The sequence below is a fragment of the Terriglobales bacterium genome, from assembly GCA_035624455.1.
Lineage (GTDB): Bacteria > Acidobacteriota > Terriglobia > Terriglobales > Acidobacteriaceae > DASPRM01.
On record DASPRM010000108.1, the window covers coordinates 1 to 52,546 of the forward strand.

Below are 52,546 nucleotides of genomic sequence, written 5' to 3' on the forward strand. Positions count from 1 at the left end.
TGCGATTCGCCTGATGACCTCGGCCGAAGTCGTCATTGTGGGTGGCGGAATCGTCGGCTCGAGCATCGCTTACCACCTGACGGAAGCGGGATGCACCGACGTGCTCGTCGTCGAGCGGGAGACTCACCAGGGCAAGGGATCAACCGGCAAGAGCATGGGCGGCGTCAGGGCGCAGTTCTCTACGCCCGTTAACATCCAGATGTCGCTCTACTCGATCCCCTTCTACGCCAGCTTCGAGGAGCGGCTGGGCCACCCTGCTGGTTATCGTCCGCAGGGATATCTGTTCGTTGCCACCAGCGAGGCACACCTGCGTTACCTGCGCGCGAATTACGAGCGCCAGGTCGCGATGGGATTGAAGAACGTGCGTCTGCTCGCGCGCGCTGAGATCGTCTCCGCGTTTCCGAAGCTCAGATCCGACGACATCGTGGGCGGCAGCTTTTGCTCGACCGATGGCTTTGTCGACCCCTATAGCGCTATGGTGGGCTTCATGAAATGCGCCGAGGAGCGAGGTGCGCGGCTTTGGCGGGAGACGGAGGTCACCGGAATCCTGCAGGACGGAAACGGCCTCGCTGCCGTTGAGACCACCCGTGGCCGAGTAGCGACACGAAAGGTGGTGAATGCTGCCGGGCCGTGGGCGGCGCAGGTGGCGAAGTTCGTCGGCGTTGATCTGCCGGTCGAGCCGTTGCGGCGTATGCTGGTGCCGACCGAGCCATATGACGGGTTTCCGCATTCCGCCCCCATGATCATCGACATGTCGAATGGATTTCACTTCCGCCCGGAGTCGCTGGGCTTTCTGTTTGCGTGGAACGATCCGGAAGAGACGCCCGGCTACAAGATGAACTTCGAGTCGTCGTTTCTCGAGAAAATTCTGACGCGGGCGGCGAATCGCGTGCCCGATTTCGAGAATGTTCCAGTGAATCCCAAGCGCGCCTGGGCGGGATTGTACGAGATGACGCCCGACCATCATCCAATCCTGGGCCGGGTGCCGGAAGTGCCGGGGTTCTTCTTGGCCAACGGCTTCAGCGGACACGGCGTGATGCACGCTCCGGCGACGGGCAAGATCGTGTCCGATCTGGTGCTGCACGGGAAGACGGATTTGATCGATGCCCGGCTACTGGACTTCGAGCGCTTTGCGGAAAGGCGGATGATTGAGGAGACCGCGGTGCTTTAGTGATACACCTTGAATTCTGCATCCGTTTTACTTCTCCGCAGGAACGTAAATATCACCTCCCGTTCTCTCGGCTCGTCCAATTCCACCAGCACAATCCTCTGCCAGGTGCCGAGCACAAGTTCGCCGCGCTCGGCGGGAACCGAGACCGAGGTGCCGATCAAGGCAGAAAGAATGTGATCGGGGACGTGCGCCGGGTTGTGTGGATGGCGGTATTTCAGCCTGGGGATCATAGCTTCGAAGTCGAGCATGTCGAGATCGGTGCCGGGATCGAGGTCGGCGGTGGTCAGCGCCGCCGTGGTGTGCAGGACAGACAGGTGGCACACTCCCGAGCGATCCGCATAGGATTTGCGCAAGGCGAGTGCGACCTGGTCGGTGATGTCCAGCACTTCACGCTTTTTTCGGGTTTTGAAGGTCAGCCGGTGCATGGTGAGTTCATCATTTCTGCATTCCAGGAACTACGTGGGAACGGACGTCCCGTCCGTTCAAGTCGAGCGGAGCTCGACGGCACCCGGGTCCACCGCAGCCTGAAGGCCGTCCATGATCGCAATTCTTGCAACTGTCATCTTGAGCGAGGACGGGCTCAGCATGACCACGGCTCTTGGGTGGAGCAGGGCTTCCAGCCCTGCATTTACACAGCGCCTAAGAACCTCGGCTTTAGCCGCTGAGGATATCCTGCGCATTAACAAAATTACCTCAGCGGCTGAAGCCCGCGTCTTTGCTGCATCCTCTGATGCAGGCCTAAAGACCTGCTCTACCCTTACGAGTGATCGCGATAGATGTTTTAGGAGCCTCATGGCACCTGGCGTGCGTATGGGTCTTTGGCCTGCGGCGGGAAGGGCAGCGGCCGTCCCTGGAATAGCGCGGCGCAGTTCTCGAGCCGCTTGGTGCCGTCGTGCACGGCGAACTTCGCAGGACGATCGGGGGGCCCGCTCCACAGGCTCACGCCCGCGTATTCGCCGTCTTTCCGCAAAATGTAGTACTTCATGCTGATGTAGCGCAATTTTCGCGGGTTGCTAAGGTAATTGCGCACGATGCGTTTGAGCGCTTCGAGTCCGGCGTCTCGCGGCGACATCCCGCGACGCATGTTCTCGACGATGGTATGAGCACCTGCCACTTTGATGTTCTCTTCGCCGCTGCCCGTGGCTCCCGCCGAGCCCACGTCCTGATCGGTATAGCAGCCAGCGCCAATGATGGGGGAATCACCCACGCGCCCAGGAATCTTCCAGGCGAGTCCGCTGGTGGTTGTCATGCCTGAGATCTCGCCTTTTTCGTTCAGCGCCGAGACATGAATGGTTCCGGTCGGCGGGTAGAGAATTTTGCGAATGGCAGCGAGGCGAAATTCGGGATCAATCCCCAGGACCGCTGCGCGCTCGAGAAGCCGCTCGAACATTTTCGGTTGGAGTTCAGCTTGTGGCGGCGGCATGTCAGCAATATCCGGAGAAATCCTGTAGTTCGGATCGTCCAGGCCCGGTCCCCACCAGTCGTACTTGGGATTGCTTTCCTTCCAGAGCAGCCAGATTTTTCGGGAGCGCTCCGTAAGCAAGTTTTCCTTCGGAAAGCCCATGGCAATGGCGAAGCGTTCTGCGCCTTCTCCGACCAGCATCACGTGGCCGGAGTGCTCCATGACCGCTTTCGCCACTAACGACACGTTCTTGATATTGCGAACGCCGCCAACCGCACCCGCCCGGCGGCTTGGGCCGTGCATGCAGGAGGCATCGAGTTCGACGATGCCTTCTTCGTTGGGAAGCCCGCCGAGACCCACGCTGTCGTCATTGGGATCGTCTTCCTGGACTTTGCCCACGGCAATGGCCGCATCCAGTGTGTCGCCGCCCTTGCTAAGGATCTCGAATCCCTGACCAATTCCGTTAATGCCATTGGCGCTGGCGACCAGGATGGGGGCACGCTTCGGCTTTGACGATGAAACGGGTGCCTTCTGTGCGTCAAGAGATAGAGCGAACGAAGCCAGGCCAGCGGTAGTGAGAAAGTCTCTGCGGGAAAATCCCATGCGTCCTCCTGAAAGGAATCGGCCACGGACTGGACGGATCGTCACCGATCAGAAAAGGGGAAGAAGGATAGCATGGAGGACCTTCGCATTTAGTAATCTGAAAATGGTAATCGGGTAATTGCAAGCCAACTCTAAGAGAAAAACCCCGCCCAAGCTTTGCTTGAACGGGGCACCCTCAGGATCTTCGTTTACGCGATCACAGAAGCAGAATTCACCGCTAGCTGGCGATGCGCTCCGCCCCGCGTTCTGCGCGGAAGCGCAGGCGTGCAGCGATATTGCCGGCCTTCTGCAGGTCGGGGTCGTTAGGCACGTAAACGACCTCCACTCCATTGCGCAGGGCTAATCCAACCAGGGCATCGGAGATATCTTCGACCTCGCGCGTCTCGCACCCGCAGACCGTGCACTCCTTCACCAGGTGCATGTCGATGTGTCCACAGTTGGAGCAGTGCACACCGGGAGCAGCAAAACTGCTTTCGATCAACAGGGTTTGTACTTCAGCCTGCTCCATCGAGCGGAGCACCCTGCGCAGGCCTACTGCCCCGTGATTCCGGGAACGGGCTTCGTCGAGCACCTCCCGCACCAGGTTCCGGCGCTGCTTGTCGCGGAAAGCACTCAGCATGCCCCGGGCGCGTTCGCGCACCTGCTCGGCGGTAGCGGTGGCAATGTCGATATCGAAACGTCCCGCCAAACACCCTCTCAGGTAGGGGTGCAATTGACGCTCGATCTCAGGCCACACGTCCTCGCGGCAGCCGAAGATGAGGCGGTCGCAACTGCCCTTCTGCTGGAGTTCCAGCAGGCGGTCTGCGACCCGCTTGAAATGGCCAAGCGCCTCATTTTCTACCCGTCGTTCGGCGTGACCGGCATCGTAGCCGAGAAACCCATCACTGCGGCCACGGCGCGGAAGGAGAGCTACAAAGTCCTCGCGCTCCTGGATCTCGCCTTCCTGCATGTGGAACAGGCGAGCCTTGTTGCGCTCTACCAGCGCAACATAGGTGCTGCACAGGGCATCTTGCAGGGCCGACAAAGGCCGAAGATGAAAGCGCGTGTTCACATGCAGCGCGGTTCCCGGAAGCTGCGCCGGCAGATCGAATTCCTTCCACAGGCGCGTGGAAGCGCAGGCAAACACCGCCTTGGCTCTACCCTGATTTCCGTGCAAGCCTTCCGCCCAGGCCAACAACCGATCCAAGTCAGCTTTGAGCAGCTTGCAACCCTTGCCGTTTTTGTCCGCCTCGCGGACCGCGTCCTTGACGAGGTCCTTGATGCGCAACGCCTCCTCGCGGTGCGACTTGTCTGAAGGAGTGGTGGGTTGGTAGTAAAAGGTGACCGCGTTACACTGCGCAGATTGGAATTCAGCTAATTCGCGAATTTCATCTCGCGTAATCATTGCACCTCCATGCCGACGGCTTAAACAGGTCGAGGTTGCTGAAACGTTTTGTTCCTCAATTGGCCGGGATCGGACAAGTTCCGGCGTAGATGTTCTCTTGCAGAATTGATGGAATGACGCACGTCCTGGCTCGAGCGTCCGCTGATAGCAGATATTTCCTCAACATTGAACCCTTCAATCCCAAACAGTAGAAATGCTTCCCGGTCTTCCCGCCGAGTGCCACGCAATGCGCGTTCCACCAGGTTTAACATCTCATCGGAGGCCACCGTGTCTTCCGGGGAAGCGGCGGAACGATTGGGAATCAGATTTTCTTCGGTGATGGTTTCATCCGGTTGGTGGAACTCGACGTAAGCTTCGTCGCTGTGCCGCTCCAACTCTTCCTGCGGCCGGCGGGGATGCTCTTCCAGTGATACCGCGTCGACGCTATCACGCTGGCGACGCGGCAATTCGTTCATGGCGCGCACCGCCAGGCGATAAATCCAGGCTTCCAAGGCGAGCTTCTCGGGTTTTTCTCCGTCGCTAAGAGCATTCGCGATGGCTTCGTCGATCACTTCTTCGGAGCGAAGCTGGAAGGGAGTAAGCTCACCCAGGCTCTCCCGGTAGCGCAACTCGCGTTCGACAAAGCGCTGGAGTCGCGAGAGATTAGCATTCACATATCCACTGATGTCCTCGTCGGAGACCTTGGGGGCCTGCACTGCCGCGAGCGTACTTTCAAACGGAACCTGCTCCGGAGCACGGCCCTCCTTCTGACGGCGTGGCCACTGGCGATGATTGCGCAGCCGGGCTTTATGACGTGTAATCTGTTGAATCAGATCATCAAAGGCACTCTTGATGGCGGTAGTGACCGTGGGCGCACTGTTGCTGGTGGCGATGTCTCCGGAAGGCAGCCGCAGGTCCAAGCGTACAAGGATTCCAGCTCGGGCTGGTTGGTCTTCCAGAATGGCGTGGAGATGAACTAACTCAGGACGGAAAACCTGCAGCCTTTTCCGCACTTTTTGAATTTGTAAGTTGATTTCCCGTTCGACGTTGGAGTTCTTGGAAAGTTTATAGCTGATGTGGACATTCATTCGTGCCTCGAATGCAGGATAAGTTCCTGCTAGCCCACTTATCTAGCAAGGAAATTGTACACCTATACGATAAGAGGCAAGAGCCTGCGGAAGATGTTGCCTTTTCCAGTGTGATAAATCGGGAATTGCGGAGAAAATTAATCTTGACTTTAGGGAACCTCGGGAAGCAAAGAAGTGTCGGAATTCGTGACTTGACGACAGTTTACCAACGAAGGGTGAAAAGGCGTCCTGTCTGCTCTCGAAAAGGGGGGCCATGTCAGTAACTGGCATATTAGCAACGGTTTTGATGTTGAGCTCACTGACGTACGGATGCGGGGGTGGCAGCGGAGGAGAGAGCGGAGGGGGAGCAGGAAATCCGACTGCGGCACCCTCCAGTTCCACAAGGGCGGCCAGGAATGGTGCAGTGATCGTGAGCCTAGGCTCATCGACCGCGGGAGCTGCTATCTACTACGCGGTTGACGGAAGCACGCCGAGTGCTTCTTCCCAGCAGTACCAGGCTCCGTTTCTGGTGGCCTCCAACCTGACGGTCAAAGCTATTGCCATCGCAGGAGGAACGTCCAGTACTGTCACGAGCCAGTCATTTTCAGCGAACATTCCGTCGGGAACCCTGGTTTGGAGCGAGGAGTTCTCGAATTCCACCGGCACCATGGCGCAGCCCGACCCTGCGATCTGGACGTACGACACTGGCAACAGCGGTTTTGGCAACAAGGAACTGGAGACTTATTGTGCCTGGGGATCGTCGAGCTCGCCCTGCAGCACGAGCAATCCCAGCGTATACGTTGGAGCAGACGGCTACCTGCATATCGTGGCGCAGCAGCCGACGGCGGGCGTGTATACATCGGCGAGGCTCAAGACCCAGGGCCTGTTCAGCTTCCAGTATGGGCGAGTGGAAGTACGAGCCCTGGTGCCGGAGGCGCAGGGCTTTTGGCCGGCAGTCTGGCTGTTGGGCAATAACATCGCCACCGTGAATTGGCCCGCCTGTGGCGAACAAGACGTGCTGGAGCGGGTGAACGCCGCCGAGACGCCCGACTGGACCATCGGCTCCATTCATGGGACCGGCTTCACCGGAACTGCGCTGGGCACCAGGTACAATTTTCCGAGCGGACAGACGGCGGCTCAGTGGCATACCTATGGCATGATCTGGTCGCCGAAAAGCGTGGAGTATTACGTGGACGATCCCACCAAGCCGTACGCGAGCTTCACGCCGGCCAGCCTTGACGGCCGAAGCGGGGCGGTCTGGCCCTTCGATGCGGGCCAAAGCTTCATCATTCTGAATCTCGCCATTGGCGGAGACTGGCCTGGGTCGCCCAATGCAGCGACGCCATTTCCGTCAGAGATGCTGATTGACTACGTGCGGATCTATGCGAACTAGGCCAAGTCTCAGAGTGCAGCTCGGGCGCAAGCTTAAAGGAAACCGTGACAGGCGCTAAACGGCTACGGTAAACGTCGTGTCCGTGCGAGTCACCGGCCGATAGAGCGTGTCGCGCTCGATCGGCTCCCGTCCAGCTTCCCGGATCAGCCGCACCAATTCCTGGCGGCGCAGGCCCTGTGGAGTGGCAGCGCCAGCGTCGTGATAGATCTTTTCCTCGACCACCGTGCCGTCGATATCATCTGCCCCGAATCGCAAACAGATTTGCGCGATCTTGGGCGTCAGCATCTGCCAGTAGGCTTTGATATGAGGAAAGTTGTCCAGCACCAGGCGTGAAACTGCCATCTGCTTGATATCCGTAAAGCCGGTGGTCCAGGGAAGATGGCTCAGTGGCGTGTTGTCGGGATGAAACGCCAGCGGTATGAATGTCTGGAAACCTTGGGTGGCGTCCTGCAGCGAGCGCAGCTTGAGGAGATGGTCCACCCGGTCATCGTCGCCTTCGATGTGGCCGTAGAGCATCGTGGCATTCGATTTCAGTCCCAATTCATGCGCCGTACGAGCCGTCTCCAGCCACTGATTTCCATCAATTTTGTGATCGCAGATGATATGCCGCACGCGCTCTGCGAAGATCTCTGCGCCCCCGCCGGGAAGTGAGTCCACTCCTGCTTCTTTCAGTGCGACGAGGGTGTCGCGAATGCTGAGCTTGGCGCGCTTGGCCAGATAAGCAACTTCTACCATCGTGAACGCTTTCAGGTGAACCTGCGGAAAGCGCGACTTCAAGCCCGCGATCAGATCGAGGAAATACTGAAACGGCAGGTCAGGATGCAATCCGCCGACAATGTGGAACTCGGTTACGGCTTCCGAGTAGCCTGAAGCGGCAGCCTGCCAAGCCTCCTCCAGCGCCATGGTGTAGGCGCCCGGGGCGTCTTTCTTGCGGCCAAAAGCGCATAGACGGCAATAGGCCACACAGACATTGGTCGGATTGAGGTGGCGGTTGACGTTGAAGTAGGTTTGGTTGCCGTGATGGCGTTCCCGGACTGTATTCGCCAGCCAGCCTAGTGCCAGGATGTCCGTGGTGGCATAAAGCGCGAGTGCGTCCCGGCCATCGAGCCGCTCTCCGGCGAACACCTTGTCCGCGATGGGTCGAAGTTGCGGATCGTCCGTCTGGAACGAGTGTCTGGTTGCCATCCCGGGCATTTCAACCATGGCTCGATGATATCGCAGCCAGCCGGCAAATCATATCCAGCACAGCTTAACTCCGAAGGTCATGTTGACGAGAAGCCAAAGAACATAAAAAACACCCTAATGTGTAAGGTTTCTGGCGACGATAGAGTAATTGGTGGAAAGCAAATCGCATCGCGTGCTGATTGTGGACGACGACGAGCAGGTTTCTTGTTCGGTCGCCGAGTACCTGCGGCAATCAGGATATGAAGTGGATTGTGCCGCAGAATCCGAGTCCGCCGAAGCCCTGTTGAACAGTCAACGCTATTCTTTGGTTATCGCCGACCTGGCACTGCGCGATGAGACACTGGACGGCCTGCATCTGGTTGAGGCGGCTGCCCAACGCACCCCACGCCCCAAAATTGTGGCCTTGACCGGACACGTATCGCGGGGGACCGAAGAGGCAGCCCGCCGGCGGGGAGCGGACGAATTTCTGGCCAAGCCGCAGCCGATTCATCAGCTTCTCGGTGTAGTTAGCCGCCTGGTATCGGAAATCGATCCACTGGTCGAAGCCGGACCAGCTTCCAGGTGCACGAATAAGTCTCCTCTGTTGAAGAAATTAATGGCTCCGGGAGGAACCTTCCCCCACGTGCAGCCGATCTACCGTGTCAGCAGTAAAGGACAGAGGCTGGCAGGACTGGAACTGCTCACTCGGGGCCCCACCTCGAGTCCATTTGAGCGGCCCGATGTGCTGTTTGACTACGTTCGTCGCAAAGGTCTGGAAGCTGAATTCGACCAGCACTGCATTGAAAACGGACTGACCGCAATTTCCCCCGTTCCCGGCTTGCTTCCCATCTCGGTCAACGTGCACGCTTCCACACTGAGCGCCGGCCTGCATTTTGCGGAATGGCTGAAACAAACGCTGGAGCAACACGCCATAGCGCCCAGCCGAATGACTGTGGAAATCGTGGAGCATGCTCCCGCATGGAACCAAAGCACATTTCTCAATTCCCTGGACTCTCTGCGTGAGGCGGGCATAAGAATTGCTCTGGACGATATTGGACTGGGACACTCCAATTTCAAAATGCTTCTCGATGCTCAGCCCGACTGCTTCAAGGTTGATCGCTACTTCGTTCAGGGCTGCGCCATGGATCGCCTGCGTCGCGCAATGATCCGTTCAATCGCCAATCTGGCGTGGGAATTCGGCGGATATGTGGTAGCCGAAGGAATCGAAGAGCCGAACGACCGAGATGCCCTGCTGAGCATGCAGATTCAGCATATGCAAGGTTTTCTGTTATGTCCCGGCGCCCAGCCCCTCACGGAATGCGCTTCGCGGACAAACTGCTGCCCGGGGGTCGCGAGTTGCCCGCTTCCGCAGACGGGTTCGTGCTTGCGGGAACAATCATTAGGGCGAATCGTCTGATCATCCCTCACCTTCCTCCGCCCGTTGCAACCAGGAGAAAACGCGCTTAACCTAGTAGCAGATACTTCTCGTTCCGGCAGACTCGCTGGTATTTACATGCGTGGCGTTATCCGATTTATATTCCTTTCGAGCTTGTTTCTTCCGGTTGGCGCAGCACCCCAGGGATTCCAGATCCAGGACTCAGGCGCGCCTTTCAGCTCGAAAAATCCAGTAACGCAGACTCCGGGTGCGCCGTCGGAGGCCCAACCTCAGGCCTCGACCACAGCTTCGACTCCAGCCTCAGCAGCGAAACGCAAGCTCTCCGCGGACGTGAAAGTCAGCGCGGCGCAGCCGTGGATCGATACCGGAATCGATCTCGCCCCGGGCGACAAGGTCCAGATCAGTGCCGACGGCGCACTCGATTATCTCGGCCAAAAAGCCACTCCCGATGGGCTGACACGAGGCTGGAAAGACTTGTTGCGCGCGCTTCCTGTAAACAGCGCGGGGTTGGGGGCGTTAGTTGCGCGCCAGACAAATGATCCGGCCTCGGTGCCTTTCCTGATCGGCAGCAAACATGAATTCAGCGCCACTCAGCCGGGCCGTCTTTTTCTCGGCGTCAACCAGACGGCCAATGATGCAAGCCAGGGAGACTACAACGTCAAGATCAAGGTGGTTCCCGGTCAGGCCAGCAGCGAGCCGGTCAGCACCACGGTCAGTTTCGATCCCGCTTTGTTACATAAGCTGCCGCGCAGGGTAACTGATCAGCAGGGACATCCAGGCGACATGGTTAATTTTCTTCTGCTTGGCTCGGAAGCCAGGATGAAAGCGGCTTTTGAAGCAGGAGGCTGGGTTCCGGTGGATAAAACCCACGAGGACGCGGTATTGCATGCGGTTCTGGCAACGCTCAGCAAGAAGGCTTACACCGAGATGCCAATGAGCGAGTTGTACTTGTTCGGGCGTTCCCAGGATTTTGGGTTCGCTCGTGCCGATCCCATCGAAGTAGTTGCATCGCGGCATCATTTGCGAGTGTGGAAGGCGCCATTTGAGGTGGACGGGCAAACGCTCTGGGTGGGTGCGGCCACGCACGATGTGGGTTTCGAGAAAGACAATCGCACGGGTGGCCTCACGCACAAGATTGACGCCAACGTCGACCAGGAGCGCGATTTCGTGGCGGCTAGCTTGGCTGGTGGAGGCAGCGTCATGGCCAAGAATTACCTTGTACCCACCGATCCCTTGCGCGAGGCGAGTACCGCTACCGGCGGCAGCTTCCACTCCGATGGACGAATCCTGGTGATGCAGTTGGGGCGCTGACTCGTTTGCGTTAATATCGTTTCGTTGGCGCTGTTTCGCAACATCGCGGTGACGCTGGAGATGATCAAGTGGGAGCACTCTGTTTTCGCGCTTCCCTTTGCTCTCTGCGGTGCGTTGCTGGCGGCAGGAGGTTTGCCTGCGGGTCGCCAGTTGGTATGGATTATTGTCGCCATGGTTGCTGCGCGTTCGGCAGCCATGGCGTTTAATCGGCTTGCTGACGCTTCGCTTGATGCCGCGAATCCGCGTACGCGCAGCCGCGCGCTGCCTTCTGGGATTCTGTCGCGCCAGTTCGTAGCAGGATTTGTGCTGGTCTCCAGCAGCATCTTTGTCGTAGCCGCCGCCCAATTGAACCGCCTGGCCTTCTACCTTTCGCCCCTTGTGCTTCTGATTTTGCTGCTTTATTCCTACACGAAGCGATTCACGCGCTGGTCACACGTGGTGCTGGGATTCGTCCTGGGAATGGCTCCGGCCGGAGCCTGGATCGCGATCCGCGGTTCGCTCGATCCGCGCATCCTGATTCTTACCCTGGCCGTGACTTGCTGGGTGGCCGGGTTCGATGTGCTCTATGCCTGCCAGGATTGTGACTTCGACCGCGTGCATGGTCTTCATTCCATCCCTCGCTACATGGGTATACGTAATGCGCTGCTGGTAGCGCGTCTCCTGCACGCAATCATGCTGGCGCTCTTAATTGCCTTTGTCATTTCGTTCAAGCTGGGTGCAGTGGCGATTGCAGGAGTGATTGCGGTAGCGCTTCTGCTGGCCTACGAGCACTCGCTGGTTTCGCATCACGACCTTCGACGCCTCAACGCGGCATTCTTCACCATGAATGGAATCATCTCGATAGTGTTTCTGATCTTCGTTGCGGCGGATGTGTTGGGGCGGCGGTAAGGGATCCGGAACGAGCGGAAAAACTCGTCATTCCGTAAGCTTGTCATTTCCCAAAAATTTGTCATTCCGAGTGGAGAAGATCATTGGCATCGCGAACGATCTTCGAGTCGAGGGATCTGCTTTTTGGAATTGCAGTGAAGGAAGAACTCAGGATGCTAGTGGCCGGGAAGTTGGAAGGGAACTCCGCGTTCCTCGTTGATTCTGGCAGTTGCTTGCAGATCTAACTGAGATAACGGATAGCGTTTCGTCATCCCATCATCCATGATCCAGAAGTTGTAACCCACGATAGCGTAGTTGCGGGCTTCCAGTTGGCGGCCATCACGAAACACAAAAGAAACGGGCGGATAGGCAGGCGCGGGTGTGGTCTCGGCTTTCGCTTGCGGCCGGGGTGCTTGTGGGGGCCTGGCGTCGGATTGCTCCGCGGCGCGCGCCTGTGCTTCCCTCAAGTCCGCGATGTCGTCTCGCAGGCGCTGAATTTCGGCATAAAGCGCTGAATTGTCCTGAGTGCGAGGGTAGTCGTTGGCGGAATAGTCGGAATAGTCGTAGTCAAAATAGCCGTAGGGATAGTAGGGATAGTAATAGCCGTAGTATCCGTAGTAAGGCCAACGATTGCGGAAGAAGAATCGGTCGTGGACGAAGGGTCTGGCGAACGCTCTCGGGGTTGGATGGTGAACAATGGCTGTTCTACCTCCATGAAAGCCCATCCCGCCGGTGAATCCGCGAGGTCCCAACGAAGTTACAGACGGGCGCGAAGCGAAGTGTCCGCCTCCGGCAAAGCCGCGCCCACCCGCAACCATCCCATGCCCGCCTCCACCATGCATCTGGCCGAACAGAGGCAGAGCAAGCGCCGTTGTGAGAAACGCCGCCATGAAGAATGTGCGACGCATACGCAGATTATAGCCCCGTTTTTGTTCACCACGCCGGTCCCTGAGAAAAACCCTGGCGGCCGATGAGCGGAACGAACCTGCATCCCTCCAGTTGGCGAACTATTGCCTGCTGGTTTCTTTTTAGGACGAGCTGTAACTCCTGCATTTCCGGCGGTCCTACGGGCAGGATCAGCCGCCCCCCCTCGCCTAGCTGTTCGAACAGGGGATGTGGAATATCCGGGGCGGCGGCGCCGACGGTAATTGCGTCGTACGGAGCCCCTAGACCATAACCCTCGCTCCCATCGCCCTCGACGAGAACAATGTTTTGATAGCCCAGCCGATCCAGGATGATGCCGGCCCGCCGCAAAAGGCTTGCGTACCGTTCTACAGAATAAACTTCACTCACCAACTCGGCCAGCAGCGCGGTTTGATAACCGGAGCCGGTACCGATCTCCAGAACCTTGTCCTGAGGCTGCAAGGCCAGAGCTTCCAGCATGTACGCGACGATGTAGGGCTGGGAAATAGTTTGCGCTTCACCGATGGGAACGGGAGTGTCTGCGTAAGCTTCGCGCTCGAACTCGTGCGGAACAAACAAGTGCCGCGGGACGCAACGCATGGCGTCGAGCACGCGCTCATCCTGTATACCTCTCTGCCGCAGCTGAGTTTCCACCATTGCGGCTCTGGCTGTGGCATAGGGGTCGACTTGAACATCGCCAGACATCACAACACGGTAATACCGCGAGCCAGAAACTGTCTTTGAATTTTTTTCTGGCTAGCGCTTGCGTTTGCGCATCCGGATTTCAACGGAGAACACTCCATACTGGTCGCGCCCTCCCCGAAAGGATAGATTCGGGTTGACGTGGTACTCACCCTGGATGGACTGTTGCGACGACTGCGAAAGGTTGCTGGAGTAGGTTACGGTGACCTTGTCGGAAATCTGCTGCTCGATGGTCAGCTGCGTATAAGGATTGATTTCGGTGGGACTGTAACCCGGGGCGATTCGGATGTTGCTGACTCCGAACAACCGCTGAATTCGATTGCCTACGACAGTGTTGAAGGCTTGGCCGATGATGGCGTTGGAAACACTCTCGCTCAAAGCCGAGGCTCCCCCGCCGACAATTTGGGACTCTTCGCTGGTTCGCCCGAAGGCGAGCAGGCTGATGATATCCGCCGTCGGCAGTGGAGGGTCAGATCGATAGGTAGTGGTGAAGCGGTCCACCGGTCCATGCAAGCCAATCGTGATGTTGTATTGCAGCACCGTAGCAGTAGCTTCCATATCGATGCTGGGTTCGATCCGAATGGGATTGGCGAAAGTAAGGTCCGCTCGTTCCAACTGATACTTCTGTCCGTTAAAGGTGATTTGCCCCTCGGTGGCACTTACTCTGCCCAGAAGGATGGGATGTTCGGGAGTGCCGCGCAGCCGCAGATCCACGTCTCCCGCCACCTTCCCCAGCGCCGTCGTCACTAACAGATCGGAAGAGGAAGTCACATGGATTTCGAAGTGCACGCCACTGAGCGGCGAGTTGGAGACAGTTACTTCGGGCATAGCGCTGCTGCCCGACATCATGGCAGCGACGTCGAGCTGAGAGTTCAGGCCGAACTTAGTGAGCTGAACATTGCCGGACATAGTGGAACTCTCCAGGCTGCCGGAAAATTTCAGATCCAGATTCAGGGTGGAACTGACGCCCGGAGGGTAACGCACGCGAACCGAATTGCCTTGTGCCGTGAGGTTGAAGCTGGGATTGCGGGCGAAGGTGGTGAAACCGCCGATGCTGATCGTGCCTCCGCCGGTTTGCGCGGTCAGTTTCTGGATTTGCAGCCGGTCCTGGCTGAAAAATAGAGAGCCATCAATCGCACTGAGGCCCAGCGGCATGTCCTGCGACGACACTGCCGCATTCTGAATGTGCAGCTCGCCGGATAAGTTGGGTTTGGCGAGCAGCCCGCCGACCGTGACATTGACTACTGCCAATCCAGTGGAGCGCAAGCTGGGGTACAGAGTCTGCAACAACTTCAGATTGACGCGGCCCTCAGCACGAAGATTCATCTCGTGCTCGCCGGCCAGATTCATCCGCCCACTGGCTGATAGTTCGGTATCTTCGCCGGTCAGACGCAAGCGATCGATGCGCAGCCGACTGCGCGCAACACTGAACTGGATCGGACCATCGCTCTGGATTCGCACTCCCGACACGCTGGCAGAGAACTGGGGTATATCGGCGGTGATGGTGAGCGCCTGACGATCGGCCAGCGGTCCCTCAATGGAAAGTTTGCCAGCCACACTGGAGTGCCCCGTCAGCCTGCCTTGCAGGAAGGTCTGCAACAGCGGGTCAATGTCAAGGTGGGAAAAATGCAGTTCCGCATTGACAGGGTGCGGAGCGTGAATGCCGATGGTGCCGGTGCCGTCCAACTCTGTGCCCTGGAGATTGGAGGACAGGCTCAAATTCAGCGCATCGTTCTCGGTCTTGAACGCAAGATCCATGTCGCCGGTGCGCTCACCGTTGAACACTAAGTTACGCAGGCTGGCTGTGCCATTAATAACGGGGTGCTCGACCGTGCCCGATCCGCTGGCAGTAAAGTTCAGCAATCCGGCGTCGGTGAAGCGTGAACTCTGCAAACGCCGCAGAGTGGCCAAACTGAAATTGCTTCCCTTGGCATTAAATTGAATGGCTTGGTTGATCAGGTTGTAGCTGCCGGTACCGCCCAATTGTGCCCCGTTGTGAGCCAGTGCGAGATTGGTGATTCGCAGCTCATGATTCGCCAGAGCCAGATCGGCGGAAAGCGAACGAATGGTCTCGCCAAAAACCGTGGCATCGCTGAGCTTGCTTCGCCCGCTCCCCTGCGGGTTCGAGCGCGTGCCGCTGAAGGCCACAGTCTGCGAAAGCTTCCCGGTGATCGGGTAGTCATAGCCGAGGACGCGTTGCAGATTTGCAAGATCAGCGTTGGTGACGATGATGTGACCGCCAATGTGACTGTTATCAGTCAGACGCCCATCGGTCAGGGCGGCACTGAGATCAAATTTGGCCTGGGCTGCCGAACGATTCAGTACCCCGTTGCGCACTATCACGCCCGTAGGTGAATACTGTAAGTCCGCAGATAGTGAGTCCAAATGGACGCGGCCGGCAGATCCCGCCGTTGTGCTGGCTCCCGTAGTGGGCAGCGCGCCAGCCAGCGCACCGCGGATCACCGCCACCGGAAAAGAGAAGTTGCTGAGCTTGATCTGTCCACTAACGCTGGGTGCACTCAGCCTGCCGCCGATTGAGCCCTGGAAGCTGCCCTCTCCCTTCAAGTCAGCCAAAGGACTTTGCCCAAGGCCGAGGAGCGCAAGGAATGGACGGAGCTGGCTCAAGTCCGTAGCGTTGAGGTTTACCCGCAGATTCTCGCTATAGCTTCCCAGCCGGCCGCTGGAAGCGACCACGAGGCCGGGGGTAGACACTTCGGCCTGATCGAAGTGTTGCTGTCCACTGGCGAAATTGTGGGTTCCGACAAGCTTAACGGTGATTGGAAGCTCCTGCGGACTTACTTGCGGTGGAGGCGTAATCTCCAGATGAAAACGGGCTAATGCGTAGGAGGGTGAGCCACGCCATTGAAGTTGAAGCGTACCCCAACCCGTACCGCGGAGTCGCAAATCAGACAGTGGCACGGTTCTTGTAGAAAGAGCTTGAGCGACACGATCCGCAGGCAGATCACGAATCTTTAGGTCTACCACTCCCGCTTGTTCGCCTGCTGCCTCCGGGAGTTTGCTTAGCCTTTCTTTGCGCCCACCGGCTGGCGTAGCTTTAGCGGTCCAGTTGTGAATGTCAACGCTGCCGGTGAATATGCCTCCCATTGCGCGCGCGACCAGGTTCGTGATTTTTATATCTTTCGCATCGATGTCGTACTTGGCCGCGGCATCGGTGTGGGTCAAACTGAAAGAAGGAGTGCTGTACTCAACGTCGCTTGCGGTCGAACGTCCGCTCACCAGGAACCCGCTGGCAGAAGTGGTAAACGTGCCGTTCAATTCAAGCGTGCCGCGGCGCAGTTCTCTTGTTCCTGTAGCCGATGCAACTTCACGCAAATCGAGTTTGCCTTTGTAGCGCACCTCCACTTTAGGATTGGCGAAGTCCTCAATCGTACCTTCAGCTTCAATCAGTGAAGTTGGCGTGCGCAGACGAGCTGACGTTACCTGTAGACGATTCCGGGAAAGAACGAATTGTGCCTCCACGCTGCCGGCTACGGGCGCGAGCTTGCCGTATTTTTCCCGCACTCTCGCTGCCTGGACTGAACCCTCATAGCGGTTCAGTGCCGTACTGAACTGCATGTCTGCGTGAACGTCCTCAGCCGAGAAGTCCAGGGCTATGCGCCGCTGATTCACAATCAGCTCTCCATTGCTCACCGTGACCCGGTCCAAGGAAATGTCAAACACAGGTGTGGATGCAGTCTGACTGGTGCCGGCGGCAGTGGCTTTGGGTTGGGGCTGGTTGGTGCTGCCATCCGGGAACACGATCAAGTGAAGAATGGGACGGTCAACATCCACGGATCGCAACGTGATCCGCCGCCGCAAAACCGAAAGCACCTTTAGGCGAATCCGGATTCGGTCGGTGTGGGCATAAGGGACCTCATTGGGGCCTTCTAATCCATGAATGGTTACATTGCTGGCGTCCACCTCAAGGCGCGAGAGATTCCAATTCAGAGCTCCAATCTCCACGCGCCCGCCGGTGAGAGCTTGTATCTGATCAATTACGCGCTGCTGCACCATTATCCGGAAGGCTGGACTGCGCAGATACGAGATCGCCAGCCAGGCGGCGCCCGCGACCAGCAGCAGGAGCAGCACGCCGGCAATCATAAGCCGCCGTAACCAGCTTCGTTTCTTGGTGGGTTCACTCATGGTTTTCCATGGTTCACCAAGGGCGAGTCCTCGATAGAGGGCGGCCCGATGTAAATGTCACTCTGCTCGCGGAGCGTCTTCAACCAGTAATCGACCGTCTTGGCCAGCTCTTCCTGAACCAGGATTTCCTGGATCTGTGAATAGACCTGGCCCAACGGGACATCCTTAGCCCCGGACCGGCGTAACTCGGGGAGAAATTTCTCGCGGTAATATGCAGTCACCATTGAGCGATCGACGCGTACGGTGGGACGAAGCCGAGCATCCAGAAAATGAAGAATCTCCAGTTGCGCTCTCACCTGTTCGGTTACATCTTCCGCGGTGAGCCCGGCGCGCTGCAAAGCCTGCTGCCACCCAGTCTCGGTTTCCGCGCCGGGGACGTGTTTGCGAAGTTGTTGAAGCTGCTGCTGAATTTCCGCCTGCGGCGGAGAAACCGTGGGATAGTTGTGCATCTCTTGCCGAATGAGCTCTTGATCGATCATGCGATCCAGTTCCTTTTTGCGCTCCTCTTCGCTCAACTGATCCACCGATTTCCCTTGCTGGAGCGCCTCAAAGCTGAGTGCGTCTTCCAGTTGGCTGCGAAAGATTGCCTTGTTATTGACCACCGCAAGAATGCCGTCCACGACCTCGCCGGCGTAACTCAGACCGAGGCCGGCGAGGACTACTGCCACGAGTTGAAGAACAGGTCGCATTAGAACGTCTGACCAATGCTAAAGTAGAAATTCACCCGCCGCGTGGTTTGCGGGGTGAATACCTGTTGCCCAGCAGAGTTGGTGGTGAACTGGGGATAGACTGTTGGGTTCAAGTTATATCCTACGTCGACGCGCACCGGGCCAATCGGCGTCTGGTAGCGAAGGCCTCCTCCCACCGCCTGGGACATGTAACTGAAACTGCATTGTGCCGATAAGTTGGGGTCCCTGCACAGGTCCTGTCTGGGCTGATACCAGCGAAATACGCTACGTACCATCTCCTTACTGTCCTCAAAGACGTTACCGACGTCATGGAAGGCGACAAAGCTGAGACCTTCTCCTATCCAGGGAAGGGACATCGGCGGAAAACGGAGTTCCAGGTTGTTCAGCAACAGGGCATTCCCTCCAAGGGGGGATCCAGTCCCCAGATCTCGTGGTCCCGCCTGGTTGAGCGAAAAGCCACGATGGGTGTTGGCGCCTCCCGCAAAAAATCGCTCCGGCAGAGGCACAATGGTATCCGCCCAAGGTTCCGCTATCCCTACCTGCAGACTCCTGGCAAATACCCACTTCTTATGAAAAGGGTGATAGGTGGAATTGGTGATTAGAAAACGTCCGAAGTCGGCTTCGGAGCCGAACGCTGTCGCCGCCACTCCAACATCAAATGTGGTGTAGTTACCTTTGTGACTGTCAACGGGGCTATCGCGCTTGTCGCGAATGTAGGTGAAGGTAGGCATGCCGACGCGAACCGGCAGCGACAGGATGGGAATCAAGTCGGGGGAGACGACGACATTGGTAGCTTTCACGCGACGGTAGATGAACCGGTAGAGCAGGGTCGTAGATCGGTTAACCCTCTGCTCGAGTTGTGCGGAGCCTTCCAGCCGCTCGCTGGTGAAGGTGGTGACATCGATGGTGTTGTCGTAAAGCGCAGTAAACGTCAAACGAAGCTTCGGATCCCCCAACCAGCGGGGAGCGTCGTAGCTGATCAAAGCACGTTTTTGCAGACTTCCATAGCTGGACTTCAGGGAAATAGTGTGTGCCCGCCCGCGGAAATTGATACGCGTCACGTCGAACGACACGCGCGGGCTGACTCCCGATTTCCCCTGGGAAATGGTTGTGGGATTTGCTTCGCCGGAAGACACGCTAGAAGTGCCGGGCTGACCGCTGCTGGCTTCGATGCCGAATCCGTAGTTGAAAGTCCAGCGCTTCGCTTCCTGGAACTGCAGCAGAACGTCTTTGAACCGCGAGTCTCCATCGGGGTTCTGGACGGCTATCTGGACCTCATTGAAAACTCCCAAATTGTAAAGGCGCTCCTGTGACTTGAGCATTTCAATCTGGCTGAGCGGATCTCCATCCCGAATCTGCAATTGTTTCTCAACCACATTCTGGCGTGTGAACAGCAATTGCGACAGCAGTACTCGATCTACAAACACCTGCTGGCCCTCGCTGATCTTGTAAGTCACGTCCAGCAGGCTGGGTTGGTCGGGAAGCGGCGACGTTGTGGCCTGAAAATCTACATCCGGATATCCATGGTTAAAGTAGTAACTCAAAACCGATTCGCGATCGGCAGCAGCATTTGCGGAAGAATAGGGCTGGCCCTCGACCATGGTCAGCAGTGCCCGCAATTGATCCTCAGGCACCTGGTTATCACCCTCAATTCTCAGCAAGTGAACGCGTGACTGCGGTCCCTCGGTGAAATGGAACGCGATGGCAAGGTCGCTTGGTTTTCCGTTGTAGTTGCTGAGCACTTCAGTCTTGACTTTGACCTGATCAAACCCGTTGGCACGATAAAGGTTAGTCAAATTGTCCACATCATCGCTCAACAACGCCTGACTATAACGGCCGTGCTTCAGAGAGAATGACTTGGTTTGAATCTGCAGACGTTCGCGCAGGAGGGGGTCGTCGAAATATTTGTTGCCATCGAACTGAATGGCCGCCAGCGTGCGCTTGTCGCCGCGTTCAATGCTGTAAATAATGTTCAGCCGATTGTCGGCGGTTTGCTGCCGGTAAGCGACTTCCGCGTCAAAGTAACCTTCGGTTTGTAAGTAGTTACGAAGGTTGCGGCTGCCCTCATTGAGCAGGTCGGCGTCCACCGCGTGTTCTTCATAAATGGGCACATACTTCTTAAGCTTTCGTTTGCCGATACTGGCTCCGTCTGTCCGAACCGCCACCTCGCGGCCACGAAAAATTTTGAGAGTAAAATCAACGGTGTTGGTCTCCGGATGGTACTTGCGATCGATGAGGGAAACCTGAGCTTCCAGATAGTCACCTTTAGAGTATTTCTTCCGCAATTTTTGCAGCGCCTTAGAAATACGATCAGCCGTGACCGTGTGTCCGGTCTCTAAATTGGTACTCTTGGCAATCTGCTCCGCAGAGAATCCCGCGTCTCCTTCGATAGTGAGCGTGCCAATGTGCGCCGGAGGGCCGGGGTCTATAACGTAGTTCACGTCAATCAACTGGTTTTCCGGACGGACTGTGGTGCGGGCGGTGAGCTGCGCCTGATAGAAGCCGTTTTCGGCCATCAGTGCCTTCATACGACGGATGGAGGAATCGATTTTCGATTGCGTGAAGAGCTCGCCGAGCTGAATCTTTGCGCTGTCCAGAAGCTGGCCAGATGTGGGTCGCTTCGGCCCACCTTCGGTAGTTTTGTAGCCGACAAAATAGTTGGGACGGGTGACAAAAGCCAAAATGAGATCGCCACCAGCGAGCGGCTCGACTACCGCTTCCACATCGGAAAAACGACCGCTGGCATATAGCGCTTGCAGGCTCTCGCGGATTTTCCGCCGATCGAATGGCTCGTTATTTTTTTGGACCACCAGATCCCGCAGATAGTCCTGTACTCTCTCGTCGCCTAGAGCGCCCCGAATTTCAATCGCGGCAATTCTGCGATCAGCGTACTTGGCGTAGTTGGAAACCAATCCGGGACTGTTTGACCCTTTAGAAGCGGATGGCAGATTCGACTGTGGCTGAGCGCCAGTCTGGGCCGCAACTTGCCCCAACAGCGGGGGGGCCATTGCTAAGCAGAGCAGAGTCAGGCAAAGTGCCGTCCTTGGGCTGATCCTCGGATATATGTGCACGCGTCTTCTTTATGACTGACTTGGGTACTGTGTTCGATGTGCACCACTTGGCGCCACGTTGCACACCGAGGGTCGCCTTAACCGTCCGCGGATACGGCTTCAGATCTGCTGCGAAACCGGTAGTCCCAGCCCGACTTTTGATCTTCGCGCCGAAGCCGTCAAGAATTCGTTCCTGGAAACGAGTATCTATAATAAATGGCGTTTCAGTGAGGAATGAATGCCGATCCCTCTTGACGATCGTTATTCCCGCCAGGTTCTGTTCGTCCCGATCGGGCCTGAGGGACAATCCCGGCTTCGCCAGTCTTCGGTAGTAATCGTGGGCTGCGGCGCAACGGGATCGGCGCTGGCGGGATTGCTGGTGCGAGCGGGCATCGGCCGGCTGCGGATCATCGACAGGGATTATGTTGAGCCCAGCAACCTGCAACGACAGTCACTGTTCGACGAGCGTGATGCCGCCGAATCCTTGCCCAAGGCAGTTGCCGCATCCGCAAAGCTCAGCAGTTTCAACTCCGATGTGCAGGTCGAGCCATGCGTCGCCGACGTAACTCCCGGGAACGTGCGGGAATACCTTCGTGATGCTCAGATGATTCTTGATGGTACAGATAACTTTGAGACCAGGTATTTGATCAACGACTTCGCAGTTTCCAACCGCATTCCCTGGATTTACTCGGCCGCTGTTGGCAGCTACGGGGTGACCCTAACTGTCCAACCGGGAGAGACGGCATGTCTCACCTGCCTGTTTCCTGCCCCTCCCGAGGGGCTGGTTGAGACCTGCGATACGGCGGGCATTCTGAATTCGGCAGTGAACTTAGTCGCCTCTCTGGCCGCAAGCGAGGCGCTCAAGTACCTGGTTGGAGCAAAAGACAATCTTCGCCGCACCTTGCTTTCCTGGGATGTCTGGAACAATGAACATGCCGAAGTGTCTGCTGAACATCCCCGCCAGGACTGCCGCACCTGTGCCCAACACGATTACGTGTATCTTTTGGGAAAAAGTCGGCCGCATCTGACGCTCTGCGGGAGAAATTCTGTGCAAATCCACGAACACGGCCGGCCTATCGATTTTGCAGAAATGATGGGGCGCCTCCAGCCTCATGGCACAGTCCGTTACAACGAATTTGTGCTCAAGTTCTGGCGGGAACCCTACGAAATTACCCTGTTTCGAGATGGCCGTGCCATCGTAAAAGGCACTACCGATACGGCAGTAGCCCGCAGCCTTTACGCCAGATTTGTGGGTAGCTAGCGACCGCGGCTCGTTGCCGATGCGCATCTGGGAGCCGACCTGCAGATGGCTGGCTGATCTTTGCAGGAGGCCCTAAGGGTTGGACCTGTGATTCCTGGTTCCGAGTGGCGCCTCTTCCGGAAGAGCAATCTGCTATATTGCGTTTCTGCAAGCAGGAATAATGGCCGAACCCACAACCCACCTCACCACTGCGCCAATCCGCTCTGAGCCCTCCAAAACCTATCGCTGGATTGTTTTAGTGTTCGTCAGTCTGGCGATGTTTGGGAATTACTACATCTACGACAGCATCAATCCCCTGGAAGACATCTTCCGCAAACTCCTGGGTTATAGCGCCGAGATGTTCGGGTGGCTTAATGCTTCCTATAGCGTTGCCGCAGTGGTAACCCTGCTCATCGGCGGCATCATCATTGATCGCATTGGGATCCGCAAAGCCTTGCTGCTGTTTTCCTCCCTGTGCCTGATCGGTGCAGCACTCACTTCCGCGAAAGGAAGCTTCCCCACAATGATTGCGGGCCGCACCATCCTCGGCCTGGGAGCGGAGTCGCAGATTGTCGCCGTAACCACCGCCTTGGCCAAGTGGTTCAAAGGCAAAGAACTGAGCTTTGCTTTCGGAATCAATCTAACCATAGCCAGGCTGGCTTCGGTCGCGGCTGACAATTCCCCTAGTTGGGCGGGCTGGGCCTTTTACCCCCACGGCCTGGGAGGAGAGCCCAGCTGGCAGGGACCCCTCTTGATCGCGGTTGGAGCGGGCCTCATCAGTCTGACTACCTCTGGCGTGTACTGGTATCTGGAGACCTCCGCCGAGCGCCATTTTCAGCTCGGGGCGGCAGGAGCGATTGACAAGCTGGACATCAGAGAAATTTTTCGCTTCAATCTCTCTTATTGGTTTGTGGTTGCGCTCTGTTTTACCTTCTACTCAGCCATTTTCCCGTTCCGCACCTTCGCCATTGACTTCTTTACCAACAAGCTGCTTGCCACCATGGGAGGGATTCACGCCAGTGCCGCCGCGAAGGTATTGGCACATGAAAAAGCAGGCTTCTTCAACAGCATGCTGCCGTTTTCCGCCATGCTGGCGACCCCCTTGTTCGGGCTGTTGGCCGACAAGATCGGACGCCGCGCTACACTCATGATGGTGGGATCCGTCCTGCTGATGCCGGTTTATCTGATCATGGCCTATAGCCAGTTGCCTCTCTGGCTGCCGGTCTCCATGATGGGCATCGCCTTCTCGCTGATCCCGGCGGTCATGTGGCCTTCCGTGGCTTATATTGTTGATCAGAAGAGACTTGGGACCTCCTACGCGCTTATGACGCTGATCCAGCAGATCGGTTTCTTTCTCCTGAATTTGGCCATCGGTAAGGCCAATGACATCGCACATGCCGGTCTCGCCCATGTGCAGGGATACGCTCTCGGTATGTGGATCTTCTCCAGCCTAGGATTTATTGGGCTGTTTTTCTCCATCCTGCTGCGGATTCGTGAAACTGGACCGGAAGGCCACGGATTAGAGACCATTACGGCGTCTGGTTCATCTAACTAGCAACCACTGGATCGCTTGGGAGGCAAAAAGTTTGCCTTCCCATTTTGGTTACTTTGGGCACGGAACTGGTACAACAGTCGGCTAGTTAGACTGCATCCTACGAAACGTCGGCTTGGACATTGACACAAGCGAAAAGACAGGTGGCCCCGGGGCTCTCGGAAGCCGAGGCGATATCCCGGGCCCAAAGGGGCGATGCGGATTCGTTCGAGATCCTCTATGGGCTCCATAAGCGACGTGTCTATTCGCTGTGTTTGCGCATGACGGGAAATTCGGCGGAGGCGGAAGACCTGACCCAGGAGGCGTTCCTGCAGCTCTACCGCAAGATCGGAACCTTCCGCGGCGAGTCGGCGTTCTCCACCTGGCTGCACCGCATGGCGGTGAATGTGGTTCTCATGCATCTTCGCAAGAAGAGCCTGAATCAGGTTTCGCTCGACGAAACGTTGGAGCCGCAGCAGGAGGACGGCCCGCGCAAGGATCTGGGCGTCGAGGATAGTTCGCTGGCCGGCTCAATCGATCGGGTTCACCTGGAGCGTGCCATCGAAAGTCTGCCTCCGGGATATCGCATGATATTTGTTCTGCACGACGTGGAAGGATTCGAACATAATGAAATTGCCGAGATGATTGGCTGCTCGATCGGCAACAGCAAGTCGCAACTGCACAAGGCGAGAATGAAGTTACGGGATCTCCTGAAATCCAGCAGAGCCGAAAAGGCCTTAAAGCGGTGAGGAGATGGCCAGAGCCACTCGCGGTGGCCGATGTACGCTGATGTTTTATCCGGGGAGAGAAATCGTAATGAATTGCGCAGAATTCCAGAAAGTTCTGCCTGACATGCTTGAGGGTGCAAAAGATGCAGCCCAAGAAGCCCATCTTCGCAGCTGTCCTGCCTGCTCGGAGCTGGTAGCAGATCTGAATTTCATAACCCACGAAGCCAAGCGGCTTCTTCCCTCCTACGATCCTCACCCACGCGTCTGGGAGGGTATTCGCGCGCAGTTGGAGCGGGAAGGTCTGATTAGCGAAGTTCCTGTCACGCCCCACCGCATGATCTCTTTTTCACATCCCGCCGTTCCCTGGCTGGCGACGGCAGCTGCCATGCTGTTACTCGCCTTTGGTGGTTTCCTTTATCGCCGGGACCTCGTTTCCGGCCAGAATCTCGCGCGAGTCGGCACAGCCGCTCCCACTCTCGATCGGAACCGCGGAGTGCTTACTGCTCAGGGCCCGAACAGCGAGGATGAGCAACTGGTTCGGCAAATTGCCGCTGAGAACCCCTCTTTGCGCGACACATATGAAGACAATTTAAGACTGGTGAATGCGTACATTTCCGACGCCGAACAGAGCGTACAACAGAATCCGAACGATGAAGAGGCACGGCAGGCACTGATTCGGGCGTACGATCAGAAGGCCATGGTTTACCAAATGGGCTTGTCACGATCGATGGAGTAGTGCATAAGCTGGTTGGTTGCGGGCAATGAATTGGGCTGGGAGTTGGTGAGGAGAGCAGCTATGTGGAGTGGAAAGTTCGGCGTGGTAGTTGCTTGCACGGTTGCGTTGATATCCGGGGTCTCCTGGGCCCAAGCCAAGAGAGAACTCCACTATTCCGTGACCAGCGGAGCCATGGTTTCGATTGTCAATGACTATGGTCCGATTTCCGTCAAGCCCTCCGCCGGGAACTCCGTACTGATAAATACCAACGCCCGCAGCAATAAAGTCGAGATCGACGGAAACCAGAATGGGAATCGCATCGAAGTCCGAACCCATTATTTGCAGCGTGTCGGCCCGGAGGAAGGACAGGTCGATTACGAGGTACAGGTTCCCTCAAATGCCAACCTAACCGTGCAGTCGGCGCTGGGAGGGATTACGGCCGAAAAATTGATGGGGGATATAACCCTGGAGGGCGATTCCTCCAATGTCCAGGTACGAGACTTCACGAATGCGCATCTTCACGTGCGGACTGTCAATGGACCGGTATTCCTGACGAATGTGCGTAACAGCCACGTGGACATCAATTCCGCCTCGGGTGACGTTACGCTGTCGTCTGTCACAGGGCCCAAGGTGTATGTGAACACCACTAAAGGCCAAATCAAGTACACGGGCGATTTAGCTGGTGGCGGAGATTACGCCTTCACGAATCATTCCGGGGATATTGATGTGGCCATTCCGGCCAGCGCTTCCGTGGATGTCAACGCCCGCTCGGTATTTGGCAGTGTGGAAGATGCCTTTCAGTTTCGTCCCAACTCCCACATGACCTTCGTGCCTTCACAAGGCAAGTCATTTGCCGGGGTTTCAAATTCTGGCGGCGCATCACTGAAGCTGCATTCCTTTACGGGCAAGATTAAGGTCCACAAGCAATAGACCTAGCACCTTCGAATTCGCCAGAGTAAATGCCGCCGGTATTTCCTCCCGCCAGCGTTTACAATCTTGCTATCGCGACCTCTCATAACAAAACTTGCCGTGGCGATCTTTTTGCCGTGGTTCTCGTTGGCTTCATGGGTGCCGGCAAAACTAGTGCAGGACAGGAGCTGGCGCGATTGTTGCACTGGCCGTTTGTGGATCTGGACGATGTTATCCGAACCCAATCGGGCCGCGAGATTGCGGAGATCTTTCAACGGTCGGGAGAATCGGAGTTCCGTCGTCTGGAAAGCCAGGCACTTAAAGCCGTGCTCAGCAGTTCGAATGCGCAAACGGTGCTTGCGATCGGTGGAGGCGCCTTCGTCCAACCGGAGAACCAGGAACTGCTGCGGTCAATTCCGGCGCGAATCGTGTTCCTGGATGCTTCCCCGGAGATCCTGATGGCGCGCTGCCGCCAGCACGGAGTCCAACGTCCGCTCTTTCAGGATGAGAACCAATTTCGCCAACTGTACGAATCCCGGCGTAGCAGCTATATGAAAGCTGATCTTTGCCTCGACACTTCTCAGCTCTCGATCAGCCAGGTTGCGGCGGAAGTGGTGAAGGCGCTGGAACTGATCTTGCAGATTCCTGTTTCCAAGGATTCTTCTGATGAAGTCTAGAATATTGCTCACAGTCTGGGTTCTTGTTCTCTTTCCCGCGGCCCTGTTCGGCGGCAGCAAAAAGGCGCCTGGACAGACAGTAGATTCCGGCACGTTCGCTATCTTCGTTGCTGGCCGGCGGGTAGCCACTGAAAAGTTTCAGATTCAGCAATCGCCGGAAGAGAGCAGCGCCAGCTCCGAGCTGCGTCTCGAGGATGGAAGCAAGGGCGGGCAGCGTGCGGAAATGCAGCTTTCGCCTCGCGGTGACCTGGTCAAATACAAGTGGTCGGAATTCGGGTCGGGAAACGCCCAGGCAGTTGTTGAGCCGCAAAATGAGTTTCTGGTGGAGCGCGTTGCCGCCAGCGAAAGTCAGAAGGCCGCCGAGCGCTCTTTCCTCCTACCCACCTCCACCCTGATTCTGGAGGACTACTTCTTCAGCCACCGCGAGATCCTTCTTTGGCGCTACCTGGCATCGCAATGCAGCCCCAACGCGCAGGGTCAAAAGGGGTGCCCCATGACCCGTTCCCAGTTCGGAGTGTTGGTCCCCAGACAGCAGAATTCCCAAATGGTTAGCGTGGAGTATGCAGGCAAGGAGACCACAACCATTCGCGGCGCCCAGCAGGAACTGAACCGGTTCAATATGCAGGTCGAGGGCGTGGAATGGGTTTTCTGGCTGGACGAACAATATAAGGTCCAGCGCATTCTGATCGACTCCGAAAAGGTCGAGGTCGTACGGGAGTAATCTTCTTACGCTTCTAAAATTCTCCCATTTCCCGATTCCAGCCGCTAGAATCGGGCGGAACGCGGCTTCCTCTACAAACCATGGAATCAGGAGAGAAATCACCAGGATTGGGTTTCAAGACCCACCGCTCTGACATCCTGTTCACCTTCGGTGTTTTGTTGTTTTTGTGGTTGTGTTGGGTGGCACGCGACGTGCTTATGCTGGTCTATGCCAGCGTGCTGTTTGCGGTCGTTTTGAATCCGGCTATTGAAGCCATCCGCCGCATCCACATTGGCCACTGGTGGCCCGACCGCATCACCGCCATTCTGATCATCATCGCGGCTGTGCTGGTGATCTTCACGCTGTTGGTGATTTTCGCCATTCCGCCAATCCTCCGGGATCTGGAGAACTTTTCGGCTGCTTTTCCGCAACGCATGGCGGGCGTGTCGGGGCATATCCGCCAGCTTCCTCTCATGCAGACCTTTGATCCCGCGGTGTTCGAGGATCGTGTAGCGGCATCGCTGGGCAGTCCACTGGAGATCATGAAGAATGTCGCGGGCTTGCTGATCGCTTTATTCAGCTGGGCGATCCTGACGGCTTATTTCATTCTGGATGGTGAGCGCACCTTTTACTGGTTTCTCTCGTTCTTTCATGAGCCACGCCGGGGACGAGTGCGTTCCATCGCCCTGCGAGCGCAGCGTCGCATTCGTCATTGGCTGATCGGACAAGGGCTGCTCATGTTGCTGCTTGGCGTCACCAGTGGGCTTGCTTTCTGGTTCTTGCACATTAAGTACGCTCTGGTATTGGGATTTGTGGCGGGCGTTCTCAACATCGTGCCCTTTGTTGGCCCGATTACCGGGTTCGTGCTGGCTTCCGCAGTGGCGATGTTCGATGCCTGGCCGAAGTTTCTGGGAGTTTGCGCCTACTATTTTGTTTATCAGCAGTTCGAGCAGGCCTATCTCGCGCCCAAGATTATGACGCTCAGCGTGGATCTGCCCCCGCTGGCGGTAATCGTTGCCCTCAGCGTGGGAGCCGCCCTGGGTGGGGTGCTGGGAGCTATTGTCGCCGTCCCAACGGCAGCCGTTATCGCAGTGCTGGTAGAAGAGTACCTGGTGCGCTTCCGCCCTCATCCGGCAGCAATCGTCCCGGTTCGTGTGACCCAGCAAACACCTGAAGAAGAGGAAGACGAATCCCCGGCTTTTCCGGATTAGACCTCACGAAGTGCCTCTCGGTCTGTCAAGCTCCGCGAACACGTTGGCGAACTGCATAGGCCGCGACCTTCAGCCGGTTTCCACACAGTCGCATGCTGCACCAACGCCGTGTCCCTTTCTTGCTGGTGTCATAGAAGTGCAGCACGCAGTGTCCGCATTTGCGTACGCCCTGGCGTTCTGCGTGCGCGAACAGCTGGGCTGCAGCGTGCGCCAGAGGAGCTCGCAAGTCTTGCGGTTGGCGGGGGTCGAACCAGAGCTCTATTGAAGGCGCATCTAGACCCGGATTCAGCCTGGCAAGCATGGGGTGCTCTGCCATCAAGCGATTCAGTTCGTCGATGGTCTTACGAGTCAAAGTGCCATTACGTTCCCAAGCGAGAACCTCTGTCCTGAGTCTCTCGCGCAGTCCCCTCACGGCCTCAACAGCACGTCGAGCCTGGGGCGATTCTTCCCAGGCTCTCGCAAGGCAAGTTACCTTATTTGAACTGAGTAATCCGGCCGCCCGAAACCAACTTAAGAGAGCTCTGAAATCAGGCAGCAATTCCATTGCTTTACCGTCCTGGACAGGACGGGTATTGAGAAAATCGAGAGCCAGGTGGTTGCCGACAAAAAGAAATCCATCCCGCCAATCGGACTTGCCAACTTTCCCAGGTTGCCCCATATTTCAATCTGTCGAAATCTTAACACCAATAATGAAACCTTTTACCGGTTAGCCAATCTGATTTTGTAAGGTGAACAAAGCAGCGTGGGATGGCTTTGGCTCATCGGCCCATAAATTCCAAAGGAGGTGTCTATGATTCGTTACCAACATGCTCTCGTGGACGGCTTGAAGATCTTCTACCGCGAAGCCGGTTCGAAAGATTCGCCGGCGATCTTGCTGCTGCATGGGTTTCCCACATCGTCACACATGTTCCGCAATCTGATTCCAGGTCTTGCGGACCGTTTTCATGTAGTCGCGCCCGATCTTCCCGGGTTCGGTTTCTCCGATGCACCTGACCGCAAGCAATTCCGCTACACGTTTGAGAACCTGGCCAAAGTGATCGATCGCTTTACCCAGACAATCCAGTTGCAGCGCTATGCCATTTATGTGTTCGATTACGGAGCGCCGGTGGGATTCCGCCTCGCGCTGGCGCATCCCGAGCGGATCACCGGCATCATCTCGCAGAACGGGAACGCTTATGAGGAAGGCTTAAGCGAAGGTTGGAATCCGATCCAGAAATACTGGAAGGAACCCACCCCAGAGAATCGTGCCGCCCTGCGGCAGTTCTTAACGCCTGAGGCAACCAAGTGGCAATACCTGCATGGCGTCGAGGACGAGGCGCTGGTGGCGCCGGAAGCCTATGGGCTTGACTCCGCACTGCTCGCCAGGCCTGGCAATGACGAGATTCAGCTTGACCTGTTTTTGGACTATGCCAGCAACGTCGCGCTCTATCCCCAGTTCCAGGAATATTTCCGCTCCGAGCAACCGCCGCTGTTGGCAGTCTGGGGCAAGAGCGATCCCTTCTTTCTGCCTAACGGCGCCGAAGCCTACAAGCGCGATAACCCGAACACCGAGGTCCATTTTTACGACACTGGCCATTTCGCGCTCGAGACTCACTATCAGGAAATTGCCCAGGCGATTCGAGATTTCCTCGCTCGCAAGGTGGTAAGAGTGGCAAAGATCGCCTAGACGGGCACAGCGCAATGAACCCAGGTTAGTTAGGACGAACAAACGAATGGAGCCGCGGGAACGCCAGGTCTAGAGGCCGCCGTGATCCATCGGGAAGCTCGGAGACCAAATGAGAGTCGTTTCCGTGAATGTGGGACTGCCACGAGAAGCCGTCTGGAATGGTAGGAGCGTCCAGACGGCGATCTTTAAGGAGCCTGTGCAAGGATCAGTGGCCATCGGGCGGTTAAGTCTCGCCGGCGATCAACAGGCGGACCTTACAGTTCATGGTGGATTGGAAAAAGCGGTCTACGCCTATCCCGCTGAGCACTACGCTTATTGGCAGAAGGAGTTACCTGAGGTCGCGTATTCCTGGGGCAGGTTCGGTGAGAACCTTACGACCGAAGGCCTGAGGGAAGACGATTTGTGCATCGGCGATTGTCTGAAGGTTGGATCGGCGCTCTTGATCGTCACTCAGCCCCGGACGCCTTGTTACAAATTGAACCTCAGATTTGGCCGCGACGACATGATCAAGAGGTTCCTGCTAAGCGGTCGCAGCGGATTTTACTTTTCGGTGGTCGAACCAGGGGAGGTCAGTGCGGGTTCGACAATCGAGATCCAGGAGCGCGATCCTAACCGAGTCACTGTCGGTGACATCTTGCACCTCCATGTTGGACCCGTACGCGATCCGGAACTCCTTGAGCGAGCGACACGCGTAAGTTCACTGTCGGCGAGTTGGAAAGCTCACCTGCTGCTGCGGGCGCAGGCATAATGCTAGAATCCAGTAGCTTGTTATGAGTGTGAGAAAACTACCTGTAGGAATTTTGGGCGCGACGGGGGTGGTAGGACAGCGGTTTATCCAGATGCTCGAACCTCATCCCTGGTTCGAAGTGGCCTGGCTCGCCGCCTCGGAGCGCTCGAGCGGACAGATCTACGGCGAAACCGTGCGCTGGCGCTTGAAGACGCCGCTGCCGGCCAGGGTTGCTGGAATGCGAATCTCACCGGCCGTACCTGATGGATCGCCGAAGGTGATCTTCGCCGCCCTGGACGCCGGAATCGCGCAGGAGTTGGAGCCCGCATTCGCGGCTGCGGGTCGGGCCGTGGTGTCCAATTCCAGTGCTTTTCGCATGCAACCAGATGTGCCGCTGGTAGTGCCTGAGGTCAACGCCGATCACATCCGCATTCTGGAATCGCAACGATGGTGGCGAGAGGCGCGCGGGTTTATCGTCACGAACCCAAACTGCTCGGCGATCGGCCTGGTGATGGCGCTGGCCCCGCTGCATCGCACATTCGGCCTTGAGAAAGTCTTTGCTGTGACAATGCAAGCAGTCAGTGGCGCGGGATACCCCGGCGTGGCTTCGCTCGACATCCTCGGCAATGTGATCCCCTACATCCCCAAAGAAGAGGAAAAGATGGAGGCGGAGACCCGCAAGCTGTTGGGCAGCGTGAATCAGACTTCCATCCATCTGGCTGACTTCGCCATGAGCGCGCAATGCAATCGCGTGGCGGTGGAAGACGGACACACGGAGTCAGTCTCTATCAAGCTGAGCCAGCCCGCTGAGCCAAGGCAGATGATCGAGGCGTGGAACTCATATCGTGCCGTGCCGCAGCAGATGAAGCTGCCCACGGCTCCAGAGCAGCCGGTCTATTACGATTCTTCGCCCGATCGTCCGCAGCCGCGTTTCGACCTTGAGCGCGGACGCGGCATGACAGCCACCGTGGGACGCCTGCGTCCCTGCGGCCTGCTCGATTGGAAGTTCACAGTGCTCTCTCACAACACCATTCGGGGAGCCGCTGGAGCGGCCTTGCTGAATGGCGAACTGCTGAAGTGCCAGGGTTACCTCGACTAGGATCAGCAGCCGATGATCGTGATGAAATTCGGCGGCACCTCAGTCGAGAATGCCGCTGCCATTGATCGTGTCGCTAAAATCGTTTGCGGCCGTCTGTTGGAGAGTCCAGTCATCGTAGTGAGTGCCATGGCGAAGGTCACCGACGGCCTGATAGCCATGGCCAAAGCCGCCGGCGAAGGTGAACGCGACAAAGCCCTGGCGCTCTCCCTGGGAATCCGCAATCGCCATTTAGAAGCCGCCAGCGAACTGCTGGAAACCGGCGTCTACACGGAATTTCATGGCGAGCTTGAAGCCGAGTTCAACGCCCTGGATGATCTGCTCAAGGGCATCGCCGCCGTGGGCGAACTCACCCCTCGCACCCTGGACAACCTCGTCAGCTATGGGGAGCGGCTTTCCAGCCGGCTGGTCACAGAAGGGTTCCTTCACCGCGGTATGAAGGCCGCCCATGTGGATGCTCGTCGCTGTATTGTCACGGATAATGCTTTTACCCGCGCTATTCCGCTATTTGAAGAGACCAACGACCGTCTCAGGCTGCTCGTAAAACCGCTGCTTGGGGGTAGCCAGATCCCGGTTATGGGTGGTTTCATCGGTTCCACTAAGGAAGGAACCACGACCACAATCGGCCGTGGCGGCTCCGATTTTTCCGCCGCCATCATCGGCGCGGGTCTCGACGCCAAACGCATCGAAATCTGGACCGATGTGGACGGCATGAAGACCACCGATCCCAATCTTTGCCCCAGCGCGCTGCGCATCAAGAGCATCGGCTTCGAGGAGGCAGCGGAGCTGGCGTATTTCGGGGCGAAAGTGCTTCACCCGGCAACATTGTTGCCCGCAATTCAGAAGAACATTCCGGTGCTGGTGCTTAACTCACGCAATCCCACGAACGAAGGCACGACCATCACTGCGCGCGCGCCTCACTGCAGCAATACCTTCAAAGCGATCGCCGCGAAGAAGCGAATCACCATTATCGACATCACTGCCACGCGCATGCTGGGTGCCCATGGCTTCCTGCGCAGGATCTTCGAAGTCTTCGACCGACACAAGTGCGCGGTGGACGTGGTGTCAACTTCCGAGGTCAGCGTATCCGTGACCGTGGACTCGAACGAAGCCATCCCGGCCGTCGCTGCTGATCTGGATGAACTTGCGGATGTCAAATATGAAGGCCGAAAGGCGATCGTCTGCCTGGTGGGCGAGAATATCCGCGAGACGCCCGGCATCGCCGCCAAGGTTTTTGGCGCCGTATCGAATATCAATGTGCGCATGATTTCCCAGGGGGCATCGGAGATCAATATCACGTTTGTGATCGATGAAGACGACGTCCCCAGGGCCGTGCGCCAGCTCCATGATGTATTCTTTGCCGATCCCGATCCGGAAGTCTTCGCACGCGCATGAACCTTCTTTTGCTGGGCAAGGGCAAGACCGGCTCTCTGGTGGCCGAGGTGGCGCGCGAGCGTGGCCATCAGGTGCGAGCCGTCGGCAGCGCGGAAAACCGTGGCGCTGCTGCTCTGACTGCGCAATCCTTGCACGATGTGGATATGGTTATAGACTTCACCACTCCCCACGACGTGGTGGACAACATCAAACATTGCGTAGCCGCCGGGATGAACATCGTCGTAGGCACCACCGGATGGTACCAGCAGATCCCCACGATTCGCGAGTTGGTGGAGGAGCGCGGCATGGGATTGGTTTTCGCCGCCAATTTTTCAGTCGGGGTAAATCTCCTGTTCGAAGCCGCTACGGCAGTAGCGCCGGCATTGCGCCAGGGATATTCCGGGCGCATCGTGGAGCGGCATCATATCCATAAAAAAGATAAGCCCTCGGGAACGGCCGTCGCCCTCAATAACATCCTGCGCGAAAATTCTGGTGGTATGGAATTGCCTATCGATTCCGTCCGGGAAGGCGAGATCGTCGGTGAGCACGTGATTGAACTGGAGTCGCCGAACGATATACTTAGACTGGAGCATTCGGCGAAATCGCGCCGCGGCTTTGCTGACGGAGCAGTACGCGCGGCGGAATGGCTTAAAGGCCGGAAAGGCTTTTACGATTTCAAGGATATATTCCGGCAACTGCCGTAGGGCTGGAGAGAAGCGAGGTTGACATGCTGAAATTGCGTGGCTGTGGCACGGCCCTGGTAACACCGTTCAAATCCGATGGCTCGCTTGACGAGCCCGCGCTGCGCTCCCTGGTGGCCTGGCAGGTGGAGTCGAAAATTGATTTCCTGGTCCCTTGCGGCACGACTGGCGAAACTCCGACGCTGACGCATGACGAGTGGCTACGAGTCATCGATATCACGATCGAGGTGGCTGGGGGACGCGTGCCCATCGTGGCTGGCGCAACCTCCAACAACACGCGCGAAGCCGTCGACAAGGCCCGCACTGTGGCTTCACGCCGCGGAGTGGATGCCATCCTCACCGCCTCCCCTTACTACAACAAGCCTACGCAGGAAGGCCAGTATCAACATTTCCGCGCCATCGCCGACGCGGTGGACAAGCCGCTCGTACTCTACAACGTTCCCGGCCGTACCGGCGCGAACATCGAACCTGCGACCCTGGGCCGTCTGGCGCAGATCGAGAACATCATTGCCGTCAAAGAAGCCAGCGGCAACATGTCGCAGATCGCGGATGTTTTCAACGCCGTGCCCAGCAGCTTCCTGGTGTTTTCCGGTGATGACGCCATTACTTTGCCGGTGATCTCTCTCGGCGGCGTTGGCATTATTTCGGTGGCCTCCAACGAGATTCCCCGGGAGATGGCGGAGATGACGAACGCCGCTCTCAAAGGCGACTGGACGAATGCGCGCCGCCTCCAGCGAACTTACCTTCCGCTGATGCAAGCGAATTTCCTCGAATCCAATCCCATGCCGGTCAAAGCAGTGCTGGCCATGATGGGACGGCTTGAAGAGAACTACCGTCTGCCGATGGTGCGAGTGAAGCCCGAAACCCGCGCCAAGCTCGAGAAGATTGCGGCCAGCGTCGGCCTGCTGCAGCCCACGGCAGCGTGAGCCGGCAGTGACGTGCTAACACCGCGGACAGGAGTCATCGCGCCCCACATCCTTCCTGCTAACCGAGGCGAGCTCGGTCTCGTCCAACTCTTCAAGCTAACCTGGTAACTTCCGACTTTTATTCTCAATCCCGGAGGACTCATGATGCATTTTCTTCGGCAGACTTCTTTTCTCGTATCAGTTCTGATTTGTGCATCTGCGGCAGTGTCTCAGCAGACAGGAAAGACACTTCCGTCGGTCGAGACTAGCGCGAGCCCGGAAATGAATCGGCTAGCGAAGGCATTTGCCGGGGATTGGGACACCGTCGAGACCATGGAGCCCAGTCAGGCTCTTTCCAATGGCGCTGGACGGCGCGGCTTCAATCATTGGGGACTGGGCACGGGTGGAACGACATTCATCGGCGAGGGACAGTCGGACGGCTCAGCAGGAAAATTGAGCTTCCTGATCGTGTTGTGGTGGGACAAGGATGCCAGCCTCTATCACTTTTTCATGTGTTACAACAGCCACAAACATCCCTGCGAGGTGCGTGGTACGGCGCATTGGGAAGGCGAGACGCTGGTGAACGACTACGACGAGATGGTTAATGGCAAGAAAACGAAAATTCCAGGATTGGTATACGGAGATTACCCCAACCTCATTCACGATCGTGGAGGCAATGGATGCCGGCGACGGGACCATGAAGAAGCAGATCACGACTAGGTTGACGCGAAGATGAAGCTTATTCGTTGTCGTGAGTTATCGGATTCCAGTTCCCATCGCTGTTATTGCGATACCACTCACGCCAGAGGGCGGCGTCGTGGGGTATGGTCTGTCCGGTAATGTCGCGGAGGGCCTGAAAGACCCACTTATGGGTTTCGGGGTCGAGCGCAGGATCGTCAGCAAAATCGAGCAGCTTGGGCACGGCGTGGCGGCGCTGTTTCTCGCTCAGCATGCCGGATTGAGCCAGGCCACAGGCCGCGCGCTCGCGGATCATGGCCGAGGGATCATCATGAAAGACTTCGAGTAATGGAGCAATGGTCTCGTCAGTGCCGATATAGGACAGGCCCTCTACCGCCCAATAGCGAATGTTAATGTTCGCGTCGTGGATGGAAGCAATCAGAATCTGAGCGGCGCGCTGCGGTTCGATGCCGCGGCTGCCGAGCAGACCGATATCCCACAGAGCGTTGGCGCGGGGTCCCTGCTCGCCGTTGCGGGCGTCGGGCTCGAGGCGGTCAACGGTGGCCGAGGCTTTTTCCAGATTGCGCGCGGCAAGGTCGACTTCGATGGCAGCCGCCCGAACCCGCAGATCGTCTGAGTTCAGGGCGGTGACAAACAAACCGTTGAGGTGATCGTCCAACGTGATCTGACCCCGCCAACTGTTGACGCGAGCCGCGATCTCATCATTCGCGCCCTTGAAATGGTTGATGGAGCGTTCCAGCAGAAGTCCTGCCTGGGCCTGCGGGCTCATTTTGTCCAGCACTTCGATTTCGTGTTCCGACAAGACGTTGGCCGAGGCCGGTTTCGGGTCGCCGTGAAGGCTGAGCAATTCTTCGATCTCCTGCCAGGCTGCCCGCGCGGTGGGTGTCCCGACAAAAAGGAACAATAGAGTCAGCAAGAGCACGAGGACACCGACCGCCAGGAAGCGCCGTGGTCCGCCTGGCGTGGGCGGTTTCATGGAAGGCGGAGTTCCGACTTCAGTGGGCGGTGGAGTGAGTACCGTGTTCATGCCATTCCAGTGTAGGACGCGCCCGGACGGCGCAAAACGTGACTTTGGTAAGCGTACCGAAGTGCTGGTGTTGGCAGGTACATGCGCTGGGACGAACTGGCGATCAATGAAGATGAACTGCTGATTCAAGGTGCATGTGTGGCGCGGACACTCCTGTCCGCGGATTTACCGTGCTGACAGTGAGGCATGCTTGTCGCCGGCTGTTTCCAATATTGGCATCAATTGCTCTAAATGCCGCTCCAGCGTGAACTTGCTGGCGCGGCGGAAAGCGCCGTGGCGCAGACTGGCATAGCCGGCTAGGTCCGCGAGAGCGCGAACGATGGCTTGCGAGAGAGCGTCGGCGCGCGGAGGGTCGGCGTCCGCCAGGCAGCCATTCACTCCTTCCTCCAGCCACTCCGGGATGCCGCCGGTGGCGAAGGCAGCGGTGGGAACACCGTGAAGTCCGGCTTCGAGTCCAGCCAGTCCGAAGGGCTCGGGCCAAAGGCTGGGCATGACCAGGAGATGAGTGCGCGAGAAGCAATCGCGCAGGCCGTCCCCGGACAACCATCCGGTGAATTCAACTTTAAGCGCAGTGTGACGATCGGTGATGGAACGCGCCATCGATTCCCAGCGTTGGCGGTTGGGGCCGTCTCCGGCAAAGCTCACGTGCAATTCATGCTCGAGTTGCTGCAGCACGGCAGGCAATGCCTCCAGGAGAACATGGCCGCCTTTCAAAAAGTCCATGCGCCCAAGGAACAACAGGCGCCAAGGTTCACGGGCAGCAGGGGGAGAAAGAAGCTCCGGCTCAGCCTCCAGACAAGCTTGCGGGAACAAGTGAATAGCGTGCCCGGAGAGTCCATGCCTTGCCAGTTCCTCTGCCAGGTAGCGGGAATTGGTAACGATGGATTGATAGCGATGCAAGAAGCGGTTGCGCGCGGATTGCAGCTGAAACGAATTCCACATGGCCATGGGATTTAGTCCTCCGCAGCGATGCGGGTAGTAGTGGAGCAGGCAACCCCCTCCGAACCTGCGCTGGCAGGGGCGAGGTATGGGCGACTTGAAAGTCTTTTCGCCGCTAATGCAGGTTCCGTAGAAGTTGTGCATGAAGAAGACGGCGGGCGCAACCTCGAGCAGCGCTGCTTCCAGATGAGGATCGACAAGACCGTGGCAGAAGAGAACGTCGGGGTCGAATCGCCGCACAGAATGAAGGGCCTGCCGGCGCCCGAAGCCTTCGACAATCCAGCAGGGCGAACCTGCGGGAAGCTCTATCTCTGATCGGGATGCGGGCGCGTCTATTTCCGCGAGCAGCCCGATCTCGTGCCCGGTCTGCGCCAGGGCAGGCAGGAGGGCGGAGAGGTAGGTCTCGCTTCCGCCAGCCTGGCGGTAATGGTGGTTCGCGACGGCAATCCGCATTCCCAGTCACTCTAGTTGCTATTCCCGGACAAATACAGTGTGTAGTTAAGTTACAAGCGGGTTGAACATCAAACAGATTCCAGATCTCGACGGAGTGCGGGGTATCGCGATCCTGCTCGTGCTTCTTCTGCATTTTTCAAAGTTGGTTAACTGGTACCCGCTGGTGAAAAGCGCTGCTGTGGGTTGGGTGGGCGTCAATTTGTTCTTTGTGCTCTCTGGGTTTCTGATTACCGGAATTTTGCTGGACGCGAAGGGCAGCAAACGGTACTTCCGCAATTTCTATGCGCGGCGTGTTCTGCGTATCTTTCCTTTGTATTTCGGCTTTCTGGCACTGGTGCTAATGCTATCGCCCTGGTTTGTCTCGGCCCCGAGTGTGAATGCCTTGCGTCGGGAGACGCCGTGGTATTTGAGCTATCTGTTTAACTGGCGTGCGGCAAGTGCTCAAGTCCCGCTTGGGCATCTCTGGTCGCTGGCTGTCGAGGAACAGTTCTACCTGGTTTGGCCTTTTCTGGTGTACGTGATGAGCAGTCGAGCACTCAAAATCACTTGCTTCGGATTGATTTTTGGCTCGTGCGTCTTTCGCGTGATTGCTGTGGCGTATGGCTTTCCCAGGTTCGCTTACTTCGCCACGCCGGCTTGCATGGAGGAATTGGCCTATGGAGCGCTGGGCGCAGTGATGGTACGTGAGTCTGGTTCGCTATGGTGGCGGAACAGGGCCCTAGGAGTCGGAGCAATCGGATTTGTCGCAGTCTTCGCTGCTGCCCGGGGATTTGAGCCAAACAAGCCTCTTGTGATCACGGCAGGAGTTGCGAGTCTCTCGTTGAGCTTCTTTGCGATTGTGCTCCTGGCGTATGCGGGCAACTGGAGTTGGTTGCGCGCAATGCCACTGAGATGGTTAGGGAAGTACAGCTACGGTCTCTACATTTTGCATTTTCCGATCGTGCTTTACTGCGAGCGCTGGGGAGGACTCGCGGCAGCTTCGGCAGGCATCCTTGCCTCTTGCGGGCTGGCGTGGATCTCTTACACACTGTATGAACAGCGCTTTCTAAAACTGAAAGACCGTTTTTTGGCTTTCGATACTAGCCCGGCCGTCTCTGTGAAAGCGCGGCAGAACTCGCTGTTGTCGCAGGCCTCAGAAGGGGGCGCGGACGAGCCGAGATGGGCCGAACACGATCCAGCCCTTGCATCCGGCTTTCCTGCTGACGACTGGTTGGGTAAAGAAATACATGAAAGCCCTCAACCCTGAGTGGGGAAGAGGGCGCAAGCGCGATGTATCCAGCGGCCAGGGCCTCGGTTTGCGACGAGTCGTTGTCTGCCAGAACTACCGAAGCGAAATGATGCTGTCGCAATAATTGAAGCAGGCTGGGTTGCATCAGGCCCCGCGAAACCGCGGCGGACTCGTAGATAGGATCGGGATTATAGGCGGGATAACGATCATCGGTCGCGTACCACGGCAGCAGCAGCACTTCGTCTCGAATGTAAAGCGGCTTGGGAAGGGACTGGAGTTGCGAGGCCAGCTTCTGGCGCTGAGCCAGCTGTTCAGGAAACGCCAATTGGACATGCCACGGAGTTCGGCCCTGCTTGAGTTGCGACACTGATCCCAGCCCGAAATCGCCCGTCCTGAGACCTTGGCCTTGAGAGGATGAGCCAAAAGCAATCAGATAGCCCAACTGGGCAGCTGGATAAGCAAGCCAGGCCAGTGCAAGCAACAGAACCACGTACCGCAGCTGGTTTTGCTGCGGCTCGATGATCGCAGGCGCCAGCTCCGAAAAAGCCAGGGCTGCAGCCGCGACGAAGACTTCCAGGAGATGATTCTTGGCTGCTCCTTGCTTGGAAAGCAGCAGGCTGGCCAGCGGAACGCCGGCCAGCAGAGTGCAAGTCATCATAGCTAGCACAGGTGCTTCCAAGAAATTCTTCCAGCCGCGCGCTCCCAGCCGCACCACGGCGAGAGCGGCCAAAATCCAAACGATGAGATTGAGAATGATTACCTTGCCCCATTCAGAGAAAGCGTCGTGCCAGGAGTAGGACGCGACCACGCGGGGAGCCGCAAGAATGTTGTATCGATAGACTTCGCCCCCAATTGCCAACGTGAACACAACGAGTGTCCCGAAGGTTGCGATCAACACCCCAAGCAAGCGGAAACGTCGCGAGAGCAGGAAAAACAGGCAAACTCCCAGCAGCAGGGCGATCGCAGACTGCTTCATCGACCACGAGGCGTAGTACAAAAGCGCGCTGAGGATCATCCAGACGCTGGAATCTCGGTCGACGGCACACAGGGTGGCAAGCATAGCGAAGGTTGCGATGCTGACGGCAATCACGTCTGGCCGGATTGTCAGCACGTACCAGCCCAGAAAAGATGTGCTGAGCCAGACGAGGCTGGCAGTCATGATTGCCAGCAATAGCGCGCGCTTTCTCAGCGTTTCCGGCAGGGATCGCAGCATCAACGCGGCTGAACCGGCGATGCCAAGCGCGCAGAAGCAAAATGTCAGGATCCTTCCGTATACCAGGAGGCGGGCATCGCTCATTCGCAGCCCAGATAGAAGGCTGGCATACAGATAATAGAAGAGCCAGTTGTACAAGGTTAGCGAGAAGGAATTGCGGTTGGGCCATTCATAGAGTGGAAACCCGTGTTGCACCTTCCATAGGGAGTAGGCCATCAGCGATTCCGAGCCGTTGGTGGGATAAAGGGCGCCCGCCCGGAGATTGGACGAGAAGCGAACTCCCAGAATCGCGGCGCAAGCCACACAATTCAGAACCAGCAGAGCAATCGTGAGCCGACGAGACATGGGACTGCGCAAAATTCAGATTAGAAGAACCTGCGATTGTGTCAGATAGAGCGCAGCCGAGGCTATTACCAGTCAGACGCCGAGTGTGACCGGTGATTCGCACAATCGATTCAGAACTACGGGCCAATCGAAGTGCTCACGATAAAACTCGCGGGCGCGGGTTCCAAGCTGCCGACGCAGGTGAGAGTCGGCGAGCAGACGCAGTGTCTGCGCCACGAGTTGATCCGAACTCGCTGCTGGGGCAAGCAGTAGCGCATTACTACGCCCCCAGAGATCTTCGCTGAGCTTTCCCAATGTCGAGACCACCGGCAGGCCATGAGAGAGGCAGGCCATCAGACTGGTACGGCGGGAACTAGCGCCGTCGGGATAAGGCTGAAGCATCAGATCGCAGGCTGCGAGATGAAGCGAAAGCTCACGGCTGCTAAGACGCCCGCCCCCATGAATGCGGCCGGCGAACTGAGGATGTTGCGATGACAACAACTGTGCCTCCGCGTCACTGCCACGGCCGAGCTGAAGGACGTTTGCCGTTGAACATTCGGTAAGAACCGTTTGCAGAGCGGGACGAAGGATGCCTGAAATCAGATTTCCATAGGTGCCGAGGTGGCCGATCAGGGTCGATTGGTCATCGCCAAGATAGCGGGCACGAATAGTTGCGCTGGTGCCGGGATCGGAAAACACCGGTACCGTGCTCGGGATTGGCAACCACACAAATGGGAGCGACGGGGGTGCGTAAGGGCGGAGCATTGGCTCCCAAGCGGGGATCGAAATAAACACGCGGTTGGCGGCTTTCAGCAATGTTGATGTCATTACGCGATGCAGGGCTGCGGGCAAGTTCTGCCGCCAGGATTTTGCGCTGAAAGAGAGGAAAGGTTCGTGGATCATTAAATCCAGCAGGTCGCCCTTTCTCGCGCGTGCTGCGATCCATCGGCAGAAAGCAAGATTCATCGACCTCCGCCCGTAGCCATGCGGCACCCACTGCAACAAAATCCTGCGTGGATGAGGAAACTCCTCCAGCAGGGCGCCGGCATGGCGGAGATCGCGAGGGGAGAAGGAACCCATCTCCGGATGGTGTCTAACGCCTGGTTGCCTAGGCAGCGGGTCAGCCGAATCCGGCGGGTACCAGACGTGTACCGAATCACCGCGGCGGGCGAGTTCGCCGGCGAGGAGATAGCTGTAATCGGCAACCCCTCCCATCCGGGGCGGATACTCGCAGGTGATAATGTGCCATTCAGGCATAGGTCAGGCCTGCGCGTAAATTTCCAGGCAGCGTTTAACCACTGCGGGCCACAGGAACTTCTCCAGGACGCGCTGCCGGGCGGCTTGCCCCATGGTGCGTGCCTGGTCTGGATTTTCCCGTAGCCACAGAATGCGCTTGCGAAGCGTGGTCTCGTCATCAGGGGGAACAACGAATCCCGAGACGCCGTCCTCCACGATTTCCGGCAGGCTGGCTACCGCAGTGCAGATCGCTGGACGTCCACATGCCATGCCCTCAAGCAGTGTCTGTCCCAGAAGCTCGGGGACTTTAGTGGTTTGGCCGTAGAGATTCCGATAAAGGCTGGGAAGGACAACACAGAGAGCGTGACGGTAGGAGCTGATAAGCTCTGCGTCCGTGCAGTCATGATGAAAGGTGACCTGCTTGCGCGCGGCGAGAGCGCGAAGCTCTGTATAGTAAAGCTCGCCTTCCCCTATACGTGGCCCGATTAGATCGAGCGGGACGTGATCTGGCATAGCTCGGATCAGGAAGTCCACCCCCTTGTGCGGCAGAAGGCGGCCCACAAAGAGCACGCTGCTCGCGCCATTCGGCAAGATGGAATCGTTGGGAGAAAATTTCTCCGTATCCACACCACCCAGGATGACATGTGCCCACTTCCGGCGATCGTGACCGAAGGCGGCGCGGCTGTACTGGCTGATGTGCAGGTGGCCGTGATACCAGCGATCGGTGGAAAGGTAGGCGGAGATGTCCCAGCCGCCTCCCCCGAGATCGGTCACGAAGACCTTGCGTCCGGTTAGGCGCGAGCACAATGCGGCGAGCGAGCTGGCCAGAACATGCTGCTGATGACAGTGAATCACGTTGGCCCAGCGCAGCTCGGAAAACAGCGCTCCAGAGAATGGATTTGAGCGCTGGCCGCGGACGTACCACGAATGTCCCGCCACCCTAATGCGGAGACCACCATCCATCTGCTCGATCTCCTTATCGCCGAAGGTCAGCAGGCGGGTGGGGACTTCGCGCGACATGTAACGCGCCAGCTCCAGGGCGTATCGCTCCGCTCCACCCACCACGCCGGTCGGTCCGAAGAGCGCGGGGACGATGTGGAGAACCCGCATTTGGTGGGAAGAGCCGTTTCGCATTGAATTAACTGGTCAAGGTACTTCGGGTTAGCCGGCGCAGAATTCGGCTTGCGCTCGCCCGGATGACCGAAGGTCCGGCTGCCAGCCATTGGCGGAAACCTGCGGCGCTCCTTCGTTCACTCGCCAGGCGTTCCCGGAAGGCCCGGGGATGAACGATGGCAAATGGGCCGGCGCTCTTGCGGGCTTCTTCCAGTAATAAAGGTGAGGATTGCAAGTAGTCATCCCGGACCATAAGGAGAGTGTTCTGTGCGTACCACCACTCGACTTTGGGATCGTTCCATATACGGCGGCGAATGCAGTCCACGGGAACGAAGCCGAACTTGCGAAAGTGTTCAATCCACCATGTTGGCCATTGTTCGTTGATGTGATTGGTTCCGGTCTGAGCAGGAACAGCGGCAGAGAACAGGATCACCGGTGAGAGCGCGACCAGCGATTCGATGAAACTCTCCGCGCTGGAAGCCGGAAGATGCTCGGCAACCTCAAGCGACATAGCAAGGTCGAAGACTCGATCGACGCCGAACGGCCGCGTCAGATCGCGAGGGCAGAAGTTTTCAGCCGCGATGAGCAGAGTGGAGCGATCGACGTAATCTCCATCAATGCCCAATACGTCGTCCACTCCAAGTTTCTGGGCAGCAGCCAGCCAGGCGGCCACACCGCAGCCCACGTCCACCACGGAGCGTACCGGTATCAACTGCAATACCTGCGGCAGCACGCGCAGCGCAGATTGATAAGAGCCTTGCTGCTGCTGCTCATAAAAGGCTCGGGTGTACGGTGCGGATTCCGCCGCAAGTGTCGGGTTGGCTGCGGTGTTTGTCATCTTGGGCGGGAGGAAACGAAGGCAATCTCAACCGGCTCAAGAGTCCAGGTTGCAGGCCAGAAGATCGGACCGCACTCAGCACCAGGAAGCTGGCCATTCCCGAAAACATCGGCAGAGATCACCTCAAATGAAAAGGCGTCGTAAAGGACGTCGTAGTCGTCGTAGAGATCCCCGAAGAAAAGATCTACGCAATAGGTGTCCGGCATAAGCGGGAGGTTAGCCAAGCGACAGGTGATGATGCCTTCGGACGCTGCATCCTCGAATTGGTAACCGCGAACCATACGGTTGTTGATTCCGAATACTGGCGAACCATGATTGTTCTTTACTATCAACCCCAAGACTGGCCTAAGGGGTTGAGGGCTGCAGTATTCGACGCGAAGAGACAACGAACTCCCCATGCGTATCGTTGACGTCGGCATTCCATCATCGCCCCGGAGCGACACACTCCGCATAATCGGCTGATAACCCGCCGGACGCCCCGGGTGGAGAACGAGATCATTAGAGCTCTCTTTGGGGGCGGCATCCGCGGAGAGATATCTGCCAATCAAGTCGTGCGGAGTTCCAAGGCCCTCCAGCCGTCCCCCGGAAATGTACAGGCAGCGATTGCAGAGCGACTCCACTGCGGCCATGTTGTGGCTGACGAAGAGCACGGTACGGCCGCTGGAACTGACGTCGCGCATCTTCCCCAGGCACTTCTTTTGAAATTTGGCATCGCCCACGGCGAGGACTTCGTCCACCAGCAGGATTTCCGATTCGAGAAAAGCGGCCACCGCAAAGGCCAGACGAAGATACATCCCGCTGGAGTAGCGCTTGACAGGCGTGTCGATGAAGCGCTCGACTTCAGCGAAAGCTACGATGTCGTCAAATTTGGCGTCGATCTCGGTTCGCTTCATGCCGAGGATGGCGCCGTTGAGATAGACATTTTCGCGTCCCGTGAGTTCGGGATGAAAACCGGTGCCAACTTCAAGCAGACTGCCGACTCGGCCATAGAGATCGACGCGGCCCGTGGTGGGTTCGGTGATGCGCGAAAGAATTTTGAGCAGCGTGGACTTGCCGGCGCCGTTCCGGCCAATGACTCCGATCACGTCGCCAGGCACGGCCTGAAAGGAAACATCTTGCAGCGCCCATATCATTTCTGGCTTGGGTTTGCGAAGCTGCGCCAGCGGCGCGCGAACAACCCGCATGATGGCTTCACGAAGGGTCTCGTAGCGATCCTCCAGGGCGCCGATCGCGTACTGCTTGCCCAGGCTCTCGACTTGGATAATCGGCTTCATCCTAAATCGTGTCCGCGAAAGTGCGCTCCAGGCGCCGAAAAGAGTAGGCGGCGTATACCAGTAATGCCACAGCAACGAGACTCGAGGTCAGGAGCGCCTGCCAGGGAAAGGGCTTGCCGAACAGAGCGGAACGAAAACTCTCGATCACGCCGGTCAGCGGATTCAACGCCAGAGCCCAGCGCCATTTCGCGGGCACGAGGCTGGCCGGATAGATGACCGGAGTGGCGAACATCCAGAACTGCACCGCAAAGGGCAAGGCGTAGCGAATGTCGCGATATTTCACGGTCAAACCCGCGAACAGCATGCCGACTCCAAGTGAGAGCGTGGTGACCAGAGCGATCAAGAGGGGCAGCACAAGGATGCTGGAATGAATGGGCAGGCGATACCAGAACATGAGCCCCGCGAGCAATGCGAAGGCAATGAAGAAATCCACCAGGGCCGCCAGTACGGCTGACCCGGGGATAATCATGCGCGGAAAATAGACTCGGGTAATGAGGTTGGAACTGCCGATGATGCTGGTCGAACTGCTGCCTACCGCGTTGGCAAAATATGTCCAGGGAAGCAGTCCCGCGTAAGCAAAAACCGAATAGGGGATGCCGTCGGAAGGAAGGTGGGCAAGCTTCCCGAAAAACAAGGTGAAGATGATCATCGGGAAAAGTGGCTGAATGATGGCCCAGGCCGCGCCCAAGGCGGTTTGCTTATAGCGAATCTTGATGTCACGCCAGGTAAGAAAGTAGAGCAGCTCGCGGTGGGCCCATACGTCGCCCAGGTCAAGCGAAATCCAGCCCTCACTGGGGCGGATGGTGAGAACGGGCTGCTCGGGTAGCGTAAAAGCATCCGCGTGCGGACGGCCGCGGGAGTCGCTGACCGACGCAAGCTCTTGTGGTTCGAGTGCTACCGGCTGAGACACCGATTTCCTTTCTTTGTGCTAGAGGTTAGCAAATTAAAGCCCGCTTCGGAGGCAAACTCACGTGCAAGTCCTTCCGGGGTGTTTACAGAGTTGGCTCGACCTGCAGCGGTCCGGCTGGCGAATCTCCACGGATTCCGGTCATCAGGCGCCGCACCTCCGACGATCGCTGGTTGTACCAGGGCCGCGCCGCTAGCAGGCCGTCAAGACGTCCGTGCAAAAATTCGCAGCGCAGAACATCGGGGTCGCCATCGCGGCCGAGTTTGAGGCTCCGTTTCAAAATGCCGGAGGGCGTTAGGAACAGCTGAGCGAGCATGCTGGTTGTCTGCCAGATCCAGCTTTCACGAAGATAGCGCACTTGCAGTAAAAGGCCGTTCCGCGGCGGTTTGCAGGCATAAACCAAAGCGTCTCTTTCAGGGGTAGTGTAGGCAGACCAGTAGGCAAGCTGCCGCGCATAATCCCAATGCAGTCTTCGCTCAGGGAGGAAGTGTTTCATGCGCAGTGTCGGATCAATCCACAAGCGCCAGCCGGCCAGGCGAAGCGAGTAAGTAAGCTCGGAGTCTTCTCCTGAGCCGAGGGATTTGCCAGTGCGCCCGACGGAAATAAAGCGAAATTCTTTTTGGTCGAGGTCAACCAGGGCAGACTTCCGAACCGTAAGCCCGGCGCCGCAGAGCATGTGAATGCCCGTGACGTCTCCGGAGGGCTCGCCTGCCGGACCCAAAGCATAAAGATAAGAAACGGGCGCGAACCAGGAGGGACGTTCAGTCTCGAACTCCGGCTCAACGATTCCGCCCAAGGCCCCGACTTCCGGATGATCACGCATTACTGCATAGACCAACTGCACCCAACTGGGGTTGAGCCAGTTGTCGTCATCGATGAAGGTGAGGAACTCGTAGCTGGCCTCCGCCATTCCGCGAGCACGGGCATAGGCAAGACCAAGCTTGGGTTCTTCCACAACCCTCAGGTTGGCTCTTGACTCCGCCGGCCAGAGTCGCCGCGCAAGAGAGGCAGTGCCATCGGTAGACGCGTTGTCGACAATCAGTACTTCCCAGGGAATATGCGGATCGACGCGTTGCTGTGCAAGATGCTCGAGAGTACGAGGCAGAAGGGCGCTGGAATTGTGGCAACAGATTATTACCGTGACGCCCGAGTGGTTCAACGATCCTCCATAGTCAATCTTTGCAGACCACAATCAAGTCAGAGCCAGCCAATCGGCTTGGGTCGCTCTCCTGCGTGACGGGCGTTGCCTCCAGCCATTGTTCTTCACGGCCCAATGCCTTCATGTAAAGCGCGAGTGTGTTCCTGGCCATGGCTTCGCGAGTGAAGTGTTGCGAGCGCCGCTCGGCGGCGTGCCCAAGATCAGCGCGACGCGTGGGATCGTCGAGCAAGGAGCGGATCGCGGTCGAGAGCAAAGCAGGATCCCGGGTTTCAGTTTGTACCCCGGCATCTGCCAGTATTTCCGCCATGGCGGACTGGTTGCGAACGACGGTGCAGGCGCCGGCGGCCATGGCCTCCAATACCGGAAGACCGAACCCCTCGTACAGCGACGGAAAAACAAACAGCGCAGCCCGCCGGTATAGCAGGCTCAACTCCTCATCCGAAATGAAGCCTGTCATTACCAGGCGATCCTGCAGTCCCAGCTCGCGGACATCGGCTCGGAATCGTTCTTCGCGCTCCGGAGTGACTGCCGCCCGGCCGAACAGGACCAGGCGGACGTCCGGATGATGCCGTCGCACGTCGGCCATGGCTCGCAGCAGCGAAATCAGATTCTTTCGCGGTTCAAGATTGTAGGGAGAAAGCAGGAATGGCTTGGCGGCGATTTCCGCCACGGAACTGGATCTACTCAGGTCCTGCTCGGTGGCGGATTGGGCGCAGAGATAAACCACCGATATTCGTTCTCTGGGGATTCCCCAGAGCCGGTGGACATCATTTGCCGTAGCCTCGGAGATAGCGATGATAGAAGGGCCCGTCGACTGAACCGCGTGTTTGAAGGCACGATACGGCTTCGAGTCCACGGCAGCCTGATACTCGGGAAACAGCTCGAACATCATGTCGTAGATGGTCACGACCGCACGTGCGCCGGAGAGCGGTGGAAGAAATGAATGCAGGCTGTGCAGGAGATCCACACGATGATGACGCAGGAGCCGGCGGTAGCGGAGGGGATACGTCCGTTGCCCACCCCGGATGTTCCAATCCGCAAGCTGAACGTACCGCCACCAATTGCCGTTCTGGAAAATTGACCGGATGGGTTCTGGTGGAGATGGTTGCGACCCGATGACGATGAAGTTGAAATCGAGAGGTAAGACCGCGAGACTGCTGATCAAATCCACACAATAGCGATATTGCCCATTGCCGAAGTTGAGCCGATCCAGCCAGCGGAAATCCAGGGCAATGGTGGATGTCTTTCTTGCTATCTGCCTAGATGTAGCGGATCGGGTCACGGACGGGGTGATCTCCTCATCTCAAATGTGCCGCCAGAGCGGCAGTCAACGGTCTCCGGCTAGCAAAAAGGTTACGTGCCTGGTAGGCCCGCTGGTGGCGGAATTCGTAGATGCGATAGCCGAAAGGCAAAAGAAGATCGCCGGCGTGACTGCCGGGGAGCGCTTCGAACACGATATCGGGCGCAGAGGATGCCAAGGCGTCGCCCCCGCCGCGAAATACCGCATCTTCCGCACCCTCGACGTCGATCTTCATGACATCTATTTTTGGGATACGGTGCTCGGCTACGAAGGCATCCAGGGTGCTCGCCTGGACGGAAATCTGAACCGAATTGTCGCACCGCTGGAGCGAAGAATTTCCATTCTGCTCCGCCCCGTTGGCCACCCAGAAATCGACGGGTCCCGATTGATCTGAGAGCGCCAGGTCAAAGGGGTGAATGTTCAAGCCTGGATTCAGCGCCACGTTGGAGCACAATTGCCGGTAAATCGCAGGCGCCGGATCGAAGGCAAACACTCGGCTGCAACGGCGCGCGGCTAACAAGGAGAAATATCCGACATTAGCTCCGACATCGAAGAAGCACATCCCCGGTTCGAGAAGTGTGTCAAGCAAGCGAGTCAAAGCGTAATCCCAGCATCCGTAGATGTAGATGGCCCGGCCAACCGGAGTTGTGACGTCGACGTCGATGAGCAGGGCATCGTCAAATTCGGTGCGAATCAAGCCACAAGCTGCCCCCAAGCGCCAACGAAGTTGCCGAGGGATAGCGCGTCCAAGGTCATGCCACAATTCCGGCTTGGTGTGGGGCAAGTTCTGTTTGAGGAAGCTCAGCACTCAGAGCCCACCTTTGCGATTTCCTCTTCGACTTCGACAACACTATCGGCCGCGATGTTCACGATCCTCTCTGCCATGTCGCGCCAGGTGTACCGGCGCAGATAGGAACCCAGGGCGAGGAAGGCTTCCCGAGTCTCCGGCATGCGCTTGCGCCAGCGGCGAAGCATTTCCGCCAGGATGCGGCAGTTGTCAGGATTGGGGATCAACAGGTGACGGAGTTCGTCGGGATAGTGTTCGGCGACGCCTGCGGAAGCGGTAACCATCGCCGGCACTCCACGGCAGATTGCTTCCTGAACGTTCATTCCGAAACCCTCATAACGCACTGGGCTGACCAGCAGGTCGGCGGCGGCCAAAACTTCAGGCACACGATCGGTTACTCCCAACATGCGGACCCGCGGTTCCAAATCGGAAGCGGCGATCTGGAATCGCCAGTCCGGCAAGTTTCTTCCCGCACCGGCAACCACGAGGTTGGCATCCCAATCGGTAATCCTGCACAATTCGCGAAAAACGGACCACAGAGTGTCGAAACCCTTGTTGTGATCGTGCCCCAGGCCTCCAATGAATGCGATCAGAGGGCGCTCGGGGGAGAACCCGAGCCACTGCCGCGCCGCCGAACGTTCCTCGCTGCTGGGAGGCCGAGACTCCGGATCGGCGCCGGGATACACGGCGTGTACGCGTTCGGGTTTAACTTGCAACAACCGGATCAGATCGTCTCGAGTGCGCTCGGAGTTGGCCAGTACCAGACTGGCGCGCGCAATGGCACACTGCTCGCTCCGCCGCGCCAGGAATTTGCCGAGCCGATTCTTCGCGCGAGACCAAAGCGGTGCCCCCTGGTCGCGGCAGGGCCAGGCATGGTGAACGCAGTGCACCCAGTTGATGTCGGGCCAATCGCAATTTCCGCCATTGGCCAGGACTCTGGCGTTTGGCCAGCGGCGGCACACGTCGGTGATTACTTCCCGAGCCCGCCGGCGCAGCAGCCCTTCAGCCAGCAGATAAGAATTCGCGAATTTCGGCACAATGCAAGCTTGAACCCCTGCGCGGCCGCGTAGTGCCGGATCCACGGAGTGGGCCACGAGGAAAACGGGGATGTTCTGCTCGACGAGATACTGGGCGAGCATGAAATTAGACTTGTCCATTCCGCCCAACGGGCGGAAATCGCCGGCCACTAAGACCCAGGGAGCGGATTGGGCAGGCGTACGCTCCTTCATGAAACTCCCGCCGTCCGAGAAAGAATAAGCTCTGGAGAAAGCAATCCACGGGCTCCATGCATCTCCAGCACTCCCTCACTGCAGGAAACCGCAATCCAACCCATCTCCATCAGGAAGAAAGCCGATGCCGGAATCGAAGTGAATAACCCAAGTCCAATGAATGCCATCGAGCCGTAAGCCAGCACAGCAAAGTAGGCGAGCCGCCGGCCCAGGAACATGGGAAGCTGCGGGTTCCCCTGGCGTCGAGTGAAGACCCAGAGCAGAAAGAATACCCAGGAGAACAGCCCGAGCACGCCCGTCTCGAGTTGAATGCGGCCAATTTCGCTTTCGATAATGAGAGGATTGTTCACGCGAGAGGCAAGGAAAAACGGCATGCTGGTGCCTCCGCCTCCCAATCCATTGCCAAAAGGGTATTGGACGATAGCGTCGACCAGGGAGGTGTTCACGCTTCCCCGCACCCGCTCGGTGACAAATTCGGTGTCCCGCAGGCTGGCAAAGCGCTGCAAGCGCTCCTGGGAGGACACCACCCAAAAGATCAAAGCTGCGATCAACAGCCAGGCCACTCGATAGATTGGGCGGACGCGGGTAGAAAAAGTGAAAACGCAGAACAGCACCATCAGCAGCAGAAAAGAGGTTCGTGAAGCACACAGAAAAATGCCCAGCATCGCCGTGACGATGCCCGCCATCAGAAGCTGCCGCCGGCGTATACCGGACTGTTCGCGTACCCAGGAACCGACGATCAGGGGCAGAGTCACCAGCATGGTGCCGCCGTAGGCATGGGCATTGGCAAAGATCGCCGGAATACGATGAGCTCCCGCACTGCCCACATCGTTGCTGCGATAGATGAGCTGCGTAACTGCACTGTAGGGGTAGAAGGGTTCGATGCCCATTACAAATTCTGCCGCCCCGAAAAGGAAGGCGACAAGGTTCAAGATAGACAGCCAGAGTGCAATTTGTTCGATTTCATCAGTGCGGATTTGCGCTCCCACCAGCAGAAAAGGAATCAAGAAGATGCTGCCGCGCAATCCCACCAGTTGCACCAGAGGGTCCTGAACGGGGACGAAGAACAGGATGAGAGGCCAGGTGATGAGCAGCAGCACCCAGTGCCTGAGCCTTTGGCCATCAAGGCTGGCGAAGGGGCGGATCAAACGGTTGATCTGGGCGCCGTAAAGACCAACTACTGAGAAATCAAAAAGAAAATGAGAAGCGGGGTGAATAACGTTGGCCCGAATGATGCCGTAGAAGTAGCCGGTCGCGATCACAGCCAGCAGGCCCCGAACCAGCGAGTGGCGGGCAGCAACGTAGGTGCCGATCAGTGCCAGGGCGCACAACAGGTATGCCATCGGTCAGTCTCCGCTCCCCGTCTGACGCAGGACGGAGGTGTCGGCGAGTTCGCCAACAGTCCGCGGACCTGAG

The 52,546-nt window shown here is 57.6% G+C and carries 43 protein-coding genes; 21 read left to right on the forward strand and 22 right to left on the reverse strand.

Features of this window, described 5'->3' with window-relative positions; translation table 11 throughout:
* Positions 1–1,171 (forward strand): FAD-dependent oxidoreductase (locus VEG30_12000; protein ID HXZ80647.1); only part of this gene is annotated, 1,171 nt, incomplete at its 5' end.
* On the opposite strand, the gene VEG30_12005 is transcribed toward VEG30_12000, so the two are convergent.
* The 4 genes from VEG30_12005 to VEG30_12020 form a co-directional block, all read right to left on the reverse strand.
* Positions 1,168–1,596: a secondary thiamine-phosphate synthase enzyme YjbQ gene (locus VEG30_12005; GenBank protein ID HXZ80648.1), complete on the reverse strand. Its 429-nt coding sequence runs from the start codon at positions 1,594–1,596 to the stop codon at positions 1,168–1,170. The two genes, VEG30_12000 and VEG30_12005, sit on opposite strands and share 4 nt — an antisense overlap.
* Positions 1,597–1,961: 365 nt before the next feature.
* On the reverse strand, positions 1,962–3,176 hold the full coding sequence (locus VEG30_12010) for a N(4)-(beta-N-acetylglucosaminyl)-L-asparaginase (protein ID HXZ80649.1): 1,215 nt from the start codon (positions 3,174–3,176) through the stop codon (positions 1,962–1,964).
* Positions 3,177–3,393: 217 nt separating this feature from the next.
* On the reverse strand, positions 3,394–4,560 hold the full coding sequence (locus VEG30_12015) for a hypothetical protein (GenBank protein HXZ80650.1): 1,167 nt from the start codon (positions 4,558–4,560) through the stop codon (positions 3,394–3,396).
* A 20-nt stretch (positions 4,561–4,580) separates the two neighbouring features.
* Positions 4,581–5,627, reverse strand: a complete 1,047-nt coding sequence (locus tag VEG30_12020; GenBank protein HXZ80651.1) for an HPF/RaiA family ribosome-associated protein — start codon at positions 5,625–5,627, stop codon at positions 4,581–4,583.
* Positions 5,628–6,030: 403 nt separating this feature from the next.
* Between VEG30_12020 and VEG30_12025 the strand changes: the two genes are divergently transcribed.
* Positions 6,031–6,999 (forward strand): family 16 glycosylhydrolase, encoded by a 969-nt coding sequence (locus tag VEG30_12025; protein HXZ80652.1) that lies wholly within the window; start codon positions 6,031–6,033, stop codon positions 6,997–6,999.
* Between the two features lie 54 nt (positions 7,000–7,053).
* On the opposite strand, the gene mqnE is transcribed toward VEG30_12025, so the two are convergent.
* Entirely contained in the window at positions 7,054–8,193 is a 1,140-nt protein-coding gene (gene mqnE / locus VEG30_12030; protein ID HXZ80653.1) for an aminofutalosine synthase MqnE, read from the reverse strand.
* 142 nt (positions 8,194–8,335) lie between these two features.
* Here mqnE and VEG30_12035 point away from each other — a divergent pair, with 142 nt between their 5' ends.
* From VEG30_12035 to VEG30_12045, 3 genes are all read left to right on the forward strand, one after another.
* Positions 8,336–9,580, forward strand: a complete 1,245-nt coding sequence (locus VEG30_12035) for an EAL domain-containing response regulator (protein ID HXZ80654.1) — start codon at positions 8,336–8,338, stop codon at positions 9,578–9,580.
* 96 nt (positions 9,581–9,676) lie between these two features.
* Positions 9,677–10,870, forward strand: coding sequence for an LssY C-terminal domain-containing protein (locus tag VEG30_12040; protein ID HXZ80655.1), 1,194 nt, complete (start codon positions 9,677–9,679; stop codon positions 10,868–10,870).
* A gap of 24 nt (positions 10,871–10,894) precedes the next feature.
* Positions 10,895–11,758: a UbiA-like polyprenyltransferase gene (locus VEG30_12045; GenBank protein HXZ80656.1), complete on the forward strand. Its 864-nt coding sequence runs from the start codon at positions 10,895–10,897 to the stop codon at positions 11,756–11,758.
* A 155-nt stretch (positions 11,759–11,913) separates the two neighbouring features.
* Here VEG30_12045 and VEG30_12050 read toward each other — a convergent pair whose 3' ends face one another.
* From VEG30_12050 to VEG30_12070, 5 genes are all read right to left on the reverse strand, one after another.
* Positions 11,914–12,645, reverse strand: a complete 732-nt coding sequence (locus tag VEG30_12050; GenBank protein ID HXZ80657.1) for a hypothetical protein — start codon at positions 12,643–12,645, stop codon at positions 11,914–11,916.
* A 25-nt stretch (positions 12,646–12,670) separates the two neighbouring features.
* Positions 12,671–13,297 (reverse strand): protein-L-isoaspartate(D-aspartate) O-methyltransferase, encoded by a 627-nt coding sequence (locus VEG30_12055; GenBank protein HXZ80658.1) that lies wholly within the window; start codon positions 13,295–13,297, stop codon positions 12,671–12,673.
* A gap of 99 nt (positions 13,298–13,396) precedes the next feature.
* Positions 13,397–17,485, reverse strand: coding sequence for a translocation/assembly module TamB domain-containing protein (locus VEG30_12060; GenBank protein HXZ80659.1), 4,089 nt, complete (start codon positions 17,483–17,485; stop codon positions 13,397–13,399).
* On the reverse strand, positions 17,482–18,174 hold the full coding sequence (locus tag VEG30_12065) for a SurA N-terminal domain-containing protein (protein ID HXZ80660.1): 693 nt from the start codon (positions 18,172–18,174) through the stop codon (positions 17,482–17,484). The genes VEG30_12060 and VEG30_12065 overlap by 4 nt, the downstream gene beginning before the upstream one ends.
* Positions 18,174–21,182 carry a POTRA domain-containing protein gene (locus VEG30_12070; protein HXZ80661.1) on the reverse strand — a complete coding sequence of 1,003 codons (3,009 nt, stop codon included), beginning with the start codon at positions 21,180–21,182 and terminating at the stop codon, positions 18,174–18,176. Before VEG30_12070 ends, VEG30_12065 begins: the two co-directional genes overlap by 1 nt.
* Before the next feature lie 280 nt (positions 21,183–21,462).
* On the opposite strand from VEG30_12070, the gene VEG30_12075 reads away from it, so the two are divergent.
* The 15 genes from VEG30_12075 (at position 21,463) to VEG30_12145 (ending at position 36,124) form a co-directional block, all read left to right on the forward strand.
* A complete protein-coding gene (locus VEG30_12075) occupies positions 21,463–22,485 on the forward strand; it encodes a ThiF family adenylyltransferase (protein HXZ80662.1) in 1,023 nt (340 codons plus the stop codon).
* 160 nt (positions 22,486–22,645) lie between these two features.
* Positions 22,646–24,019 carry an MFS transporter gene (locus tag VEG30_12080; protein ID HXZ80663.1) on the forward strand — a complete coding sequence of 458 codons (1,374 nt, stop codon included), beginning with the start codon at positions 22,646–22,648 and terminating at the stop codon, positions 24,017–24,019.
* 140 nt (positions 24,020–24,159) lie between these two features.
* Positions 24,160–24,744 carry a sigma-70 family RNA polymerase sigma factor gene (locus VEG30_12085; protein ID HXZ80664.1) on the forward strand — a complete coding sequence of 195 codons (585 nt, stop codon included), beginning with the start codon at positions 24,160–24,162 and terminating at the stop codon, positions 24,742–24,744.
* Positions 24,745–24,811: 67 nt separating this feature from the next.
* Positions 24,812–25,459 (forward strand): hypothetical protein, encoded by a 648-nt coding sequence (locus tag VEG30_12090; GenBank protein ID HXZ80665.1) that lies wholly within the window; start codon positions 24,812–24,814, stop codon positions 25,457–25,459.
* Between the two features lie 60 nt (positions 25,460–25,519).
* Positions 25,520–26,368, forward strand: coding sequence for a DUF4097 family beta strand repeat-containing protein (locus VEG30_12095; GenBank protein ID HXZ80666.1), 849 nt, complete (start codon positions 25,520–25,522; stop codon positions 26,366–26,368).
* Positions 26,369–26,397: 29 nt separating this feature from the next.
* Positions 26,398–27,024: a shikimate kinase gene (locus tag VEG30_12100; GenBank protein HXZ80667.1), complete on the forward strand. Its 627-nt coding sequence runs from the start codon at positions 26,398–26,400 to the stop codon at positions 27,022–27,024.
* On the forward strand, positions 27,014–27,745 hold the full coding sequence (locus VEG30_12105) for a hypothetical protein (GenBank protein ID HXZ80668.1): 732 nt from the start codon (positions 27,014–27,016) through the stop codon (positions 27,743–27,745). Before VEG30_12100 ends, VEG30_12105 begins: the two co-directional genes overlap by 11 nt.
* A 107-nt stretch (positions 27,746–27,852) precedes the next feature.
* On the forward strand, positions 27,853–28,935 hold the full coding sequence (locus VEG30_12110; protein ID HXZ80669.1) for an AI-2E family transporter: 1,083 nt from the start codon (positions 27,853–27,855) through the stop codon (positions 28,933–28,935).
* Positions 28,936–29,725: 790 nt separating this feature from the next.
* Complete coding sequence (locus VEG30_12115; GenBank protein ID HXZ80670.1) at positions 29,726–30,601, forward strand: alpha/beta hydrolase; 876 nt, start codon at positions 29,726–29,728, stop codon at positions 30,599–30,601.
* A 109-nt stretch (positions 30,602–30,710) separates the two neighbouring features.
* Positions 30,711–31,349: an MOSC domain-containing protein gene (locus tag VEG30_12120; GenBank protein ID HXZ80671.1), complete on the forward strand. Its 639-nt coding sequence runs from the start codon at positions 30,711–30,713 to the stop codon at positions 31,347–31,349.
* A gap of 22 nt (positions 31,350–31,371) precedes the next feature.
* Positions 31,372–32,427 (forward strand): aspartate-semialdehyde dehydrogenase, encoded by a 1,056-nt coding sequence (asd, locus tag VEG30_12125; GenBank protein HXZ80672.1) that lies wholly within the window; start codon positions 31,372–31,374, stop codon positions 32,425–32,427.
* A gap of 12 nt (positions 32,428–32,439) precedes the next feature.
* Entirely contained in the window at positions 32,440–33,819 is a 1,380-nt protein-coding gene (gene lysC, locus VEG30_12130) for a lysine-sensitive aspartokinase 3 (protein ID HXZ80673.1), read from the forward strand.
* On the forward strand, positions 33,816–34,502 hold the full coding sequence (gene dapB / locus VEG30_12135; GenBank protein ID HXZ80674.1) for a 4-hydroxy-tetrahydrodipicolinate reductase: 687 nt from the start codon (positions 33,816–33,818) through the stop codon (positions 34,500–34,502). Before lysC ends, dapB begins: the two co-directional genes overlap by 4 nt.
* A 26-nt stretch (positions 34,503–34,528) precedes the next feature.
* A complete protein-coding gene (dapA, locus tag VEG30_12140; GenBank protein HXZ80675.1) occupies positions 34,529–35,425 on the forward strand; it encodes a 4-hydroxy-tetrahydrodipicolinate synthase in 897 nt (298 codons plus the stop codon).
* A gap of 261 nt (positions 35,426–35,686) precedes the next feature.
* Positions 35,687–36,124, forward strand: coding sequence for a hypothetical protein (locus VEG30_12145; protein HXZ80676.1), 438 nt, complete (start codon positions 35,687–35,689; stop codon positions 36,122–36,124).
* Positions 36,125–36,143: 19 nt separating this feature from the next.
* Here the strand turns inward: VEG30_12145 and VEG30_12150 are convergent, their stop codons facing one another.
* A complete protein-coding gene (locus tag VEG30_12150; protein ID HXZ80677.1) occupies positions 36,144–37,130 on the reverse strand; it encodes a HEAT repeat domain-containing protein in 987 nt (328 codons plus the stop codon).
* Positions 37,131–37,295: 165 nt separating this feature from the next.
* Positions 37,296–38,522, reverse strand: a complete 1,227-nt coding sequence (locus VEG30_12155; GenBank protein ID HXZ80678.1) for a glycosyltransferase family 4 protein — start codon at positions 38,520–38,522, stop codon at positions 37,296–37,298.
* Between the two features lie 61 nt (positions 38,523–38,583).
* Between VEG30_12155 and VEG30_12160 the strand changes: the two genes are divergently transcribed.
* The gene (locus VEG30_12160; protein HXZ80679.1) at positions 38,584–39,768 is read left to right on the forward strand and encodes an acyltransferase; all 1,185 of its coding nucleotides are present in this window, start codon (positions 38,584–38,586) and stop codon (positions 39,766–39,768) included.
* 1,612 nt (positions 39,769–41,380) lie between these two features.
* Here the strand turns inward: VEG30_12160 and VEG30_12165 are convergent.
* The 10 genes from VEG30_12165 to VEG30_12210 form a co-directional block, all read right to left on the reverse strand.
* A complete protein-coding gene (locus VEG30_12165; protein ID HXZ80680.1) occupies positions 41,381–42,544 on the reverse strand; it encodes a glycosyltransferase family 4 protein in 1,164 nt (387 codons plus the stop codon).
* Between the two features lie 3 nt (positions 42,545–42,547).
* Positions 42,548–43,657, reverse strand: a complete 1,110-nt coding sequence (locus VEG30_12170; GenBank protein ID HXZ80681.1) for a glycosyltransferase family 4 protein — start codon at positions 43,655–43,657, stop codon at positions 42,548–42,550.
* Positions 43,658–43,661: 4 nt separating this feature from the next.
* Complete coding sequence (locus VEG30_12175) at positions 43,662–44,474, reverse strand: class I SAM-dependent methyltransferase (protein HXZ80682.1); 813 nt, start codon at positions 44,472–44,474, stop codon at positions 43,662–43,664.
* Positions 44,471–45,748: an ABC transporter ATP-binding protein gene (locus VEG30_12180; GenBank protein HXZ80683.1), complete on the reverse strand. Its 1,278-nt coding sequence runs from the start codon at positions 45,746–45,748 to the stop codon at positions 44,471–44,473. The genes VEG30_12175 and VEG30_12180 overlap by 4 nt, the downstream gene beginning before the upstream one ends.
* A 1-nt stretch (position 45,749) precedes the next feature.
* Positions 45,750–46,658: an ABC transporter permease gene (locus VEG30_12185; protein ID HXZ80684.1), complete on the reverse strand. Its 909-nt coding sequence runs from the start codon at positions 46,656–46,658 to the stop codon at positions 45,750–45,752.
* 82 nt (positions 46,659–46,740) lie between these two features.
* A complete protein-coding gene (locus VEG30_12190; protein ID HXZ80685.1) occupies positions 46,741–47,814 on the reverse strand; it encodes a glycosyltransferase in 1,074 nt (357 codons plus the stop codon).
* Between the two features lie 13 nt (positions 47,815–47,827).
* On the reverse strand, positions 47,828–49,096 hold the full coding sequence (locus tag VEG30_12195; GenBank protein ID HXZ80686.1) for a glycosyltransferase family 1 protein: 1,269 nt from the start codon (positions 49,094–49,096) through the stop codon (positions 47,828–47,830).
* A gap of 16 nt (positions 49,097–49,112) precedes the next feature.
* Complete coding sequence (locus tag VEG30_12200; protein HXZ80687.1) at positions 49,113–49,922, reverse strand: FkbM family methyltransferase; 810 nt, start codon at positions 49,920–49,922, stop codon at positions 49,113–49,115.
* A complete protein-coding gene (locus tag VEG30_12205; GenBank protein ID HXZ80688.1) occupies positions 49,916–51,130 on the reverse strand; it encodes a glycosyltransferase family 4 protein in 1,215 nt (404 codons plus the stop codon). The genes VEG30_12200 and VEG30_12205 overlap by 7 nt, the downstream gene beginning before the upstream one ends.
* A complete protein-coding gene (locus tag VEG30_12210; protein HXZ80689.1) occupies positions 51,127–52,473 on the reverse strand; it encodes a hypothetical protein in 1,347 nt (448 codons plus the stop codon). Before VEG30_12210 ends, VEG30_12205 begins: the two co-directional genes overlap by 4 nt.
* Positions 52,474–52,546 lie beyond the last annotated feature (73 nt).

Coding starts and splice junctions, on each gene's coding strand:
- VEG30_12005 (HXZ80648.1), bottom strand. CDS start 1,596: ATGCACCGGCTGACCTTCAAAACCCGAAAAAAGCGTGAAGTGCTGGAC.
- VEG30_12010 (HXZ80649.1), bottom strand. CDS start 3,176: ATGGGATTTTCCCGCAGAGACTTTCTCACTACCGCTGGCCTGGCTTCG.
- VEG30_12015 (HXZ80650.1), bottom strand. CDS start 4,560: ATGATTACGCGAGATGAAATTCGCGAATTAGCTGAATTCCAATCTGCG.
- VEG30_12020 (HXZ80651.1), bottom strand. CDS start 5,627: ATGAATGTCCACATCAGCTATAAACTTTCCAAGAACTCCAACGTCGAA.
- mqnE (HXZ80653.1), bottom strand. CDS start 8,193: ATGCCCGGGATGGCAACCAGACACTCGTTCCAGACGGACGATCCGCAA.
- VEG30_12040 (HXZ80655.1), top strand. CDS start 9,677: ATGCGTGGCGTTATCCGATTTATATTCCTTTCGAGCTTGTTTCTTCCG.
- VEG30_12050 (HXZ80657.1), bottom strand. CDS start 12,645: ATGCGTCGCACATTCTTCATGGCGGCGTTTCTCACAACGGCGCTTGCT.
- VEG30_12055 (HXZ80658.1), bottom strand. CDS start 13,297: ATGGTGGAAACTCAGCTGCGGCAGAGAGGTATACAGGATGAGCGCGTG.
- VEG30_12060 (HXZ80659.1), bottom strand. CDS start 17,485: ATGAGTGAACCCACCAAGAAACGAAGCTGGTTACGGCGGCTTATGATT.
- VEG30_12065 (HXZ80660.1), bottom strand. CDS start 18,174: ATGCGACCTGTTCTTCAACTCGTGGCAGTAGTCCTCGCCGGCCTCGGT.
- VEG30_12070 (HXZ80661.1), bottom strand. CDS start 21,182: ATGGCCCCCCCGCTGTTGGGGCAAGTTGCGGCCCAGACTGGCGCTCAG.
- VEG30_12075 (HXZ80662.1), top strand. CDS start 21,463: ATGCCGATCCCTCTTGACGATCGTTATTCCCGCCAGGTTCTGTTCGTC.
- VEG30_12080 (HXZ80663.1), top strand. CDS start 22,646: ATGGCCGAACCCACAACCCACCTCACCACTGCGCCAATCCGCTCTGAG.
- VEG30_12090 (HXZ80665.1), top strand. CDS start 24,812: ATGAATTGCGCAGAATTCCAGAAAGTTCTGCCTGACATGCTTGAGGGT.
- VEG30_12095 (HXZ80666.1), top strand. CDS start 25,520: ATGTGGAGTGGAAAGTTCGGCGTGGTAGTTGCTTGCACGGTTGCGTTG.
- VEG30_12100 (HXZ80667.1), top strand. CDS start 26,398: ATGCCGCCGGTATTTCCTCCCGCCAGCGTTTACAATCTTGCTATCGCG.
- VEG30_12105 (HXZ80668.1), top strand. CDS start 27,014: ATGAAGTCTAGAATATTGCTCACAGTCTGGGTTCTTGTTCTCTTTCCC.
- VEG30_12115 (HXZ80670.1), top strand. CDS start 29,726: ATGATTCGTTACCAACATGCTCTCGTGGACGGCTTGAAGATCTTCTAC.
- VEG30_12120 (HXZ80671.1), top strand. CDS start 30,711: ATGAGAGTCGTTTCCGTGAATGTGGGACTGCCACGAGAAGCCGTCTGG.
- asd (HXZ80672.1), top strand. CDS start 31,372: ATGAGTGTGAGAAAACTACCTGTAGGAATTTTGGGCGCGACGGGGGTG.
- lysC (HXZ80673.1), top strand. CDS start 32,440: ATGATCGTGATGAAATTCGGCGGCACCTCAGTCGAGAATGCCGCTGCC.
- dapB (HXZ80674.1), top strand. CDS start 33,816: ATGAACCTTCTTTTGCTGGGCAAGGGCAAGACCGGCTCTCTGGTGGCC.
- VEG30_12145 (HXZ80676.1), top strand. CDS start 35,687: ATGAATCGGCTAGCGAAGGCATTTGCCGGGGATTGGGACACCGTCGAG.
- VEG30_12150 (HXZ80677.1), bottom strand. CDS start 37,130: ATGAACACGGTACTCACTCCACCGCCCACTGAAGTCGGAACTCCGCCT.
- VEG30_12155 (HXZ80678.1), bottom strand. CDS start 38,522: ATGCGGATTGCCGTCGCGAACCACCATTACCGCCAGGCTGGCGGAAGC.
- VEG30_12165 (HXZ80680.1), bottom strand. CDS start 42,544: ATGCCTGAATGGCACATTATCACCTGCGAGTATCCGCCCCGGATGGGA.
- VEG30_12170 (HXZ80681.1), bottom strand. CDS start 43,657: ATGCGAAACGGCTCTTCCCACCAAATGCGGGTTCTCCACATCGTCCCC.
- VEG30_12175 (HXZ80682.1), bottom strand. CDS start 44,474: ATGACAAACACCGCAGCCAACCCGACACTTGCGGCGGAATCCGCACCG.
- VEG30_12180 (HXZ80683.1), bottom strand. CDS start 45,748: ATGAAGCCGATTATCCAAGTCGAGAGCCTGGGCAAGCAGTACGCGATC.
- VEG30_12205 (HXZ80688.1), bottom strand. CDS start 51,130: ATGAAGGAGCGTACGCCTGCCCAATCCGCTCCCTGGGTCTTAGTGGCC.
- VEG30_12210 (HXZ80689.1), bottom strand. CDS start 52,473: ATGGCATACCTGTTGTGCGCCCTGGCACTGATCGGCACCTACGTTGCT.